The organism is Pedobacter jeongneungensis (assembly GCF_039538295.1).
GTDB classification, from domain to species: Bacteria; Bacteroidota; Bacteroidia; order Sphingobacteriales; family Sphingobacteriaceae; genus Pedobacter; species Pedobacter jeongneungensis.
The window spans coordinates 1-57,671 of record NZ_BAABBY010000015.1 but is presented as its reverse complement, the minus strand read 5'-3'; the positions used below and the strand labels follow the sequence as shown (position 1 = coordinate 57,671).

The following is a 57,671-nucleotide window of genomic DNA, read 5'->3' as shown; positions in this document are numbered from 1 at the left end:
AGTTCTTTCATCCATTGTTTGAATAGCCGGACTGAGGGTTCCCGTTCTGATGTAATTGTCTCCTTGCGATCCTCAATTTCTTTCTCCTTGTAAAGATAGAACAGATCCGTAATTCTTGGTCGCTTCCAGTTGAACAGACAGATTACTAACCAGATTGACAATGGAATCAATATCGGAGCTAACAAAACCGGATACTTATACCAATGTTCGCCGAACTCCTTGGCCAATGATGCCGTAACAGGCGTAAAAAAAGCTAAAAGTATCGTAACGACAATCCCAGTGCTAAGTTTGGGAACACTTTTGGTAACTGTTTCATGTTTCCTGGAAAGAAGATCGTCAAGCTTTTTCTTCCATACATCTTTAGCCAGAACTTCTTTCAGATAAAGATCCTCAGTAAGTTCTTCGAGGAATGCTCTTCGCTGAAGATCCTCCTGATGGCCCCAGGCATCATGTACATATATATGGTGGGTAGCTGAAAGTCTGTTCTCTATCAGTTTAATAACATTTGACTTGCCTGCCCCCCAACTTCCCTCCAGACCAATAAGCTTAGAATGTAATGGTTGATCCCTGATTTGGACAGCTATACTGGCGGCAATTCTATCTTGTGCCTTCTCACCGAAGAGATCTTCTCCCCTTGGATCATTACTTATAAATTGAGGGTTCATATTGTTAACAATGATATTTGCAATATTGTGAGATAGATCGTCTTCAAGACTTGCAGTTTATTGCAGTGAGTTACCGGGAATTTTCGTCGTCCGTTTTCAGATATCCCTAGACATAACCGATAAGACTGAGTCCAAGCATACAAATCCAGTATCGGCCGTTGAATGGAAACTGGGCAGTGGTTTGAGATAAAACAAGCACTACTTTTTGGCATATTGTGAGATTACGTTAAAAGATAAAAATAAGATTTATTTTCAGTAATCAAATACCGTTAATAATAAGCTGATCAGCGAAATTCCCATCTAAAGCCACAGGCAGTACTTTAACTATAGCAGCTATCTGAAAATTGCTGGCAAAGGGCAGATAAAGTATAAAGCATGCTTAGTGTAATTGTAGCACTGTTAAAGGGTAATTGATGGAGCGGTAAAAATCCCTCCACCCGCGGCTTTCAGTAGTCCGCTTTGAAAAATTAAGCTTAGGAATGTTAATGTATATCTCATTAAATCAATCAACCGTAGACATTCTGCCATTATTATCCCCCTGTCAGGGACAGCAGCGGCATCCTTTTGGAACAAAAGATACAGCGCATGGCCCGGCCCGCAGGGGACAGCGAAAAAACAAGAAAAAAGCACAACCTTCCAATAATACACAGCTTCAAAAATCTTCTTCCCCGCAACGACAAAGAACTAAACCCGGTTCATCACTCCCACTTAACCCTCATAACTTCGCCTTCCATCCTTCCAACCTTACCCTACCTCCGCACCCCCTTCTACCCCTCCAGCACCTCCACAGCCGAAAACCCCATCCTAAACACAAAATTCCGCATCGCGTCCGAACAGTCAATACGCTCAAAATCCAGCCTGCCTAAATTATCCTTGATAAACTTAACCGACAATACCGGCATAGGCTTTATCCTCCCGGTAGCAGAATCCAGCAAGTCTGCAATGGCATTGACATAAACACATTGAATGGGCAATAGCGCAAAAACTTCACTTGCCAACCTGATGGCAGCGCTGCACACATAATCCTGGTAGAATTCGTTAAACCTCGAGGGAGTCATTTTTTTTTTGAAAGTTACCCGTAGCGGCAGTGGTCAGCACATAACCCAGAACGATCTGCGATAAATTTAGATACATTAAGCATTAAACGGGCCCGGTTAGTCACGCAGTTAATTTGTGCGCCAAGCTGGCTGATATTGGAAGAAAAATGATTACCCCCCTTGGCGTCTTCCACTATTCAACGGAAAAAAGTTTTCAGGCGTTATCCCTTTTGCTTAACTTAGTAAAAGATAAACGCCTAACCATCAAATTAATGAACACTCACAAAAATGCACTTGTGGCATTGGGAATATCCCTTGCCGCTTTCTCAACATCTTATGCACAGAACCACAAAACGAGTAGCTTGGATTCTGCATTATTGGTTGCCGGACAAATCCCCGGGGAAAAATTCAGGGAAGTGGTATTCGCCGATTTCTCTAAACTGCTGCTCACCGATATGAGTGCGGGAAAGCCACTCAATTTTACAACTATCACCATCGATAAGCCAAGTGCAGAGATCAACTATGCCATCCGTCCAAAAAAAGTACCGGGTTTTTTGAGCCTGAATGTAAAAGGCGGATCCGAAAGTGGGATCATACAGCTGCTCAAAGACCAGAAACCGGCAAAAGGATTCAGTGCCAGCGCTACATGGTCGCAAATGTTTCGGCCGATCTATTATTATGAGCCAGCCGATAAATACCGGATGCTCTCTGATATACAACATGATTATGATGAACTTTATGTCAGCAAAGAATTAGTGGAACGGATACAGAAACTGAACAAACTTATCGACTCCAGCCAGACAACATTGGACCTCTATTACCAAAAAAAACAGGACAATGTAGAAAACATCCGCCGCGAACTTCCGGATTACCGGGAACTGGTTGAAAAGCGCGATGCACTTCTCGCGGATGCAAAGAAACGGAAGGCCAAATTGGACAGCTACTATGATAAGGCCAAATGGTCCTTTCGTACCTTATTCTGGGTATCGGTTTCCCAGCAGGCGGGGGGGCTGAAATTTTACCGTTACGATGTGACCGATGTTGCAAACATGTACCACCCCGAGGTCACCAGCAATACCTTTCAGAGTACCGGAACGCTCAATGTGTTTTTCACCGGAACACATAAGGGATGGGAAAGCAGTATTGCCAGGAACCTGCTACTGAGCGTAGGCGGGTCGCTGGGTTACTACAACAATTTTGATGAGCTAAATTCTTCTGATCTCAAGGAAAACGTTAAGGTAGGGCCTACCGATGCGGCCACGACATACGCAAAATCCAATAGTTATACCGTTTATTCAGGCGCATACAGGGAATACCATGCCGGCCGGGTCTGGGCAGAAGGCTACAAAATGTTCGGAACCAGCGGTAGCATTGGTCTTAGGCTGAAGTTCCTCCGTGACATCCCCTATGAAAACATCCCGAAGGCCCAGAGTAACCTGGAAACTGGATTGGTATTTAACTCTATCAAAAAATCAGACCAGACAGCCAAAATAAGCTTTGAAGTGTTTTATTCTTTTTTTGATCTTGGCGGCAAAAACTTAAAGCCGGAAGAGTCAGGGGAAAAATTCTATAAACGGAGTCAGGTCGGCATCAAGACTGCGATCCCTTTTAATTTTTAGGATGAGGTTTTATTAACACCTGTATCGGACGGAGAGTAAATAGATGAGTATGTTCGCATTACCTATTTTAAAAAAAACGACCAGGAGCTGTCCAGTCCCCCAGTTAAACGGGTTCTTCGTCACTTTTAGCGAAATCCATAATTAAATCAAATAAGAAATCTTGGCTATTGATAAATGATTTGTGTAAGCAATTGATCGCTTGCACAAGTCATTTATTCATTATGTCAAACCCTCTTCCTTAAGAAATTTTTGAAGTAAGTAGAAATATTCTAAACTCTGTTTATTATGTTCGTCGAGTTCAGTTGCTATATTCAAAAGGCATATAGGGTTCGGAGAAAGCTTTCCTTCAATTATTACCCGGCACAAAAAACATAATCATATTCTATAAAAATAACACACCATAATCCTTTTATCCCTTCCTGTCAGGAACAGCAGCAGCATCGTTCCAGAACAAAAGATACAGCATATGGCCCAGCCCAAAGGGGACAGCCAAAAAACAATAAAAGAAAATAGAACTTACTGAGCGTACCGGAATTAACTCTGCATACGATTTTCGCTTTAACATCCTCACCTAATCGACCCGATGGTTTCCTGGTTGCAATCTCTGTCTTGTCTTTACTTTTTGTTGCCATTTTTCTATTTTAATGACAAGCTATAGCAGTACGAGACATACACTTTCACCGAAATACCCACATAGTATTAATTTAATTCTAAATATAAACACTTATAAAATCATCCGCATCGATTGGTAATACAAGCTAAATAAGGCAGTTAGGATGCGGCTACTAGAATGAACATTTCTCATGATCAAAGTTATTTTTGGTTATTATTGATTTTGTTTTGTATTAATCATACCTTGGCTTAAATTAAATTTAAAAAGACACTACTTACTATGAAAATCTACAAAACATTATTCTTTGCCGGGCTTTTATTAGCCTCAAAGCTAACTTCGGCACAAATTGTGACTGGTCAGTGGCAACCTGTTGCCCCGAATGACGTCCAGCCCCTTAGCCCTCTTCCCCAGGAAGGCCTATTTGGTTTCTACCAGGAATGGAATGGTACGGGTAACCTTGTACTGACCTATGGGAATCATTCTACAAAGGCTTTGAATCTCAAAAAAACTACTCCAAGCGGTGCAAATGACAGGATTAAATCGATGGTACTTCAAGGCCCACTGAGTAATACTCAAATTGTGGTATTTGATAACCCCGATGGACAAACGGATGACGATTATGCTGTTATTAAAGTAGAAGGGACTTTACCTCCGGGAATCAGGGTTGTAATTCCAAGCTTCGATATTGGTGCAGCACCTGGCGTTTTCTGGGACGGTGGTAACGGTAACCGGGTTGTTGAATATTTTCACTACCACAATGGCTTAGATGGTAAAATTTCCCACATAAGCAGAGCAGTGGGACAATAAAACTTTATAAATTATTAAAAAATCACTATTACATTCAGCTAATAGTGATTTTTTAGCTTAGATTTATATGACTAGGGTAAAAGTGTTCTATCACAGAACATGAGACCATTACTACATTGAGTTTTGACGTCAATATCTTTTGAAATTTTGGCCTACTGCGTATTTCAGTGAAACTGGTCAGTGCGTTTTGGGCCAAACAGTACGCGGATTTGACTGCCGGGCAATTGCCTAAATTGTTCCTTTCCCTCTGAACGCATAGGATCGCCAACCTCAAATTTCTCTCCTCGTGTAAGTTCCTGCTTTAGCGGAGTTCAATAGGACATCAGATCCTTTCCACCAGGTCAGCAAACATAGTACAACTCCAGCTTCTAATTTGAGGATGTTCCAGTTCAGTTCCGGCCAGTGCAGGGGCGCCGTTCACGTTCCATTCTTACCGATCTCTAATCTCCACTCCTGATCAACAGTTTCCAGTGCCCAACCCCGACTGTTCTTAGTGAACATTTCAAAATCCCCATCATGAAAGGAATCCATAAACAACAGGCACTTTCCCATCCCCCGGCACAAGAAAAATAAAATCTGTACCTAAACAAAAAATCCCTTCCATAACTTATTATCCTTGTATCCTTCCCCATCAGGGACAGCAGCGACATCGTTCCAGAACAAAAGATACAGCGCATGGCTCGGCCCGCAGGGGACAGCCAGAAAACAATAAAGGAAAATAAAGTTTATCGCATAAATGAAACAAGCTAAAGCGTAAATCCCCCAACCTCATAAACCTAATGATTTCGTACGATTTCCAACACTAAAAAACCAACCGCTCCAGCAAGAAGAAAAACCTAATATAAAGCCATCACTCCCATCTAATCCTTCCTCAATACCTTCTACACCTCCACAGTGGCAAACCCTGTATTTTTCGAAAAGTTCATATTACACACCAAATTCCCAATAGTCATTATAGATTGAAATATTGCAAATTCACCACCTTGTAAAGAAAAAAACTTTTTTCCAGAGCCGGTCCCATCCGGCAAATTTTAAGTATTCCCTTTGCGATTAATTGCCCAATCAATTGGCCCTTGCTTGATATCGACCAACAGTATTCTCTTATTAAGCTTTGTAAAAAGGACAGGTAAACCGTCCAGAAATCCGCGGCCTGCCACATCAATCCCGACAGTGAGGACAACAAAGCAGTCAAAATTGGCGAGACTGCAGGTAATGATGTGGAGTATATTTACTGCGAGGTTAGCATTCAGTCTTTTCTTAAGGTCGGCAATCTCACTGGGGCTGACATTAGCTGCCATAGGAAAGTTATTCGGGAAACCTATAAAAAGGGTTCTTTTTACCGCTTCGGTTACATCGGGATTATATTTTAGATCAAAAACCTCCGCGGGGGAAATTTCGAACCCGGCACTTAGTGCCGAGTTCAGATCTAGTTGTAACTCGTTTATTTGAATAATGTCCATGTTGTTGGAAATGTAGAACTGGTAATATTATAGCTGGCAGGATTTGCAAATGTTAAACGGGAATTATTGATAATATACTCAAAAATAGTATAATCACCTGTCTGCATGCCTTTTATGGCGGCTGCGACAAGCCGATGATGCCCTTCGGTCATTGTAACAACATCATTATACACAAAACCTCCTCCTCCGAGCTTAGGAGTGAGCTTGAAATCCGCGCTGTTAAACTCTGCAAGGTATTCATCAACCTTTGCTTTATAGATAGGATTGGCCTTTGATGCTGCTACGTTGAATCCATCTATTGTCTCAGATATCGTCTTAGGATCAATTGCTCTCTGGAGCCCCTCACTACCAACCGCATAGCTGGTGTTGGTAGAGTTCCATATTGGGGAGTTATTGAAACTGAACGCATTTCTTCCCGCCGAGACAGCCAAAAACGAAAAAACATAATATACGTAAATTATAGAAGTGCCAGACATCACAACCATAATTAAGTTTTCTGCCTCTTGCACGCCACATTCATTACATCCATTACCGGCACCATTATTCCCATTTGGAATATTATTGCTAAATTGCTTTTATCTAACCAAAACATATCCTCATGAAAAACCCTATTTCGTGCATCTTTATAGATGATGAACTTACCGCGATCAACATTCTGGAAGACTTCGCCTCGGAAATGCCCAGGCTCAAGGTCCATAGGACATTTACAAACCCGGTAGAGGCACTGAGCGAGATCAGCGGGGAGCCCGACAGGCAGCTGATCTTTATGGATATCGATATGCCGTCCATGACCGGCCTCAGGCTGGCTGACAACCTGAAGTACAGCCCCCACAAGATCATCTTCACTACCTCACATGCCGAACATGCGATCGCCGCATTCAAGGTCCGCGCGAAACACTACCTGTTAAAACCATTCAACATCGGAGATTTTGCGGAAGTGGTGAACGAGGTCATCAGTGAATACTATGACAGCCAGATACTGGTACGGGGCAACCGCAAGGCATTCTTTCTGCGCACTAACGGGGAACGCGGCAAACTGATCAAAGTATTGAAAAAAGATATCATCTATTTACAGGGTTCCAATAACCATGTGCACATCTATACGCCCGAAAATGACTATTCGGTCTACATGACCATAAAGGAAATGGAGGAGCTTTTGGACACTGACCGCTATTTTTATAGGGTACATAAATCCTATATCATCAACACCCGGTTTGTACGGGAGATCAACGGGCATACGATCGATCTCGGGAAATATGAAGTGCTCATGACCCCGCAGTACAAACAGGCCTTTATGGATGAGGTATCAAAGGATACCCTGACCTCAAAGCGGCTTTAGGCTACCCGCTACCCTGTCTGACTGAGTGGTGACAGTTGTGATAATGGTTATCGTAGTTGTAGTCGGATCACTGGTCTCGGGAACATTACCGCTGCTGGTCTGCCTGCGGAAAATGAACACGGTTTTCCTGCTGGATTTTATGTCGTTAATTCTTTTCATGGAGGAAAACTAGCCCGATGAAAAAGGCAAAAAGAGCAACTTACGCCAAGCGCCTCCCGCCCGTGGTAAAATGGATCTTTAACTCAAGTAACAAAATGAAAAAATGGCTTAAAACCAGCCGCTGGCATATTCTGGGCTGGCTGATATTTATAGTTTACGAAAACCTTGTGGTAGCCCTGACGGTAAAATCACCACTACCTTTATCTGTTTATATAACCCATTATGCGATCAACATCGGACTTTTCTATTTCCATTGGTCAATGCTACGCAGACTGCTACCGCTAGCCGGACATTATCGCTTTCTGCTTTTTCCGTTGGTATTAGCTGAGCTGATTATTTATCTATTGCTGAATAACCTGGCCAGCCACCTGACTCCTACACCGGCAAAGGCCATATCCCTCGCAGGCCTTGCGAGTAATTGGAAATTCGTTTTTGCAACTTTCTGGAGGGCAATATATTTTATGCTCTTCTCTACCGCCTACTATTTCTTCAGCGAATACATCAGGCAGGCAGGGCGGACAGCAGAACTCGAAAAGGATGCAGCAGCGAAAACAATCAGGGAAAAACAAACAATGCTCGAACTTGCCGAGGCCAGGAATGCAAACCTGAAATCTCAGATCAACCCTCACTTTCTTTTCAATACCCTCACCTACATCTATAACAGTACCCACAGAACAGAACCTCGTTCGGCCGAGGCGGTAAGGTACCTGACCAAACTGATGCGTTATGCACTGGAATGTGAACATGGTCCGGAACTGATGCCGCTAGAGGCCGAGATCAGACAGGTAGAACACCTTCTGCAACTCAGCAGGATCAAGCAGCCTAATCTTTTTATCGACTTCAGCTATGATGAAGGGGTGGAAAAAACTGCCATTATCCCCCTGGTACTCCTCAGCTTGACGGAGAACATGGTCAAGCACGGCAACCTGAGCATACCCAATGATCCGGGCAGGATAAACCTCGCGATAAATGAAGGCTTGCTTAGGGTCGAAACGGTAAACCTGATCAATACCGGGCTTAACGACAGCGGCTTCCACACCGGCCTCAAGAATATTGAAAAACGGCTGTCCCACACCTACGGTGAGCGTTCGGAGATCAGCTATGGCATAAAGGATGATTACTTTAACGTGCAGATCAGTATCAGATTGTCAGAAAGGTAGTTCAATGCCCTCCAATATAGGTAAGCCAACAAGCACAATATAAAGGACAAGTCAAATCAACGGTGATTATTAAAAGTGATTTTGGGCATTATCAATAGCGCGTGAGCGGGTGCAGCGGCATCCTTTTGGAACAAAAGATACAGCGAAAGACGCGGTCCCTCATGGACACGCCGAAAAAATTAGAATAAATCAGAAGACTCATGAACAAACATCGCATCTAGCACCGGTATTAGACCAATTAAAAACAAACAGATGTGAAAGCACTGCCACCAACTACCAATACAACTGCAACAAGTGCAGTAAACAATACAGATTTGATTTTTGAAAATTTCATAATATGGACCGCTTGTTTGCTATTGAAAAAGCGGACGAAAAAGTTTGGTTTTTAAGGTTATGTTTATATTCTGTTGGCCATTTGGCCGTTTAAGGTTGCCATCGGCCAGCTGCTGCCCTTTGGTTTATTTTATGGTTTATGCTGTGCCTGATGCCTCCTTTCTTTTCAGATGAAGCGTCAGTGCCGAGAACGCAATAATAGACAGACAGGTATTGACAATAAGGTGCTGCCCCAGCTCATTTTTTCAAAAAGGCCGGCACAGGCACAGGGGCGCTTGGGAAAATATCCGAAATAAATAAGTGCGACGTATATGGTAAAACTGACCAAAAGCAGCAGCGAGCTGACGTAGGCATACTCGCGCCATTTCGGGCGAAAAAATAACAGTCCTGCGCCAAGTTCAACGATCGGAACGGCTGGCACCATTATTTTCAGGACCGATCTGGGAAAAATCTGCAGGTACATGCTGTGCCAGTAGGATTTATAGTCTACCAGTTTATCAAGGCCGGTATAAAGCCACAAGAGTACCAATAGACAGGTCATGGCTTCAAGTGTGATCATCCGGCGTTTTTCAGCTTTGGAAATTGGTTGTGGGATGAGTCCGGTATTTTCTCCCAACAGCAGGATTGTGTTTTTCATGGTTTATAGATTTGGTTAGGGGTACCTATGATGGATTCCTGATACAAATCTGTAGGGAATAAAGCAGGGATTTTCCGACAAATGTCAGGAAATGAAAAAAGTTTGCGGCAAAAAGTTGGTACTTACCTTATCCACAACCTTATCGTTCAACTAGCACGTCTTTCTTTCAAAATAAGGAATATGGCATAAAACCTACTTTTGAAATTGTTGAAATTATGTATAGCTTAGAAAACTAATATCTAAATTATGTATATTCCTATTCTCTCAATCGTTGGCGATTTATCACGAGGCGAAAAACTCCGAAACCAAAAGCCTGATTGCAATAATGCAATCTTATAAGTTAATTTAGTTGGCAGAAGAAGAGAGCAGATCTCTAACAATATCACAAACCAAACTGAAAACCAACCATACATGCTAGAATCCAGTATTGAGCTTTTGAAAAGCCTTGACCTAAAAGGGGTTGTAACTGACTACATAGTCGAAAAAATCTTAGATAAAGGTGTTCAAAAAACAAAGCATTTATTTAATACCCATTTGTCAAATGTGGAGAAACTTAGCGGCCCACCCCCTGACGAATACGAAACTTTTTTAAAAACATATGACCTATCAGTATCTGAAGATATTGTAATGCAACATGTGGTTGCAAATCTGAACGCTGCATCCATATGGAGTAAAGAAATCAACTTCAACTTATCCAAAAGATCAAGGGATCTTGAAAAGATTTTTGTAGACATTGATCTGTTTCTTTCTCCTTTGAGACATAGATATAGTGCTGACGAAGAATTGGAAACAATAAAAAGTTCACGAATAAAAAAGTATTTAAACAAAAATATTTTGATTTATGGTGGACCTGGTGCTGGAAAAACAACACTCATCAAAAACATTTGTAACTCGCTGTTGTTCGAGCCAAGCGAGGGAAAATTTTCCTGTCCAATACTAATTAGATTTAGGGAACTTGATTATACAAGTTATGAAGATCCAGAGCGGCGAAACCTTTTCGCGATATTGATTGACGCTTTCGGCATTGTTATAAAATATCCAGAAAGTAAGATCACAAAAGTTTTCAATCAAAATATTCAGTTGATGAAACTCGCTGTAATCGAGTTTCTAGAGCAAGGGCGGATTCTTGCAATATTTGATGGTTTTGATGAAATTCCCGACATGGAACTTAAATCATTGATTGAAAGAGATTTCGAGGCGCTGGCATTAGGCCTTAAAAATTCAAAATTTATACTTACATCGAGAAATGGGGATTTCAATCTCAGTCTAACAAATACCCATACCTTTGAAATATGCCCTTTGAACGATGCACAGATTTTGAAGTTGACACACAATTGGCTAAACAATAAAACAGAGGCCAGGAATCTCTATGAGAAAATCAAGAGCTCTCCATACTATGATACCACTTTACGCCCATTGACACTCTCCCACCTCTGTGCAATTTATGAGCGAAGAAAAATGATCCCGGCAAAACCACGGTATATTTACGATCTTGTTATCCAGTTATTATTGGAGCTATGGGATGAACAACGTGGAATTGTCCGTCCTTCTGCCTATGCAGATTTTTACATTGAGAAGAAAAAAGAATTTCTGTCACACTTATCTTTTCTTTTCAGCTATGAGATGAAATTAACTGTATTTTCGAGTGGAGATTTAAAGGAGTGTTACGGTAAAATTTATAGACGACACAATCTACCAGCGAATCAGGCAAAAAAAGTAGTCAACGAAATCGAGAGCCATAGTGGAATCATAATCCAAAACGGATTTGATAGCTTTCAATTTTCACATAAGTCTCTCCAGGAATTTCTAACTGGAAAGTACCTCTTTTCAATGGCTGGCTTACCGGATATCGAAATTATGAAAGCATTGCCCAATGAAACGGCGATAGCTATCGCTTTGTCTGGTTCACCTAATGTTTTCTTTCAGACTTTTTTAATCAAAAAAGCAGAATTCAAAGATCCTTTTTGGTCAGTTTTCTTAAATAGGTTAATTGATGAGAAACCTGATTTTTCGGATGACCCCATAGTACTGGCCTTCTTTCTAAATAAAATTCATGATCAGCCATATTCTATATTTTTAGATTCTTTAAAGGCGCTAATCCACGGTACAAATATCAAAATATGTTTTCCAGCGTTCTTTAGAAAATACAAAAAGCAGGTTGACTATATTGGCAATATTTCCTACGAGTATAAAGAACTTAACGTAGCAGTAGATCGAAGAGGTTATCTGCCTGGTCAGCTTCAGGTAAGCAGCGAGCTCGATGAACTCCTTAATACTCACAACAGATAGGTTTTAAATGTTTGTGTCATCCCAGATAATCGGGAAGATAGAAACGGGAACTACTCTATTAAAAGGTCACCTCAGAAATTCTAAAATGACAGATAAAAATGCGTTCATGTTTTTATTCTTTTTACCCAAAGAGCTGCTGAACCTATAACCTGTCGGTATATTACTTGGATAAAACAAATCTTAGTCAGAGCATGTCCGATATCAAAAAACATCAGGCAACCTACCACTAAACCATATCAAGGACAAAATATAGGTCATTTATGAGTAGAACTAAAATACAGTATATAATTGTCCAAAAAACGGAAGCGGACAACATCATCACCGCAAATTACAATTTCGAGCAACGCATCCTCGACAAGCTCCGTTACTATCCACAAGATCTTTTGCAGTTTAGATTAAATTTCGATTATTTCAACTATGTCAAAACCCATGATCCTAGTGGGATGCAGGTACTTCTATTTAGTGTATCGGATCTGATGGACAAAAAATGGGAAGACCATTTCTTTACTGCAATGAAAATGCTTGATCGGGTATGTGTATTTTTTTTTAGCAAAGAATGTCAGGCGGAGCTCCCAATTATAATATCAAGGCTGAAAAAATCTAAAATTGAACATTTTTACTACTCTTTATATGCCAATAACGAACTAGTTAATATTGAAAGAGAACAAAAATATTTCATGGATTACCCCGATTTCTTCGCACTGCTGCGACGTGATGCAACTAAATTGGCTAAACAGGTAGGCAAAAGCAATAGATTGCTAAAAAACATACGATTAACCATTCCTGAATCTATATCAAATGTAGATGGTTATTATGAATTTCGCCCTTTAGTGTCTAATGTTCTCAACATTAATATTTCAGAAGGCTTAAGTTTCCTTTCTCACCATTTTGATTGGGGTAAAGCCCCATTAGAGAACCGACAGGAAATGATTCTCGAATCTGTAACTGAACTCGACGGTATACATCTGGAATGGGGAAAAGACAATCAGATCAATGAGCGTTGGGCACTACCAACACTAATCCTAGTTTTTCCTTACCATAACCCCCTTTTCAAGAAAATGCTTGATCATGGAAATGATGAATCAATCCGGCAGATCCTTCTGGCCGAACAGCAGGATGACTATGTGTTCACGGTAAAGAAAGTAAAAAATGTTATAGTTGACGAAGAATTCCGGGATGAAACCGCAAATTTTATGATTAAAACACAATTGGAAAACATTGATGGAATCTGCCATCTCCATTCGACATTTATGTTTTCACCGTCGATACGTTTTCCGATAAGAAGCTCCATAGTCAACCTCGAACTCTCCCATTTCGGTTTGGGGCAGAAAAATGGTATCCGTACGAGTAAAACAAGACATAAACCAATATTAAAACTAGGGAGAAAACTACAGGAGGTTTATCTTAAGCCCGAGCTTGAAAAATACCTGAGTAAAAGAAACGGCCAAATTTTGGCTATTTCGGATCTCCCAATCGAATGGATGCTCGTGCATGGCGTTCCCCTTGGATTCCTTTGTGATGTATGTAGAATTCAGACCTCCAATATGCAAGGGTTGCTCAACAATTATTCTGCCTACAGCAAGATCGTTCTCACGCTTGGTTCAAAGACAGTGAGCAATACGCTTGTTATTTTCAGTTCTTTTGATGAGGATATGACAGATTTCAAGGATTCCTATAATATGGCCATGTTATATCAGAAAAACCATGGGTTTAAGATAGCCTTTGCTGGAGATGCAACCGAAATTAAAAAACATATTCAGACGCACCGTCCGCAAATATTAATTTTTGACTGCCACTGCAATTATGATGCAGCGACAGCAAACTGTTACCTTCAAATTGGAGGAAAGCAAATTTATCCCCGACAGATTGTTGAGCACCAGATCGCCGCTCCAATCGTTTATTTGGCATCCTGCAATACAAACCCGAACTATGACAACATCGAAAAACTACACGATGCCTTCTTCCAATCCGGTGCACTTAGCGTTACTGGAACCTTTTTACCCCTTGACATGCTAAAGGGTACATTTATCTATTTGCGGATGCTTGCACTTTTGAATTCTGCCAATGAACGGCGGGTATCTGGTAATTGGCTTCATTTTTTAAGTTTTTCAATACGAACGTCGCTAATCTGGGAAGCACGGTTAAAATGTTATCAAAAATTAAACCGGGAACTCACGGAAGAGGAGGAGAGAAAATTTATCAGCATTTTAGAGCGCCTTCACAGGTTTGAAGATAGAGCAGGAGTATTCAACGATCTCATAAATCAAGGAATTAGGCTCTCGGACAAAATCAAGTTAACATTAGAAGACACAAATATGGAATTTATGTATTATAGCCACTATGGTAGGCCGGACCTGATCAGGTTCAAGGACTAGCGGGATACACTCCTTATCGCCAGCGCGTGAGCGGTTGCAGCGGCATCCTTTTGGAACAAAAGATACAGCGGAAGACGCGACCCTTAGGGGCACGCCCAAAACAATCATGATAAAAATCCAGCATTTCCAGTCTTTAGTAAATGATTATCTTCGCATATGAAAACCAAACGCCCTCTGCTTTATTTTTTCTGTGTTCTGACCGGTTCAGCCCTAAGCTTACCAGCCTGCGCCCAGCAGCACAAAAAAAACACTCAGGAACAGGAAAGACCAACATCCATGGATAGTACCCAGACCTCTCCAAAAGCTTCTGCAAAGCCCGCACAAGAGGACCTTGATAAGATGCTCAGCGAGTTAAAGAACTCAATGATATCATATATGAAAAGCGCGGAGCCTCCATACACGATGGATGACATCGATAGCTGTGAAAAGATACTCAAAGTGTACCTAGTGGATATAAATGCTTCCCAAAACAAAGAACAGGGCATGGAAATGGTTAAGACGACTGTAGTCAACCTCAATGCGTTAAACGGCAAAACGGAGGGAACACTTATCGAAACGAGCGAACGCGAAAAGATAGCGGAAATCATCATCCTGGCCTCAAGCCGCAAAGGCTACAATACGATTGATGAGGACATCACCGAAGAGTGGCGGGAGTGGTAAAATCCGTATTCTTGCAACATATCTTTAGTCAAATGAAAAACAGATCCATTTATACTTTAGCTTTAATCTGCCTGCTGGCTATTCTTTCTTCCTGCTTTCAGACTGGTCGTAATGAAAACAAAATACTCACAGATAGTCTGATCAGGGCAACTGAAAAGATAGCAATCGGCAAGGCCAATTTCGGGATTTCAGAAAAGGAATTCAATCTCCTGTTCCCGGATTCCCTGGTTGACCTGGATGGAAATAAATATATCGTTAGCTCTTATTTTGATAGCGAGGGAGGGCTCGAAAAAGTATACATGATCGATAAGGCGACTTTCGATAACCAAAAATTCGATAACAGGCTATTTGAAAGGATGGATCTGATCAAGCAGTATTTCATGAGTACCTATGGGGAGCCAAAGAAAGATCGGGGTTACCCTGTCCAGCAAAAAATGTTGAACGGCAATGTATTTGAATCCTGCACATGGGAGGTTGGCATAAAAAGGATTTCGGTCGGCATTGCCCTTGAAAAAACCTATCGGGGCAATATTTATTATGTACTTTCCCATGTTGATCGGAAAGATAGTGCCACTCGAAATTAGTTTTATCGTGCCTAAATTATACTTTTAACGAAAGGGGATAAACTTGCGCTATTGATAATCGACCTATCTCTTCGTGATACAAATCTGCGGGGAAGAAATCGTCTGTTGCCCCTGTGCAGCATAAAATCACGGACAGTAAAAGCGTAATAATGTATTTCATTGGTGTTGGCATTAATCAGAGGTGAATATAGAAAATAACCTGCAGTTCGGGCAAGGATGCTGATTTAGGTGTTGCCATCGACCACGCAGATCGTGGCCAACACATGTTAAAATTAGTTTTATCCCAATTTTAACAAAAACGCTAATATTTCAAGTTTAATGTGAACCAAGATTAAAGAAAACCCTTACATTTGCGTGCTACCACATAAAAAGCAGATATGCCAAACAGTTTCAATGTAAAGCTCACGAAAGTTCACTTAAAGGGTTTCAAATCCATTGATGACCTCACGGTCGATTTTTCAGGTGACTTGAATATCCTAATCGGAAAAAATGGCGCCGGAAAGTCTAACTTTTTGGAATTTGTTTCTGACGCAGTCAGCTGGCGTGCACTCCAAAAAGTCTACAGGTACGTCAAATGTTATTACACCGCAGAGAATGGGGATATAATAACCGTAGAATATGAACGGGAAATCCTCAGGGCAGACTCTTTGAAAGAACTTGTGAATAAAGACCGATATGTGATGAACCACCGTATAACCCTGAATGATGAACTGGTATTCGACTCCAGATCGGAGGATGAGACGGGAAATGTGTTCAGGGGAAAAAAGTTTACAGGTAGAATGTCCATACCGAGTAAATTCCGAGTGTTAGGTTATGATTATCCACTTTCCCACTATATCACGTTTAACCTTCCTGAAGACTTAGAATGTATTGAGCATCCAGGCACGCTCGAGATTTATTTAGAGGATGAAAGTTTAATCTGGGGTACACTAACAACACTGACCTTCCTTGAGGATATGGTGTTTGATGCCGAATTTACTATAGAATATGATCTGGAGTCGGAGTTTTTCGGGATCACAAAAGACAAGATCATTGATGCATTGACCATTAGAGGTTATATACTCGATTGTCTTCAACGATATTCCCCTATCCAGGATGTACGAGTCAATAGTAACCTAAATATCTATAAACTTGAAGATAGGATTGTTATAGAAAATATAAAAATAGATTTTCTTATCAATGATATGTGGGTGCCTTGGTCACAATTATCCGATGGTTCCAAGCGGCTATTTTATGTGATTACCGAGGTGATGTCAATTCCCGGTGGAATTGCTTTATTAGAGGAGCCGGAGCTTGGTATCCATCCCCACCAATTTAACCTGTTATTGGATTTCATCAAGGAACAATCGTCACAGACTCAAATTATACTTTCAACACATTCTCCAAAATCACTAGACCATCTGGACATTGATGAACTGGACAAAATCCTTATTGCAAGTTACGATAAGGAATTGGGAACCCAAATCCGGCACCTCAATGCCAGAGAGACGAGAAAGGCGCAGGAGTATATCGAGCAGGTAGGATTCCTGAGTGATTATTGGCTAATGTCAGATCTTGAGGAATGATCAATGTAGGACTTGTGGGGGAAGACCCTAATGATACGGTTGCGATAAGCAAGCTACTTTCTAAGAAGTATGCAGAAAAAATCAGGTTCCACTCTCTGGCAAAACGGCTGCGCGGCTGCCAATTAGATAGCCCGAAAATACTGAAGACACTTCCTATTGACTTTAAGGATAAGGAATGTGAATTTATCATTTATGTTAGGGATCTTGATGGTTTTTCTTCTGAAAAGGCCAAGTTTGAGGCAAAAAATAAGTGGTTCACTACCTTGGATGCTAGAATCAACGGACAAGGGATTCTATTACTCAATATATGGGAACTAGAGTGTCTGATATTGGGAGATATTGAAACTTTTAACAGGCTTTATAATGTTAACTGTAATTTCAAGGGTGATCCTGTTATGATTAAAGACCCGAAAGGTTTTCTGATGAAAGAAACTGCGAAATCAAAGAAAAAATATCAAGAGTCTCATTGCAGGGATATTTTCGGAGATCTTGACTTTGAAAAAGTTAGCAAAAACTGTTCGCCCTTCCGCACCTTCATTAAAAATCTTGATGAAAAACTTTCAAAGGAAAGGTCATAGCACACTACTTATTTCTCTGATAAAAACAAGAAATAGATGAATAGACTTCATATGTTTAAAGGGCGAGTTCTTTCATTTATATTTCATAACTTCTGCAAAACAGATTGAGCAATTGTCGTCAATAGAGGAAGGAATTTCTTCTGCAATAGCTTCAAGGCAATCAACATCCAATCATTTTGCTCAATGAATAAGTGAAAGAGAGTTGTTGGTACGCCAGAATAGTCAAAGACTATAATAAAAAACATTATATATTCTTAGCTTAGTAAATCCGAACTCACCTTTCGAAAATTTCCCTGATTAATTCCCAGACAGATATGGCAATCCTCAGAAATTACAGCCCTTTTCAACAAACGCGTGAGCGGTTGCAGCGGCATCCTTTTGAAACAAAAGATACAGCGGAAAACGCGACCCGTTAGGGGCAAGCCCCCAAAAAAAAACGCTTAAAAATTATACTCCAATCGCTTATCGTCAGACAAAAATCCTCACAGCTATTGAATACCGCCCTGCTTTGCATCCTATAGCAAACCTCAGTCCATGAAAAACCTGCAACTCATCCTAAACAGACCCTGCACGCATCAAACTAACAGTCGTTTTTCCACTTCTTGCACAACCTGTAACCAGCAGTTTTTCAGGCCCATCATAGTCAATAGCATAGATCATCTGGGCACCGGCAAGGCTATTCTCAATATCGGTTCTTGAGATCGTGTTAAATTTAAATTGAGGCATAATTAAGATTATAATTTGGTACTAAATATAATCTACAAATTGGCAATAATAAAGATATTAACTATCAAAAAGCAAAATACACATAAATAGGAACTTGCGTTATTGAACCGTCTTCAGTTTGCCCCTGCTCAATCTTCTTCAGGCATCTGACAAAGATTTCCATGCTCGTCAATGAGTTGTATATCTCTGGCAATGTCCTGTATAAACTTTGTCAGGGGACGCCTAAAAATATCATCCTCTTTTTCATAAGTACCAATTACCAGTCTTGTAAACATTCCCTGGTCCGGAAACAGGCTTGCAAAATCATCGAGCAGCGCTTTATTATAATGTTTTGTGTATACCTGCTGCTTATGAATAAGCTCCTCAACAACATCAACTTGAGCACCATATATTCCGGATATACTGAACATCTTGTCATAATCGCTGGCTAGCTTTTCATTTTCCGGTACTCCAGGATCTACGTGGCTAAAAGTAATTTTGATTTTTTCGGGATCTTTGTCATTAAGGTACTGCACCACCGCATTGTCAGCTAGCACAAAGCGAAAAACATTTAATAATGGCCCAGTATGGTATAGTGTAAACCCTGAAGGGTTATCGCTTTTCGCCTTATTGCAAGAACCGCAGATCGGATAAAGATTAAAAAATGATGTACAAAGAAACGGGAATTCCGATTTCGGATAGCGGTGATCAAGTTCCAAAAGCCCTTTCCATTGAAGTACATCTCCCACATTGACCTGCCTGGCCTCATTCCTTATTTTTGCAATTTTCTTTTTTACCACCAAGGTAAGCTGAGAATGGCAGTATACGCATGTTTTTATTCCCAAGGGACGCAGGATCTTTAAGAACTCCTGATCGCGCAGCGCATTGTAACGCATTGCGCGCACGACATCTTTCCAAAACTTCTCGTTGATCCGGTCACTTGGTATGATGCTGTTAAACTCGGAAATCAGTTTGGTAATTTCGTCATCATCAGCATTAAGAATCCTTAAATAATGCTTTCTGATTTTTTTGATGTATCTGAAAAGCCTACCTATCTGTATTCCGCCATAATCTGCCGTATTAAAACGAACATGTTTATTGAGCGTTCGCAAGCGCTGGTAAGGCATTTCGAAATCATCCTCCCTTCCGGTTCGGAAAAGATTTTCATTAAAATCTTTGACCCTATCCTTTAGCTGCTGATTATTGAGTATTTGTCTCACGTCTTAACCTGAATAGTTCTTCTTCTAATTTTGCTATCTGTTCTTGCCTGTTTATGTTTTGTTTGAATCTTGCAAAATGCATTTCTTTAAGCCTCCTTTGGATCAGGGGTTCTCCAATCTGATCAATGGTAATCAGGGATTTTGCTTCTGACCATCCATCAGGATCTTTAACCTTTGGATTCAAATAATCGGCAAGTTCACCAATGATCTTCTTAACATAATTACCCATAAAAGCCTCCATAAAGAAGCTATTCGCCAACAGGTCGTGGATGTTTGATCCAAAAGTGCGAATATGCTGGTCTGTTTTGCCCAAGAAAAGAATATTGGTACTAGGGATGTCTGAAAGGATAAATGGGGAATGTGTCACTATAAGAATGTTAATGGCAGCAATCCTATCCAAATTTATCCTTTCCAGATATAATAGCAGGTAATTTATAAAATCCTGCTGCATTTCCGGATGGAAATAAAGTTCAATTTCATCAAAGATAATATTAACATACCGATAGGTTACCAAATCCTCCTCTACACTGACCGAATTTAAGTTATAAAGGTGGTAGATTAATGAATTTATTGCATAAATACGCTGCTTTTCACCTGAACTTAGGTCATCCAGGTCACTGCCGTTATCGAGTATAATTTTTGGAACCAAAAAAGCTGGAGGAACCATTTGGATGGTATCGAGCTGTGAGTCCTCAGCATTTCCAATTGTTTTTTCAATTTGACTGGAAAGTTCACTTATAGAGATCGGCACGTTATCAGGTAGCCTATTTTCCGGTAAAAATGACCTCACATGATCATACTTAATAAAATTTATGGCCTGTCGTAGCTTATTGGTAATGTGGCTATAATTACCAGACAGCTGGTCAATAAACGTTGTATAATCTGAAAACTCGCCGGACTCAGTGTCGAAATAGCCATAGCCGTAGCTTCTGGATATGTTGATTAGCTTTTGAAGGATATATCCGAACGCATAATCAACCAGGGTATTCAAACGAGTAATATCCCGCGGTATGAGCCCATTATCCAAGTCAAACTTCTTACATACATAATCTAAGATCTCTAGATAATATCCCGAAGCCCGGTCAAATCCAACTGTTATGGTTTCTGACAGGTTTGGTCTTTTTTTATAGCTATAAAGGTTCTTGAATTTTGTCTGGTTGAGTTTATAGCTCACTGAGACTGCAGACGCCTTATCAGTAAGCTTTCTTAAGTCAAATTGCCCTTCTCCTTCTGTAAAGGGCAAAAGTAGATTGACCATCAGCCTTTGCCGGGTCAAAATCTGTTCTACATTCACGTCTATATTCCCTCTATCCCGATATGGGTTCATCACAATGGGAACTTGATAACCATCATTTTTTACAAAAAGAGACTTAATCCAACGGCCAATGTTGGCACTGTTAAGCCCATAGAGGGAATAGTTTATTGCAATAGTATAAAAGAGCTGACCAAGGTCAAATTGCTCAATCGGCACAATTGAGGGATTGATAAAAGTATTATCTACCTGCTCGTACCTAAATATCCGGACATTACTGTTTATAAACCGGATACAGTAAAGAAAATCACTTAAATAGTAGAGTTCAAGATTGAGTTCGGGAATCTTTTCAAGTTCCGTATATATATTCCCATGTGCTTCGGCAAGGACATTAATTGCCCTATAGATCAATTCGGTTAGGGTACTCTTACCCCTCCCGTTCTTACCGACAATTGATGAAATATTTATCTTCATCTCCCTGGTCGAATAAAGTTGAACATCTAACTCAGGGCGATAGGTGATAGTATTGAAATCAGTTAGATCGAATGCATTGTAAAACGTGTATGGTTTATCCACTTCGAGTACCTTGATAACGTCTTCCCTCAATCCAGCCATCGGTCTCACCCCGAGTAAACGGAAATTTCCGACTGGCCGGCCCATGTCCTTTTCAGAGTCCTCAATTGGCGAATGGAACTCAGGGTCAGTTTGCCCAGTAGAAATTTTGTAAGCAACCTCGGCGACCTCGATGAATGACATCTCCAGATTGTTTAGAATTGCCCAATAGTCTTTATAGCCTGCAGGTATCTTATCCATTTTGCCTAACTGGATCAAATACCCAACTGTGTGCTTATCCAGCGGTAAAAAGTGCTCAGCATCAATCCAAAATAAAAATATTGTAAACGAAACAGTGTCCATCCCCCGGACATACTTCAGTTTGTCAAAGATATCTTGGTCTAAAAACGACTGCCCAAATTTCATGATGTTTTCAAAAATCGACCATAGTGTCTCCTGAGTAGATTTATTCCTAACCGACATCAAATCTATGGTAATCGGTGTGGGACATCCAATGAAATCCACTTCGCTGTAAGCTTTTTCTAGAAAAATACGGCAAAGATGGTTAATTCTGATCAATCTGTTTTCTAACTTGGCTTTAGATGAATTTAGACTGGAAAATAGAATGACCGGGTCTATGTACTGTTCGTCATAATTACTGTATTTATAAAACCATTGGTTACTCATCTGGAAACGCTCATCACGGTTTAATCTCCTGTAAATTTCAGCGCCTGCCTCCTTTCCGTGCTTATTTCTAAATGCCGCAAATGCTTCGGCCAATTCGCGATAAACAATATTCCATTTTACTGCCATAGAGAGTCGTTTTATTTATGTTTTTTGGACATGGCCCAATGGCGCTAAGATAGTAAACTTGTCAAACATGAGATGAGTTTTAATCCTAACACGATTAATGTATTTAGGGATAAATCGACATGCTGCATCCTATCATCTGCCAGAAATATCAAGAAACAAGATAAAACACTAAACATATAATCAAAAGCAGTGTGAGCGGTTGCATCTGCATCCTCCGCAGGGAGATATCGCGGAGGCGCGCCCCCTATGGGTCACGCCAATCGGGGTGATCTGGGTCTTTAATGATCTGGGGCACCGTAAGCAGAATCAACATACAACTACAAAATTTTTCATGTCAGCTGTCCTTAATTTTTAGTACAGCCTATGTCTCACTATCAATTAAATCCTTGACAACATTAGTAAAACTCTTTTCATTTTATCCCGCATTATTCATCTACCTTCAACAATTCAGATTTGGCTCAAAAAAATACTAATTTTTTTAGCATATATCGAGTTTTTCATGTACCTTTACAGACAAGGGTTTATCAGTATGATGTTTGTAATATCCAACCACTTGATGCACTAAATGTTGCTAAAAATCCATCGCCTGTTGATGCTACTTACAATAATAGCGCTGAACTTATTTTTCAAAAAAAGCTAAAACAGTCCATTCAGCGGTAAAAAAAAACTAAATTCGCAACCTTTAAAAAACTGAAGATGGCCAGAAACGTAGAGCATTCCTTATTGAAAAACGCTAAAAAGAATAAAAAGGATGAATTCTACACCCTTCGTGCTGACATCGAGCAGGAACTACAACATTACACCAGTCATTTCAAAGACAAAGTTGTCTATTGTAACTGCGATGATCCCAAGTCGAGTAACTTTTTTAATTACTTCGCAGACAATTTCAGCTCGCTAGGTTTAAAAAAGCTGATTACTGCTTGCTATAAGCATGACGATCAGGAGCCGGGTCAATCACAGGAGATCGCGTATGGGCTCGAATATACTGTCAGGGAGGCAGGAGAACCTGCAGAATCCGTGATTACCCATTTTCGCGGCAATGGAGACTTTCGTAGTCAGGAGAGTATTGATTTGCTAAATCAGGCTGATATCGTTGTCACCAATCCGCCTTTTTCTCTTTTTCGCGCCTACATAGACCAGCTAATTAGTTTCAATAAAAAGTTTTTAGTCATTGCAAATATTAATGCGATAACCTATAAGGAAATCTTTAAGCTCATCCAACAAAACAAAACCTGGTTAGGCATCCATCTAGGCCGTGGTATATCTGGCTTTATTGTACCTGCACACTATGAACTATACGGTACAGAGGCTAGAATCGACGGACTTGGCAACCGGATAATTTCACCCAATAATTGTTTATGGCTGACTAATTTGGATAATGCGAAAAGACATGAGGATATCGTGCTAAGTAAAAAGTATTATGGGAATGAAACCGCCTACCCTAGTTATGATAATTATGATGGGATTAATGTAAATAAAACCCAAGATATCCCTATGGATTTTGGTGGAGCGATGGGTGTTCCGATAACTTTTCTACACAAATTTAACCCTGACCAGTTCGAGCTGATTAAGTTCAGAAAAGGAGATGATGACCGGGATTTACGCATAAATGGCAAAAGCCCATATTTCAGGATACTTATCCGGAATAAGCGCCTAGGCACAAAATAAAAAATAATAAGACATTCGTGACTAAAACATGGAAGACTTAGTCCCTTTTTGCCAAACTATTATATTGCAGATTCATTTCTTTCAATACATCCTCTAGTGGGTGATTGACAAAAATTTCATAAGGCAATATCGGTTCGGAGTCGGGGATCTGTTTCAGATGGGCATCGAAATACGCAACTAACTTTTCTTCTGAATCAACCAAAATGGAATGCCTTCCCTCTTCCAGGCATGCCCTGCCTGTAGTGCCGGAACCGGCAAAAAAATCTAGAACGATAGCGCCTGGTGCACTGAGCGAACGTATAAAACGACGAACAATTTCAAGAGGCTTTTGGGTGGGATGCCCTACCCGCTCAGTGGAATTACCATTCAAGCGGCCAATTTCCCATACATTGGTTGGATTTTTACCTTTCTCGATATTTTCTGGTACAAGACGCTTGTCGCGAAGTGCCAGTTTTTTTGAGGCTTCGTCATAAGGTACTCTTACGGAATCCAAATCGAAATAATAGTCTTTGCTTTTGGTAAGCCAGACCGCCTCCTCGTGCCGGTTGGCAAAAAACCGGTGGGCGCTCATACCATTTTTATAGTACCAGATAATCAGGTTAGTAAATCTGAGTTTAGTCTGATGGCGGGTATAATGCAGGATCTCCAACAGATCCCCTTTCTTTAAATCCTGATACTGGAAACCACCAAAAATAACGCAGTTAGCATTTGCTGCCATTACCCTATAAAGCTCATCAAGCCATTGTTTAGCCCACTGGAGATAATTATCAAAAGTGTCCCAATAATCCAAATCCAGATTATAGGGAGGATCGATCAAAACCAGTTGTACGCTCTGATCGGGCAACGTCTTTAAAAATTCAACCGCATCTTGGATAAAAAGCGCGTGTATGGTTTTCTCGACCCCTATAGGCTGGATATCTGCACGATGCTTCTTTCCACTTTTCTTCAGCGCATTCATCGCCCTGTGGGCGTGATTAAAGTGTGATTTGTTAGCCAAAAGTATTAAAGGTTTTCTATTTTTAAAAAATATTCTGGACGTAGAAAATCTCTTCCAAAGTTTTCACGCAACTGAGATAATTCTTCCTCCTCTAGGATTATTTCCCCTGTTTGGGCAAAGTGGAGCAGCTTTTCTCTTCTTGACTGGAGCATCTGAGGGCTTTCTTGCTGAGCAAGCCTAATCACACCATTCGAGGGAATAAATCCTTGAATTTGAATTGCTGAGCTACTTTGGCTAATGATACCCAGTGCGCTAAGGATATTCAGCAAAAAGGGAATCCGCCTAATGATAACATCTCTGGTTGGTACCTCAAGTCCGTGCCGGTCCAGATAGTCTTTAACAAACGGTGCCTGAAAAAAATCGTCATAAATTGAGGACTTCAGCACCTCAGCTTTTCGCTGAATAGTATAAAGGTATCTTAAAAGGAGCCCAACGGCATCCATCTCGAGTAAGATACTCCGTAGATGCGCCCGTCCGTCCTGGTTAGCCTGGATAAGGGTCCATATTTTGGAATTAACGGTGGACTCAATCGGCATCGCCCAAGAAAACACATCTCCGGGATCAAAGCCTAGATTCTCAGCCTTTAGTAGGGGTTTAAGAATTTCATAGGCTCTCTGGCCTTTGGTTGTTAAACTGAGCTGGAAGTCAGTGTTAAGCGCCTGTTCGCGAAAGTCAGTGAGTAGGCCCATCTCCATACCAGCCTGAAGCATGTACTTTACTTTACGTTGAAAATTTCCTGCTACTCCGCTGTCATATCCGCCGGAAAACCGGACGTTTTCGGCCTTGAATCTGGTCTGTTCAATATTTCCATCGCCCACTGACTTTAAAACATACAATATATGCCCAAGGTGAGTGCCTTGCGGGAAATGATAACTAAACTCCGTATGTTCACCAATTTCTTTTAAGAAACGGCTCCAGGAGCCAAACACGCTTTGGTATTTTCCTATCCGGTACATCCCTTGGCCGTTAATATCCCCTTGACTCGGTTTACGTCCCAGCTGTTCACTAAGCTGATAGTAAGCTTCGATTAGATCTTCCTTTGTGATTTCCCGTGCGGCAGCATCCTGTGCGTCGAGTATTTGCTCCACTTCAGCCTCAAAAATCACAGTACATTTCGGATTGTATTCATATAGGTTCTTTGCATCCTTGGTGTTATTTCCCTGCGTGTCTCCTTCCCCATTAGTGCTGCCGGACAAGAATTTGCGGACTTGATTCGCCTTTTTATAATTTCCAATGAAATCAATAATAACCACCTCACTTTTTCCTCCGCAAAGACGAAGTCCCCGGCCGAGTTGTTGAAAAAAAACTGTTTTAGATTCAGTAGGCCTTAAAAAAAGGAGTACTCTTAAGTCCGGGAAATCGATGCCTTCGTTGAAAAGGTCAACAGTGAAAGCCACATGGTACTCTCCAGACCTGAACCCTTTAATAAGTTCTTCACGGTCTGGGCTTGTAGAGGTAATTGAGCAGCTAGGAATACCCTTTTTGTTGAAAAATGCTGCCATAGCCTCTGCGTGTTTGATGGAGATACAGAAGCCAAGTGCTTTGTTACCAAGGCCTTTTAACAAATATTCTTCAAAAATACGTTCATTACGTTCCTGAATAATGAGATTTCGGTCCAGATCCGCAACACTGTATTTGTTACCATTGTAGCGAATATTAGTATAATCGATATTATCTTTTAATCCGTAATAGGTATAGGGTACAAGAAACCCGTTCTCGATAGCATCATTCAAGCTGTATTCAAAAACTTTCTGGTAGTCGAAGAGCTCAAAAATATCTTTCCGGTCTAGCCTATCTGGTGTAGCGGTAAGTCCAAGCATAAACACGCCGGGTTGAAAATGATCTAAAACCAGCTGATAGGACGGTGCCTGTCCGTGGTGAACTTCATCAACGATGATGTAATCAAAAGCATCAGAGGCCAACTGCGCCAAAACATTAGGTGAACGCAGGCTATCCTTGGAAGCAAAAAGGATTTTACTGTCTTCAACATTTTCCCTCTCCTCACCCGTCAATAGCCCAATAGTGCTCTGAGGATAAATCTTTTCAAATGCTTCCTTGGCTTGCATGAGTATGGCCAAACGATGCACAATAAACAAAATCCGGCCTGGGGCATTTAAACTATCAAAAGCAGACAAAAAAGTCTTTCCTGTTCCGGTTGGCAATATCACTATACCTTTTTTCCAACCTTTTGAGCGGTAGTAAGCCAGTGATTCAAGTACCGTTTTCTGCAGGTAGTTGGGCTCAATGAGTTGCTGGTTTAAAAGCCCAGCAGCTTGCTTTCTAAAAAGTGAAAATAGCGAAGCGGATACCCTGCTGCGCCACTCTGGGGATTGAAGCTGTGTATAGGAATAGCGCAAGAGTGACCAACCTGCACCTAAAATCTCGTTTTGACGGTTCAGTCCGTCATCAAAAGCCTCCCTTGATACCACTCCTTCACTGTGGTAGCTTTCCCCATCAATCTCGAGGGCAATTTTTCGGCCCTGATAACGGATGGCGAAATCTATGCGTCTGCTTCTGCCCTCAGAATCCAGAAAAGGATATTGCGGAATAACATACTTAATATTTTCAGTCCCCAATAACGGAAAAATAAACTCAGTAATAAATAGTCGTTCACTCTCTTGATTAATCCTGGTTTTGAACACTTCTAGGTATTCTTCAAGGCTAACACTGTCTCTATCTGCAAATGGATTGGAAAAGTTCAGCTCTTCCGGGTTTTCAGCTATTTCTATCATTTGGGCGTAATTTGAGTCACAAATATAGAAATTTAGCTCACTATCAGTATTGGTCCAATCTTCATCAGTACCAAATAAAATCTAGTCCCCTATTTCTTATCACACTATCTTACTCGGTGCTGTTACCATACGCTTATCAAGTATATATCCTAAGCGGCCACATCTTTCAGCCACCAGGTATGCGACATCTGCCGGCACCTCATCCATCATCCGGTAACAGATTTTATATTTCTGGTTATAACTTAAGTAGATAGTGAGCGAATGTACTGGCGATCTTATTCCACTAAGACTGAACAGATGAAGGTCCTGTAGTTCTTTTGCGACTGTTAGCAATCTATTGTTCATGATCTTTGCAAGTGCTGGCTCTTGCCTAAACGCTGTCTCTAAAATAGCAACTACCGTAACCCTCATCACACAAAACTACCACCTTCTTATCCATTCACAAAGTCCAGCAAGTTAACTCACTGGAAACGAGAAACAATTTATTTATGCACACCCGAAGCAGTATATCGAGAGGAAGCGAAGCTGAAACCTGGTCAAGAATCAACTAGGATACCCTACCCAAACCTCCTCAAACTATCATCCTTGATCCCCAGAAAACTCGCAATATCCCTCCTCTTTGCCACCCCGAACAGTTTCTTATTTCCCAAAATAAACTTCCTGAACCGATCTGCAGCCTTCAAAATCAGTAAATCCGAGGCATGCTCCAATCTCTGCCCATCATAATAATCCCTGATCTTTTCCACCAACAGCGGCACCTCCTCAAACCCGTTCCGCAGTTCCATAAACTTTTCATAACTGATCTCGATCAGCACCGCATCATCAATGACCTCAATATCATTTATGGCAGTCCCCTGGGAGAAAAACCCAGGATACGCATATACAAAATCCCCTTCCACCCAAAACCAGCTCGTCCTTCCTATCCCAGAATCATAACTGGTTTCCTTTACAAAACCTTTCAGGATATACCATACCCTGGTCGGCTTCTGCCCCTTGGACAATAATAATTTTCCTTTTTCTGCATGGATCAATCCCAAGAGTGGCTTCATCAAAGCAATGAAACCCGGCGATATTGCATGAAATTGCAACATCCTGTCAAGCATGTGCTGATAATGTAAATTGGAGAGCATAGATCGGTAGATGTCGGTTCTCCAGAACCCTTTAAAATCCTGTCCAACTACGTCTCAAAAAAAGGGAACCGCTAAAGTCCCCTTCTCATGTATCCCGGTTTCCCCGGCGGAAAGAACGAAAGTTGGAAAGAATCGGTTTATAACTAAACAATAATTTCTCTGGGGTCCAAACTAGCATTCCCCAAACTTTTAGTTTTCCAATATCCTGCAAAATCCGTTCACAGAAATGCCAACCACTTACAAATAGATTAAACGATCAAAGAAAAGAAAGAGACATAATAACCGATACAAAAACATAGTTTCATTGTTCAGTTAATTTGGGTAATATTGAATCAGGCAACAATCAATCCGCGAGAACAACCATAACCATGACTGAAAATTTAAAACAGGTCAAAGCCAAAGACCTTAAGGCTGGAAATTATCTGATCAATTTAGGGCAAGTTCACCAAATTGATAAAGATTCTGATTATTACCATGTACTAATCACAAAACATAATGAAAAACAGGTATACAAATTTTTACCGGGTGAAGAGCTACTGATATTTGAACATGTAATAGCCGACGGTCCTATGGAATTCCTCTTGTCTTCTGGAATAAAAGATACCATGAAGAGCATGTTTACGACTATACGTGTTGAAACTGAAGTTAAAAACCAGCAGCAGAACAGGCCGGAACCAGATTAACATCCAGTGAGACAGTTGGTGTTATAAATACATAATAAGATTACACCATGCCGCAACCTGTTTTTGTACACTATATAGGAACCAAGTACAATGCCTGGTAGAAAAAACAAGCTAAAACATCATAAGGGATCGACACCGTAGCGTTATCCATATTCCCAGTCACAAAGCAGGGCACCTCCATCCGAAGCCTGCCCTGCTGATCATTAACTATTCCTCTTTCTATGAAAAGTCCTTTTCCTATCCCCACCACACTATCCAGTCCAAAGAACGGTACAGGGACTTCACCAAATCCCTGTACCTCAAACCAAAACGGCCTCGCGCCGCCTAAACTAAAATTGCTACCTATGAAGAAAATATAGCCTCTTATATGAACCGGGTACCTACACCTGGCATCAAAAATTAAACATCAATAATTAACAACTGATGAGCCAGTAAAAAAAACATCGCAATGCACCAGCAATAAAAAAAAGGTACAGGCCCCAGTCAAGGGATACCTGTACCCGTTAAAACCACTACCGGGACATTCAGCTCCCACGGTTCCGGTATTGCGAATAAAACAAATACGATGAAACATATTTACCGGAACCAGTGCAGCGCTTGGCAGGCACTCTCTACCGCCAGGCCTTCTGCAATATTCGCAAATACTTTACGCGCCTGCCAGTAGCTACACCACTTCAGTAAATCGGGCGGATATTGGGATCAGTTGCTTATCGTTTATTCTGCCATGGACAGCCAGATCCCATAAAAGCCATAGAATATTTCATCGCTGAAGATCTGGAACTGCAGAAAAAGGTGGCATGAATCACTTCTATAGCGAATACAAAGGCAATAATGTATTAACGATCAAAAAGATGCCGATCAGGATAAGTCCGAAATAGACATACTTAAAAAAAGAGTTACCGCTAATGTTATGGTTAAGGTAGCGGCCTAGAAATATCGCAGGAAATACCGCAGGCAGGGAGACCAGGAAATATTTCAGGACTTCCAGGGTAATCAATCCCTTTGCAAAATACCCGAGCGAACCGATAAAACTTACCGGCAGGAAATACACCTGGAGCGTTGCCCTGAAATGTTTGGCACTCCAGTTCCGCATATTACCGTAAACTACAAGCGGCGGTCCGTTTACGCCATATGCCCCGCCTAATACACCCGACAAAAAACCGCAGATAAAAAGCCATAACTTATTATCTGTTTTAAGGGTAAGCACGTTTTTGCCGAAAATGGCATATAGTGCATAGGCAATGATCAGTAGCCCCAAACCAATTTTTACCCAGAATTCGTTGCCATAGATCAAAATCAACAGGCCAAACGGTATACCCAGGACAGCAAAAATAATCAGCCACTTCGCGCTGTCAAAGTGTATCTGTTTGTGGTCCTGCACGACCACCACCAATGCAACTAAAATTGATATCAGAACAGATAAGGGCACGGCAATATCCATTGGCAGATAAAGGATAAAAAACGGAACGGCAATTAAAGATTCCCCAAAACCAAAGGTCGAACGAACGAGCGTCGCTATAAAACTGACTACAAAAACGTAGATGTAAATAAACTCCATATTTCACCTAAAAATACGCTTTTTCCTGCTCAAAACCTCATTTTTAAGGCCGACAGTCACGATTAATACCATTGCTTAACAGTGTTTTTACATAAGCTGAAAATACAATTCCCGGATGCAGAATAGTTTGCCCATGCCCCCCTGAAATCGTGTTTTTACCTGGTCTATAACTGTCCGGACCTAGCTAAAAAAAGTCCAACACATGAAATGACGACCATCACAACCGGCGCCCAACAAATGAAACGCTTTCGTTCCGTCAGCATCCGGGTTCAACCAGGCAAAAAAAAAGAAATCAAACACCAAAAAATGGTTTGTGATTTTGAAAGATCAAAACGGCACCGCAGTGGAATGTTTCGACTGCGCCAGCACCATCGAAGAGCTCACCTGCCCGATATTGGGCAAGCTGTCCAGCTTTTGCCTCAAAAAAGCATTATAACTCTGCAGGCTACTGGTCACTACCTTTAGTATAAAATCATCTTCACCCGTAGTATGACAGCACTCCAATACCTCGGGATATGAAGATACAGCAGATTGAAACTCTTTTAAAGCCGTTCCTGAATGATCCAACAAGCGGATGTGGACATAAGCCATCATGCAGTCCCTTAGCAGTTCATAATCCAGCAAGGCAACATAACCCCGGATGTAACCGAGTTTTTCGAGCCTTCTGATGCGTTCGATAATTGGTGATTTACTTTTGTGCAGGCGCCTGCCGATTTCGTTATAGGTCAGTCTTGCTTCCTTCTGCAGGAGCTTTAATATGGCAAGGTCCGTCTGGTCGGGATAATAGGATTCCATTATAGCTGATTTGGCTAGTTAAATTAATAAACATGTTCATCCGTTATAATGAGCAGCAAATATATTGCATTCCATCCCTCATTTGCAAATCCTATCTAGCTATTCTGCCAGGTAAAACCAGGTTATGCAAAATTTAATTCCAATCACCTTAAAACACATAGTCAGCTACAAAATTTTATTCTGAAACATGATTCAAAATCCGCCCGTTTTACCAAAGCTCAACGACTATATTTTTTGCTAGCGAAAACGCTGCAGATTTGCATCAGACAACAATCCGAAAGGCTGTAGCCATAAAGCCCGGATAAAGATTTTGGCTGGGTAGAAGCAGCCAGGTTTTAGTTTAATAAGAGTAGTTATAATTAGTTGGAGCCGGTCTTTGCCCGGCTCCTTTTTTTTAGCGTACTATCTCCTGTCCGCCCACTCTTTTAATTACAGAGCCAGCACTACCATTAAAAATAATGAGCGCAGACAGATCCGATTTTATTTCTATTATTTAAGGTTAGATCTTTTTGACATTGATAGCCACCAATCCTTTTTTCCCCTGCTCGGTATCGTATTCCACAATATCACCCGCCCTGAGGTCACGGACCAACAGTCCGCTCACATGCACGAATAAATCTTCTGAATTTGCATCCGGAGTGATAAAGCCAAAACCTTTTTCACTGTTATACATTTTAACTTTTCCCTGTTCCATAAATTTTCACCTTACTGTAAAGGTTATTCTCCAAGCCTAAGATAGTTTAAAATATCCAAAGCAATCAGTGTCATAACTGGATGTTAAATAATTGCAAACAACATATCGGCTTTCATGGCCGTTATATCCTTGGGCGCCTTAATTTAAAAAAAAAGTTTTTTTCACTAATTTGAAATCATGGAGAACCAAAAGGACAATGAAATCCGGTCGGAAGAGACCAGGGAAATGGATGAGCTTTTAGAACGCTCTGCCCAGATAAAAGCACGACATCAGCGCACTATGGAAAAAGTGGAAGAACTTAAACAGCGTGCCGATGAATTTCTGGATAGTCCGGAGGCACCACCCCGAAAAAAACTGTCATAAAAACAAACTAAAATTCCTTCAGCCTGCCTTCTAATTCGAGCCGCGCTGAACCATTTTTGCACAGTACCTGTTTCGCAATATATTCTGTGGCATTCATATTTCTGAAAAAGAGATAAACCTAACCCTTGCAAAACCAACGAAGGGCAACCATCCCGGTAAAAATTTATTTATAGCCTTAGAGAATAAGCATAAAAATGGACTGTAAACCTTAAATATTTGCCCCTAATCATCCATTTTGCTTATCATTGCAGTTTAATTATCAGCTCCCACAACAACAGTATCCCATTAATGAACAAACAGCGCGGCCCCAGCATTCTGCTCAAGGTTATCCTTGTTATCCTGAGCCTGGGCATCTGGTACCTATATGAGCGTTGGAAGAAAGTGCAAAAAAATAAACAGGAACTTATAGTACTCCTGCCCCAGATCGAAAAAGCCACAGTTGAATTCAATCCTTATTTTTCCGGCAGCAGGTATTTCGCCAATTACGACTACCTTCAGTTAAAATCCCGGCATACGGGCCTTTTATCCAGGATTCCAAAGGATTACCCCAGCTATAACTTAACTGAGCAGGAATTTAAAATAGTAGACTGTTTTGCCAGTCTCCACCGCAATATCGAAAAAACCAGGTCAGACTATAACCAGGCATTTACCAAATCAGAAACAGATCGTTACAGATCATTTTTTTCAAAACTTGAAAAGTATCCCCTGTCGGATGAGCAGATGCGCGCAGTGGTCAGCGAGGAAGACAATAACCTCGTCATCGCAGGCGCAGGCACCGGAAAGACAACGACGATCAGCGCCAAGATCGCCTACCTGTTGGATAAAAAACTAGCGACGCCCGAGGAACTGCTCGTAATATCTTTTACCAATGCAGCGGTGGAAGAAATGTTTGACCGCACACTTCGTTTCTGCGGAAAGGATTCCGGTGTAGATCGTGTTACCTTCCGTACTTTCAATTCTTTTGGCAACCAGGTGGTCAGGCACTGCAACCCGCATCCCAAACAGATTGCCTTTGAAGGAAAGGATTATAAAGCTAAAGCGTTCCTTCAACAGAGCTTTGATCTGCTTTTTAAAACCGATGAGGATTTCCAGTCCAGGGCTATCAATTTCCTGGCCTTCTTTAACCGTCCGGTAAAGGATGAATTTGAGTTCAATTCTGCCGCAGAATTCAAAATGCACCAGCAGTCCCAGCGTTGCATCAGCCTGAACGGCATCGAGGTCAAAAGCATGGAAGAACTCCAGATCGCGAATTTCCTTTACCTGCACCAGGTCGATTTTGAATACGAATCCCTCTTTCCTATGGAACGCGAAGACCGCAATGCGGAATTCAGGGACTATGCCCCTGACTTTTATCTTCCCGGATATGACATTTACCACGAACATTACGGCATCGACAGAAACGGCGATGTACCAGACTGGTTTTCTACAAAACCGCCGTTTCAAACAGCAAGGGAATATTACCATCATGGCATGAACTGGAAACAGCATATCCATGAAAAATATGGCACCAGGCTCATCAAAACCTATTCTTACCAAAGCTATGATGGCTCAATGCTTCGATCCCTAAAAACTCGACTCAGCTCCTTTGGTGTATTGCTTAGGAAAAGAAAACCGGAAGAGATTATCGCCACGCTGAAAAAAACCGAAAATTTTGAAGGCTTTATCGGACTGATCTACACCTTCCTGAACCTGATGAAGTCCGGCGGGATTACGCCCGGTCAATTGAGAACCGAAGATATGGAACAGCGTTTCTCGGTCTTCCTTGACGTATTTACCCCGCTCTTCCGCGCTTATGAACAAAAGTTAAGGGATACCGGTAGCATCGATTTCAATGACATGGTCAACTACGCGACCAGTTATATCGAAAACGGCAAATACCAAAAAACCTATAAATATATCCTGGTTGATGAGTTTCAGGACATGTCGCAAGGGAGATATGCATTGCTTAATACACTGAAAAAAACCAATCCTGCCGCCAAACTCTATGCGGTGGGCGATGACTGGCAATCGGTTTACCGCTTCAATGGCAGTGATGTGTCAATCATTGGCCGTTTTAGCGACCATTTCGGTGCCACTGCCCATAACCAGATTTTGCAGACTTACCGCTTCAACACCGAAATCCTTCAGGTGAGCAGCACCTTCATCCAGAAAAACCCCATCCAGCTCAGAAAGAAACTATCCTCTCCCTTTGATGCGAGTTTTCCTGCCTTCGCACTGGTTCCCGTCGATTTACGCAGAATGAAAAAAGCAGAAATCGATCTTTATTTATTTGACAGGATCAACCAGCTTCTTAGCGGCATAAGCCAAAAAGCGAACATATTCCTGATCGGAAGATACAACCACAACATACCGACCGACCTTGCCGAACTCAAAAAAATGCACCCAAATTTGCGCATTTCCTTTCATACCGCGCACGGCAGTAAAGGGCTGACCTGCGATTACGCGATCCTCTTGGGACTTGATTCCGGAATCTTTGGATTCCCTTCAGAAATTGCCGATGATCCCGTACTGGACTACCTGCTGGAGGACAGCGGCAGTTATGATAATGCAGAAGAACGGAGACTTTTTTATGTGGCCATGACAAGGGCACGTCACAAGGTTTACCTGATGTACAATAAGCGGAACCCGAGCAAGTTTGTCCGGGAACTAAAATCAGATCATGAAATCGAAATCCTCCAGGAGATGTAAAGCATCGAAGAGATAAGGGTTTTATGGAAACCATTAGCCGTCTGCATCCTATCCTAAAAACCGAATGATCAGATTAATACGCTCCATCTTTCTTACCATATCCTTATTTGTCTGCTGCAAAAGCCCTCGTACCCAGCAATGGGATGTTGCCACCATAAATCACAACTTGCCAAAAGACAGCATTTTTGCGCTAATGGATACAAAAAAGGAATTAATGACCTTTCCCGGCCAGGACTCCACGCTAAAACGAAGCAGCATGGTCTCATTTCTGATGGGGGAAAAACATAACAGGCAGGATTCCCTAAATTCAAGCTACAATACCTGCACTGCTTATTTCTCCAAATCGGATACGCTGCACATCGACATCGGGCTGCGTGGGCTTCTAGGTGGATGGGGGTTTGATATCAGCTATCAGAACAAACGCTTCAATACTGAAGGGTATAAGTATTCAGATGTAGTATATCAGGGCAAGTTGGATAAACCACAGCACTGGGTCATCCACCAGCAACTTACCCTCGACATGCCCGGCTACAAAGTCGGCGACAGTTTATACGGATACATCGATTTTAAGGCTATGGAGCGCAATGAGCTTGGCGATACCATTGTCTATACCGGCAAGGGGAAATTCCGGGCAAAGGTGAAAAATGACAGGTTCAATAATTAACATTACGGGTACTGAAATCTGTCGATTCCTTGTGTGCCAGGGTAAAAGCGAGTGCCTTTTTTACAAAGTCATTCAGCGTAAGATTGTGCACGTCAGCAAAAAGCGCTGCCTGTTTATGAAGATCGGCTGAAACCCTGACATTGAGCTTCCTCTATAGGTCTTATCGGGAACCTTGCCGACCTCAGCACAGGTTTCCAGATAATCCCCTACTGCCTCTTCGAAAGCAATTTTTAGTACTTTCACCGAATCCCCCTCGAAAGTTACCAGGTCGTTGATTGCCAGCATCTTTCCAAAGAAAACTTCATCGACACTGCTATAATGCACCGACGCGTAATAATTTTTATAACTCAAGATGTCATTCATTTTTCAAGTGGCCAATGGCCTTTAACTGTTCAATCACTCGCCGGATCAAATGGCCTTCATAATATTCTTTTTGACCAGGTTAAACAGGCGTAAAAACAAAAGATAGATTCGGCATAGATAAAATAACTAATCCGATAGCAACATACCGCCACATCATAAACACAGTCCTGATCTTCCAGGCCAAAACCGGGTCAAAAAAAATAAAATACTAAGCCTTAGATAGTAAATCTTTACTGCCAACGTTGCTCAGCATATCTCCCACCATTTCTCTCAATCCAAATTCAGCCTGCCATGCCCAGTCCACACGCGCATCATAATCATCGATCGAATCCGGCCAGCTGTCTGCAATCTGTTGGCGGAAATCCGGAAGATAATCCAGCTTGAAATCTTTGATATGTTTTCCTATTTCCTGCCCCAGCTCTTCAGGGGTAAAACTCATCGCCGAGAGATTGTACGAAGTCCTGATTCGCAGTTTTTCGGACGGTGCATTCATTAATTCCAGTGTCGCCCGGATCGCGTCCGGCATATACATCATCGGTAGCATGGTCCCCGGTTTCAAAAAACATAGGTAACGCTGATCAGAAACTGCCTTATGGAAAATATCCACTGCATAATCCGTTGTTCCACCACCGGGAGGCGATTTATAGCTGATCAGTCCGGGATAGCGTAAACTGCGTACATCAAGCCCATGTTTTTCGTGGTAATACCGGCACCAATATTCTCCCGCTGCTTTACTGATCCCATAAACGGTTGAAGGACTACTGGCATTGGCCTGCGGACTATGCTGCTTGGGCGCATCAGGTCCAAACACCGCAATACTGCTCGGCCAGAATACTTTTTCCATTTCACACTTCACCGCCACATCCAACGTGTTCAGCAGGCCGTCCACATTCAGCTGCCATGCCAGCGCCGGTTCCTGCTCCCCTGTGGCAGACAGCACCGCAGCTAAAAGGTAAACCTGCGTGATGTTTTCTTCCCTGCATAACATCAGCAGCTGTGCTTTATTCATCACATCCAGTTTGACATAAGGATAATTATCCACACCCGCCTGGCTCTTGTCCCTGATATCGGCCGCCAGTACCTGATAACGTCCATATTTCTGCCGCAGCGCTTCGGTCAGCTCTGCGCCGATCTGCCCGCAGGCACCGATCACGAGTATCTTTGTTTTGTTCATCTTGTTTTATTATAACCAATGCATGTCCTCATCATCGCTTTTATCTGTCCGTTTATTCATTAACTGGCTTTTTCGCAGGATCAGCCCTGCGCATATTACCAGGATCAGGATTAAGCTTCCGTGAAGGAGCAGGTCATTGTTCATTGTATATGTGGTTAGTATTTGAACTTCTTAAATGGGCAATTAAGCCTTTGGATGAGATATAATGCCTTTAACCTTAAAATATCCAGCCCAAGTCTCCACCGGGCAAATAATGATTTTAACGATATCACTCTGGAAGACCGTCCCTCCCGCCAGAAAAACGGCCCTTTATGGTAAAGCAATATCGCCCAGCCTAGCAGCAGCAGTATGGGCGGGATCAGCATCTGCCAGGATTGTGGTCTCGGGCTAAACATCCGGCATTCCCCTTTCCCTCACCATGGTTTTTAATTTGCCGATGGCCACCTTCTCAATCTGCTTGATCCGTTCGGCAGTCAGGCTGATCCTGCCGGCCATTACTTCATAACTGCAGTCCATGGCCTGGCCGATCCCATAAAGCCCTTCGATGACGGTACGTTCCTTTTTTGTTAATCTGGAAAGCAGCAGTTCAGTGATTTCTTTAATATCGGAAAGTGCCAAAAGATGGTCTGAAGCCGGGATATTTTCATCGGCAATGATATCCCCGACCGATCGTTCGCCCAGCTCTTGCCCGTGGGGCTGATAGATCGAAAGTGGCATACGGTCAGCGAGTAACTGCTCTGCCATCTGGTGCTGTGGAATCCCGACGCGATCAGCAAGTTCCTGGGTAGTGGCCGGCCTTTCGAGCTTTTGCTCCAGTTCACCCATCAGCTGGTGTGCCACTGTAATGTTGCGTACCTGGTTCATTGGTAAACGGACCATACGCGCGCATTCACCCAAAGCCAGCAGCATGGCCTGACGGATCCAGAACACCGCGTAAGAGATAAACTTAAAACCAAGGGTTTCATCAAATTTTTTCGCTGCCGTAATCAGCCCCAGGTTTCCCTCATTGATCAGGTCACAGATAGGGAGTCCCATATGTTCATATTTCTTTGCGCAGGAAACCACAAAACGCAGATTCCCTTTTACCAGCCGCTCAATAGCAGAGCTGTCTCCTTCCCTGATGCGTTTACAGAGCAGCACTTCTTCCTCTTCACCCAATAGTCCGATCTTGGCCAGGTCGTTAAAGTACAGGTTAAGGGAACGGTAATCACGGGTGGTATAGGAAACTTCGATGCGAAGCGACTTCATGCCGGGGTTCTTGCTCATAAATTATCTTGCTCGCCCGATGGGGCTCAGTTTGGTCGGCATAAAGTTGAAAAGTTCTCCCGAGCTGTTACAGTAAAGCTTATAGAAAAGTAAATCGGGCTGTTTAACTGCTTCTAGATAGAATCAAATTCTGCCAGGAACATCCCATGATTCTTCCCGGCAAATAAAAATACCTCCAAGATTTTTAAGTCGACAGGCTCTGGGACACAGTTTGGGTACCATTAGCCTTTTTCTTTCGCTTATCCTTCTTATTTTTCCCTCCAGACTTTTCTCCAGCTTCCTCCACCTGTCCCTCAGCCACTACGATCATCGCCACTTCTGACTTTATGCGCTCATAATTCGCCCTTATCTCCTCTTCACTGGCTCCTTTACCTGTTGGAATATCTTCAAAAGTTTCCTCTTCCTTAGCTATTGCAGCATGATCGTTCATAATTTCACAGTGGAACATCTTGAGGGATATTTTTTCCTCAGGGTTATCGGCTACAATGCCCACAAATTCCCCAGAAGAAAGTGAAGAAATTCTCGATGCTGGAATAGCCATTTCAAGCTGGGAGGACTTACTGATCGATACATCCGAACTGTTGATACTTTTGCTCTGGCGGTCCTGCATGGTCTTGCCAAAGGTCTCGCTGAGTTTTTTGGCGGTATCGCCTGTTACCTGCCCGGAGATGATATTGCCCACGATCCCGGTAATCACATCGGCCTGTTCTGCCCCATAATCTTTCTTGAGCTGGCTGAAATCCTGTATAGCCAGTGTGGTGGCAACCTTATTGCTCCTGGCTGTGGCAATCAGGCTATCCATACCTGAAAAATAGATGGTAGGGAACTCATCAAAAATCAGGCTGCTCTTTAGCTTACCTTTCTGGTTCACCAGTTTGATCATGCGCGAAACATACAGCGATAATACCGCCCCGTATATCTGCACCTTTTGGGGGTTATTGCCCACACAGATGATCTTAGGCTCCTTGGGATTGTTCAGGTCCAGCGTGAAATCATTACCGCTCAGCACATAATATAACTGCGGGCTGGACAACCTGGCCAGGGCAATCTTCGCCCCTGCGATCTGTCCTTCCAGCTGTGCGACTGCCTGGTTTCTCCAGGCCGAAATAAAAGGATTGATCAGCACCTTGATCTCTTCCTGTTTGCTAAGAAGGGTAAAAAGCTGATCGTATTCGGCCTGCATCAGTTCAATCACATGTGGGAGCGTACAATAAATGCCATCTTTATATCTTCTCAGATACCAGATAATCGAGGTCAGGAAGTTGATCGGGCTCTCCACAAAAAAATCCCCCTGTTTCTTCACCCACTCCCTGTTTAGCCCCAGCATAATGGTACGGCTGGCCTCGGTAGCATCGGTAACATCCTCCATGGCTTTCGGGTCAAGTGGATTACAGCGGTGCAACGGCCTGTCAAAATTGATCACCCAAAATGTTGGCCTTACCCTATAATTTACGGCATAATCCTTAAGCATATTCCAGGCAATGCGGCTGAGGTCGTCGTACTTGAAATCGTAAATAAACATAGAAAAGCCTTTCCGGATGTGCTGCGAAATAACGTGCCGGATCACAAAATAACTCTTTCCGGCCCCGGGCGTTCCAACCACCAAAAGTCCCCGGAACATGTTGATCAGGTTGATCCAGCTCTTTTTTATCTTTCCTTTATGGCTATATTGGGCGGGCAGATTGACCGAATACTCGTTTTCCAGCAAACGTTCTTCCTGCGGAAAGCTTTCACTGTCCCGGTTGAAAACATCGGTCTGCAGGCTGTCTTTTACGATCCTGCTGATCTTTACGCCATTTCCCAGCATCAACAGATATCCGCTAATGCTTATCCCAATATATAGCAGTGTTTTTATAACAGGGCCTTTCACCACGAATAAAAAAGCAATTGCCATGAAATAAAGCACCAGTCCTGCAGTAAAATTCCGGATAAGCGGTTTAAGCTTAACTTTCTCATCTTTACTACCTTTTACGCCCAACAGTGAAATAATGAGAAAAACCAGGGCAGCTATCTTTGCGATAAAAAAACCATGAAAAAGCCTGGCCATAAAAACACGCGATAGAATCCTGTCTGTCAGGGCTGCATAAAACCCCACCATCCGGAAGAATTCATAACAGAAATTGTAAAAATGCAGTCCAAGTATGACCAGGCTGATCAGCCGCGTAAGGTCAATGATCTTTCTTAGCGCTCCGGTATCTTCGCCTGTATTCATCGCTGTTGTCCCCTTTCCTGGCTGCGTTTTTTCTTTTTCTTCCGCTTGCTTACTGTTGGAATAGCCTGTCCCTCGCCGGGTTCCAATAAGAAGTTAAGGTCTGGCATTAATCCCTGTCCTTTCCCGGCTGCAAATTGTTCAGCATGGTGCAAAGAGATTGCGCTTTGGCCATTGTTGTCCCTAACAAGTATTTTTTGAGCCCGGCCAAATCTTGCCACTAAACCGATAGCGACATAGGACTTACCCAGCTCAGATCCCTTGATCATTATTTTGCTTTCGTGATCGATATAACTCAAACCAAAAACCCTTCCCTCTTTTGATCTGGCAATTACCAGGTCGATATTATGTCGGGACAGTACCTTTTTAAATCCCTCAAGTGAGCTGACCCTGCTGTTTAACGCAAGTTCAATTTTGGCCTTAAGACCAGGTTTTAACCCGGGTTTTAATTCCTGCTTCTGGACAAAGTCCTTCTCCAGATTACGCAGGATGGGTTGCCCGCTTAAAGCGCTGGCTTTTATCGGTACGCCGATTGGCTTGCCATTTTCATCCAGCACCGAATACAAAAGCCCCTTGTTCTGCTCCATTCTAGACCCTGCTGTTCCAGGCACAGCAATGGCATTAAAGGTTTTCAGTATTGCGTTCAACTCCGGTAAACTCCCATAAACATAATGCTCTCTCACTGCCCGGATAAGTTTGGAAAGCGACTTTTTTGTAGCTTTCTGTCCATAATCCAGCTGCTTTGGCACCATGATCTTTTCAATCTGCTGTTTTTCCGACCTTCCTTCAGCAACGGTTAAAGCGTGTTCCCGCTCGATCTGCTTCCTTACCGGTTCCGACAGCCTGTACCCGATCCCATGGACATCGATCCTGGAGCCGTCCCGCTGGATATTGGTGGAAACGATATGCAGATGCGGATGATGAACATCCAGGTGCTGATAAACCAGATAGGGCTGGTTACCAAAACCGATACCTTCCATGTACTGCCTGGCAATGGCAGAGAGTCTGGTGGAATCCAGTCTGTCCTTATGATGGAAATTCAGGCTGATGTGTATGGCATTGGTCTTTGTGGCCGCATTAAGTCTGGTCAACTGCCTGAAACGGTTGATTTTCATGTTCAGTGTAAGTGATTTGATTTCTGCAGCAAAACCGCTAGCCATAAGTAGCTGGGCATGGCGCTGATCAACCTTATCCTCATTATAATGGACAATACCAGCTACTTTTTTACCGCTTACGATTTTTGCAACCATTGTATGGCAAGTTGGTTCACGATTTCAAGCAGTCTCTCAGTCTTTTCGTTTATCGGTTTGTACAGCTCCAGGGTTCGGTTAACATAGAACCACTTTTGGCTTAGCTTGTCGCTGGCATTGAAGAAATGGGTCTGCTGGTTGATGTTGATCCCGATAGAGCGGATTTCCTTTCTGATCATGGCCAGTTCTTCCATCACTTCCCCCATTTCATCATTCCTATAGAAGACATTGATACGCTCCCCGGTAATGATTTTCCTTGCGGCAGCGCAAGGGTTCCGGCAATCACTTGTTGCCACCAGTTTCTCCAGCCGTTTGAAGGTCTTCTCATCAATCCTGATCCGCAGCACATGTTTCAAAAGTTTTTCAGTGTCCCTCTGTTTAGCTCTGGCCATAATAAAAAAATGGATCAATTTTGGAACCGCAAGTCCCGCCGCGGTTCCCCAGCCGTAAGGATGGCAAGATATTTTTGTCTACAAAAATCCATCTTGCTGCGCACACGCGTGGGCAGAATCCTTCCATTTAGGCTAGTGTTAAACTCCTTCTTTATTGTTCTCTTTAACAGATGGAAATGATTGTAGCAGTTTTCTTATCCTTAGGCGCATGCCTATTTTAGATCCCTGCCGTTTTCGTTTAGGGCAGTAAAACTGATGGGCATCGGTAATCTCCTTTGTCTTTTCCATGCTGCTTATTTTCAACTAGTCCACTCCTGGTCTAACAAGGTCACCACCCAACATTATATTTGGGCAGTTTGTACACTTCCAGTCCTATGCCAAAAGGTTGTTCTTTGCTTATGCTCGTCTTTCCATCATAGCCTCAATATCTTCGTATTTGTAATACATCAATCCACCAATCCTACTGAACTTAATTTGACCATTTTTTCTAAGTTGCAGAAGGGTTCCTGGCGAAATCCCTAATAGTTGTCTGACCTCATAACTTTTAATAAAGGGTTTTTGCTTATCCTTACCGGTTGGTGGTTTAAATGTGGGCCTACGCAACTCTGCAAAAAGTTCTTGTTTGAATTGTTCAAGATCCTCCTTTGTAATAAATTCTAATGTTCCCATAAATATCCCCTGTTGTTCGAAGGATAAAGTTCAAAAAATAGCAATATTCAACAAGGGATATTAAGGTCACTTACCTAGTATTTTATCGTATTGTTTAATTGATAACCGATTCAGTTCTTCAAACTACCTTTCTGATAACAGGATGTAATTTAAGTTTCACCAGATTCATTTCACTTGCGACCTTCTTTTTTTTCACCTTTGAATAAATCTGGGTTGTCCTGGTACTACTGTGCCCTAACATATGTGCGACACTTTCTATTGACACACCATTTTCTAGGGTTATGGTCGTGGCAAAGCTATGCCGCGCAACGTGAAAGGTTAAACATTTACTTATGCCAGCCAACCTGGATATGATTTTCAGGCAGCGATTCATATACTGATTGGTGGGGCTGGGAAAAATTGTTCCCTTAAATAAAGATTCTGCCGAATGCTCATACTTCTCAATAAGCCCGAGCGCTTCAGGGAGGATTGGCACATGGAACTTCAATTCACTAGTATTGAGCGTTTTCTGCCTGATCATTTCAATCCACAGGCTTCCATCACTTTCCCTTTTGATAAAATCATTGGTTAGCCTACTGATTTCATTATAAGAAAGCCCAGTGTAGCAACTGAACAGAAACATTTCCTTCACAAGCATTATCGAATTATCTTCAATTTCCAGTGACCATAAAGCCGAAATTTCATCCATGTCGAGACACTCCCTATCTTTCTTGATGATATGCCGCTGATAGTTAAGAAATGGATCTGTAATTATCCAGCCAAATTTTAAAGCGAGACCGGTAAGCTTCTGAAGCCTTTCCATATGTTTCATTACGGTATTGTTCGTACACGGACGCTGTGCCCTGTCCGGTTCCTTTTTTCTTAAGTATACAGCAAATTCGGTAATAAAACGAAAGTCCAGCGCTGTAAGCTGGATATCGGTCAGCTTTTTCCGTTTAAGAAATTCTTTCAAAAAGCGTTCAGTTGAATAATAATTCTTAATTGTTCCCTGAGCAAGTAAAGAGCCCTGATGTTCATAATGATATTTGATCAGGTACATGAGGGTTTTCCCTTCTTCTTGCCCTTCGACCTTCGATTTGATCGCCTGAGCAGTGATTGCTTTCTTCTGATACCGCAATTCATCATAAGCACCATTAATTTCATTTGTCACCTGCCTGAGCTTCTCCCTTAATAAAATAATTTCGGGCGTGTTACCCAGAAGCCTTTGTGTCCGCTGGTTCCAAAATTTCGGTTCGACAGACCTCTTTAGCGCCAGCCGGAGGTACTTACCATCGACTGTAATTTTCGCATAAATTGGAGCTTTGCCATTTAGCTCATTTTCCCGCTTTAAATAGAATGAGAGGGCAAAAGTGTGCTGAGATTTCATAAAATTTCCTCCTAAGCTTAGCACCTATTCTAGCACCTGAAAAACAGTAAAAATCAAGTGATAGCAAAATGGTGCAAAATAATTTTTAGTGATTGAAAAAAATATGCGACTCAAAAATTTACAATGATAGAAATAAGATTTTGGTGCTGAAATAGGTGCTAAATAGGTTGATATTTCTAGCACCAAACTGATATGGAATAAAAACAAAAAACCCTCTAATCAATTGATTTAGAGGGTTTTTGACGGATTATGCATCCTGTTTTTGTCGGGATGGCAGGATTCGAACCTACGACCTCCTGCTCCCAAAGCAGGCGCGATACCGGGCTACGCTACATCCCGAACTTGGTATCGATCTTTTTTTTATCCTGTTTTAAAAGGGGATAAACTTTTTGTCGGGATGGCAGGATTCGAACCTACGACCTCCTGCTCCCAAAGCAGGCGCGATACCGGGCTACGCTACATCCCGAACTTGGTATCGATCTTTTTTTAATCCTATTTTAAAAGGGGATAAACTTTTTGTCGGGATGGCAGGATTCGAACCTACGACCTCCTGCTCCCAAAGCAGGCGCGATACCGGGCTACGCTACATCCCGAACTTGGTATCTTCTTTTTCCTCTTTCGGAGGGATTGCAAATTGACGGTTTTAAATTGATAATTCCGTTTTTATTTACATTTATTTTTATTTCTGCGGAGAGGGCGGGATTCGAACCCGCGGTACCGTTACCAGTACGACAGTTTAGCAAACTGTTCCTTTCGGCCACTCAGGCACCTCTCCTTTCAACCTCTTCTTTTTCGCCCTACCGGCGTTGTTTTGAGGTCTGCAAATATAGTAAAACAAGTTATTCTGCAAAAAAAAATTATGATAATTGTTGATAATCTATGCGCACATGATAGATACTCATCAGCATCGTCTTGAATATCAATTTGATAGTTTCAATATCTTTTAACGTTAAATCGCAATCATCAAGCTGATTTTGTTCCAATTTGTAGTTAATTATGCGTTCAACCAGGTCATTTATGTTCTGCGCATCGGGATTTTTCAGACTTCTTGAGGCAGCTTCGACCGAATCTGCCAGCATTAACACCCCGGTTTCTTTACTAAAAGGGATCGGTCCCGGGTAGCGGAAAATGTTTTCATCAACAAATTTTTCGGGAGAATTTTTCAAAAACGACTGATAAAAATAATCCACCCGGGTATTTCCATGATGCGTTCTGATGAAATCGATAATGGCTTCCGGAATCTGGTTTTTCCTTAAAATCTCGATTCCTTTATGTACGTGCTGAATAATAATCTGTGCACTTTGCTCGTAAGGCAATTTATCGTGCGGACTTACAGCGGTATTCTGGTTTTCGATAAAATATTGCGGATTATCAACTTTACCGATATCATGATATAATGCTCCTGCCCTTACCAGTACAGAATTACCGCCTATTTTAAATATGGCTGCCTCCGCAAGGTTAGCCACCTGTAACGAATGCTGAAACGTTCCTGGTGCTTTAAAGGCAAGCTCACGTAACAATTTATTATTGGTATTGGTTAATTCAATCAATGCTACATCTGAGGTAATACCAAAAATCCGCTCGAAAAGGTAAATTAACGGATAAGCCAAAAGCGACAAGAGTACGCTGAAAACAAAAGGAATAAAATTAATCCACTCAATTTCCCGGAAAGATCCTTCGCGCAGCAAGGCAATCCCCACGAAAGAGACAAAGTAAGCCAGCAATATAAATAAAGCCGAAACCAAAAACCTTTCGCGTTTAACAAAGTTTTTGATACTGAATATGGCTACCATACCGGCGGTAACCTGATAAAAAACAAATTCGAAACTGTTGGCTACAAAAAACCCGGCGATCAAAATCACCAGCATGTGCAGGTAAAGTGCCAAACGCGTATCAAATAAAATCCTGATGATAATCGGCACTACACAAAACGGAATGTAATATAAACTCGGGATTTCCATTTTAATGGCCCAGGTTAAGGCCAGCAACATCCCGGTGGTTACAATTAATATAAGAGAAAGCTGACGGTTATCGGCAAAAATATCTTTTCTGAAAAGAAAAAGGAACGACATTAATATGGTCAGGATGAACCCCACCAACACCACCTGACCGAGGTAAACAAGCGCCCTGCTGCCAATGGTTTTGGTTTGTGCATCGTAAGTAGCCTTGTACGATTCGAGTTTCTGGTAAATTTCTTCATCAATTACATCGTTCTTGGCTACAATCAACTCCCCTTTTTGTACCATCCCCTTAGTGGTCGAAATATTATTGATGGTATTATCCTGTATGGTTTGCGTTAAACGCTCATCAAATACAATATTCGGCGTAATATGATCAATGGCCAGGTTGGCCACCAAATCGCCCATTACCGGGTTGGGCGCTTTAAAATTTTCTTTAAAAAAGTTAAGTGCCGTTTCGGCTGTAAAAACATCCTGTGTATTTTTTTCCTGTGCCACATTATTTTCCAGCAGAGAGAAATCGTAATTTTTCCCGCCTGCCTGGTGTTTTACATTTAATCCGATAATTCCTTTCTGGTAAATATTCTGCAGCAAACGGTAGGCAGCAGCTTTATAAGCTTCCTTTTCTTTTTCATCAAGCTGCTTCGATTTCCACTTAATATCAAATTCGTTTCCAAATTCATCCAATGCTGTTGCGGTAATCCCCCTGTCGAGTTGGTAAACCGGCAAAATATCTTTTAACGCATTCTTTTTGTCGGCACTTACCTGCGGGTTCGTTTTTAAAATCGCAAAACTGAAAGGAGAAATCAGATCCTTATTTTTCCAGACTGCATTTTTTTCAAATTCATACCTGAATCTCGGTTGTTTCGGAAGGAACAGCGTAATAATGAAAACGGTAAATATCATCATTACATACTTCAGGTTTGATGAATATTTCCGGTAAAGGATTTTATGGGAATTTCTCTTGATTTTGGCCAAAACGATATAATTATTGTATTGTCAAAAATAACATTTTTATCTAATATACATTTCAGGGATTTTGTTTGCAATTACCAGATTTTATATTTTACTTTATGATATCAAATTAATATCAATTATGTATCAGGAAAAAATCATCAGCCCACCGTCTGGGTATTTAACTTTCGCCATAAGCATTGCTTTATTGGTGGCTTCAATTTTATGTTTTGTTTCAGAAATCTTTTTATGGGGAGGGATTTTACTGGCTGTGGATATATTTTTAATTTTCCCGGGCTTTTTAATCATCAATCCCAACCAATCAATGGTATTAACCTTATTCGGGAAATACCTGGGCACGGTAAAAGCTGATGGATTTTTCTGGGTAAACCCCTTAACCGCCAAAAGAAGGTTATCGTTAAAAGCAAATAACCTTAACGGGCAGCAGTTAAAAGTAAACGATAAATTGGGTAACCCGATCGAAATTGCCGCGGTAGTGGTATGGAAAGTAAACGAAACGGCCAAAGCAGTTTTCTCGGTAGAAAATTACATGCAGTATGTAAATATCCAGAGCGAAGCCGCGGTAAGGCATTTAGCCAACATTTTCCCCTACGATCATGCCGAAGGCGAGGAAACCAGTATTACGCTAAAAGATGGCGCCGAAAAAGTAAGCGAATTACTGGAAAACGAACTGAACGAACGTTTATCAAGAGCAGGGATTGAAGTTTTAGAAGCAAGGATTTCGCATTTGGCTTATGCGCCCGAAATTGCCAGCGCCATGTTACAGCGTCAGCAGGCCACAGCTGTAATTGCAGCCCGTAAATTAATTGTAGAAGGCGCCGTAGGCATGGTAGAAATGGCTTTAGAGAAACTATCACAAAAAGGCATTGTAGAACTGGATGAAGAACGCAAAGCAGCCATGGTAAGTAATTTACTGGTGGTACTTTGTGGCGACCGCCATGTACAACCTGTGGTAAATACCGGTACCTTATATAATTAAGCGATGGAGTTTGAGGAGAAACAAGGCTTAAAAATCTGGTGGTTATACCTCGTAACGGGGGTAACAATATTCCCAACACTGGCTATACTGATTTTCCAGAAAGACGGACCAGGTTTGGCAGAATTAAAAAGAATGTACTTTGCACCTGTATTAGCTGTGTTTCTTCCTTTTTTAATTATTTTTTTGATTCAGCAAAGCAAGCTCACACTGAAAATAAATGCGGATGGCTTATCCTACCGGTATTTCCCTTTTCATTTTAAACCCAGTTATTTCAGCTGGATGAGCATTGAAAAAGCATACATCCGCAAATATGATGCATTTTCTGAATACGGCGGTTACGGTGTTAAAACGCGTTTATGGTTTAAACTTAAAGATAAGGCTTTCATTTTAAACGATAAAAACAGGGGCTTGCAACTGGAATTTAAAAATGGAAAAAAACTTTTGTTCAGTTCCAATAAAATAGAAGAGCTGGAAATGTTCCTCCTAAATTTAAAAACGAGGTATAATATACAAGCAATACAATAAGAATGGCGGAGAAAGATAAAAAAGCTTTTGTATTAAGAATTAGTCCTGCTTTATTAAAAGAAGTAGAAACCTGGGCAGCAGACGAGTTTCGCAGTACCAACGGGCAGATTGAGTTTCTGCTTACCCAGGCTTTAAAATCCAGGAAAAAAGGTAAGGCGAAAGAGCAATAGACTAAAAGATAGTAGATGCAGATATGCAACATTCAACTGGATTTTTTGAACTTTCAAAGGTCAAAGCACTGGTCAACTGCAAATTGTAAATTGCAAATAATATGGGCGTTCCCCAGGGGGCGGGCTTTGCAGGGCTGCGCTGCGCTCCGGTACCGATGAAGAACCGGTACTGAACCCTTACAATCTCTAACGCAAAACCCACAGGCCTGCCATAAACACCGAACCAAGCATTTCCAAAAAAAATTGACCACCGCGCTGACGCTCGTTCCTAACGAGCGTTGAATAATTTTACATTTACCACGATAGAATCGTATAGCTATTTATGCACTCGTTTGGAAACGAGCGCAAGCGTTCTCCCAAAAAATATTTCCTATTTAACAAACCTCATAGGTTTACATAGAACCTTAAAATTTATTATGATCAGAAGGTGCTAAAATCATTTGCAGTACGTTATTTTAAAGCCTGCAGGTTTTGGAAACATGAGCGGTTTAATTAACTTAGCGGCCTAACCAAAAATTCATAAAAAATTTTGTACATGAAAGAAGTTGTAATTGTATCAGCTGTAAGAACCCCTATTGGAAGTTTTGGAGGCTCATTGGCCCAATTTTCTGCTACTCAGCTTGGTGGCTTCGCTATCAGGGCCGCCATCGAAAAAGCCGGCTTAAAACCAGAACAGATTCAGGAAGTATATATGGGCAATGTGTTATCGGCCAATTTAGGTCAGGCACCAGCCACACAAGCTGCAAAAGCCGCCGGTTTACCTGATTTACCTGCAACTACCATTAATAAAGTATGCGCATCAGGCACTAAAGCCATTATGCTTGCCGCGCAGAGTATTGCCAATGGCGACAATGATATTATTGTGGCTGGTGGTATGGAAAGCATGAGCAATATCCCCTATTACCTTGATAAAGCCAGAAATGGTTACCGTTTAGGCCACGGACAGTTAACTGATGGACTGGTAAAAGATGGACTTTGGGATGTTTATAATGATTACCACATGGGCTCTGCAGCCGAACTTTGTGCTACAGAATGTAACATCAGTCGCGAGGCACAGGATCATTTCGCCATAGAATCTTACAAACGAGCACAAGCTGCACAAACTTCGGGCAAATTTGCCGGCGAAATTGTAGCGGTAGAGGTAAAAGACCGTAAAGGTGAAATCACCTTGGTTGATACCGACGATGAACCTACAGCAGTTAAATTTGATAAAATCCCTTCGTTAAAACCTGTTTTCAAAAAAGATGGAACGGTAACCGCGGCAAATGCTTCTACCTTAAATGATGGTGCAGCAGCCCTGGTTTTAATGAGTGCTGATAAAGCAAAAGAACTGGGTTTAACACCATTGGCGAAAATTTTGGGTTATGCCGACGCACAACAGGCACCAGAATGGTTTACCACAGCACCTTCAAAAGCCATTCCGCTAGCTTTACACAAAGCAAATGTAAACATTAAGGATGTCGATTTTTTCGAAATTAACGAAGCTTTTTCTGTAGTATCGTTAGCAAACAACCAATTATTAAATTTAAACGAAAACCAGGTAAATGTTAATGGTGGCGCAGTTTCTTTAGGTCACCCGCTGGGTGCATCGGGCGCAAGAATAGTAGTTACCCTGCTTTCAGTACTGGCACAGAACGATGGAAAAATTGGTGTTGCCGGTATTTGTAACGGTGGTGGTGGTGCCAGTGCATTAGTGATCGAAAAGTTATAATCTGGAAGTTTTAGCTATCTTAGATACGCATGAAGTTTTTCAAGTTCAATATTTTTTTAATTCTGGCCCTGCTGAGCTTTAACCTGAAAGCGCAGCAGGTTGCCAGCAAACTGGCTGTTTTTCAGGATACGCTGATCAAAATATCGGCAAATACTGTTGCCGCGCAAAGCGATGCTCAAAAAACGGAACTCAATAGCAGGTTTGTAAAAACCCTGGTAGAGGCACTAAAAATGCCAAATTCTTTTTCATTCCCATTCGATTCGCTAAAAAATGTATCGGTAATTAAATCTCCTGATCAGGCTTTCAGGATTTTGAGCTGGTATGTTCAATTAGAAAATGGCTCTTACCGCTATTATGGCGCCATCCAGATGAATACCAAAAGCGGTCCGTTAAAATTGTTTCCGCTCATCGATCAGACGGAAAACCTGAACGATCCTAATATCATCACCAATAACCAGAAATGGTTTGGAGCGAGGTATTATGAAATAATTCCGGTAACGAGTGGAAACCGGTTGCCTTATTATGTGCTTTTAGGCTGGAAAGGCAATACACAGGCAACCACTAAAAAAGTGATCGAAATCCTTTCGTTTGATAAGGAAACCCTCACTTTGGGTGCGCCAGTTTTTGACGGAAAAGAACTAAAGGGAAAGAACAGGGTAATATTCGAATATGCAAAATCGAATGCCATGACCTTGAAAACGGATATGAAGGCAGGCATGATTATATTCGACCACCTGGCATCTTTTGATCCTGAAATAAAAGGAAGGTTCGAATATTATGGATCGGACGGAACTTTTGACGGTTTCAAAATTATTGGCGGTAAATTAAAACTCCAGGAAGAACTGATACTTAACAACGATCCGAACGCAAACGACGAGCTTTATGCAGACCCCAAAAAAAATGTAAAACCCATCAGAAAGTTCTGATTTTTAACCAGGCTTAACAAATCATTTACCTGCCATATGGTTTAAAAATTTGCCAGAATGGCCTCCACTCGCTATATTGCGCCCTAAAAACTTTTCCTAAATGCCCGCAACAAACCAAACTAAACATCCTAAAGGCTTAAAATTCCTTTTTTTATCAGAAATGTGGGAACGTTTTGGTTACTATTTAATGATCGGCATTTTTACGCTTTATTTAAAGGATGTAAAAGCAGGTTTTGCCATGACTGAGGCAGAATCGGCTGATTTGTACGGAACATTTATCGCCCTGGTATTTTTAACACCATTTTTAGGTGGCTTATTAGCTGACAGATACCTCGGTTATGCCAAATCGATCATTATTGGCGGCCTCATGATGGGTGTAGGTTATTGTTTAATGGGGGTGCACAGTTTGCCTATACTTTACCTGGCCATGACCCTTGTTATTTTGGGAAATGGCTTTTTTAAACCCAATATTTCTACTTTATTGGGCAATATTTATTCAACCCCTGAGTATCAGGCTAAAAAAGATGACGGTTATAATATTTTCTACATGGGTATTAACGTCGGTGCGTTTATATGCAACTTTTTTGGCGCGGCCCTCTATATTATGTTGGGCTGGGAATATGCATTTTTCGCCGCCGGCGTGGGCATGTTTATTGGGGTAGCAGTTTTTATTACGGGACTAAAGCATTACCGGGCTTTCGATATTAAAAAAGGAATGGTTGATGGTGATATGCCTTTCCTTAAAATTTGCTTACTCATTCTCCTACCCTCTGTAATTGCAGGTGTTATCGGCTGGGTGTTGCCAACAAAATTAATTGGTCACCCATTAGTAGGCTCTACCAGTACCGATGCTTTTATATTTGCCTGTTTTCCGGTAATTTATTTCTACAGCACGTTATTTTTTAAAGCCAGTAAAGAAGAAAAACGGCCAATTGCAGCTTTGTTAACCATTTTTGTAGTCGTAATATTATTCTGGGCAGTATTTAAACAAAACGGTACCGCCTTAACCACCTGGGCCGACCGCTATACCGACCGGAGCCTCACCAATCCTACCGCAAAAAACACTTTTTCAAACTTAAGCCTGTCACAAAATTTAGTTTACAAAAAAGACAGCGTGGCACTTTACGATCATGCTTTCCGTTTGCAAAAAGTAGATGGTGTAGTGCAAAAAGAATACAATTATCCTGTTTATTTTAAAAATGTACCCGCGGCAGAATTGCCAAAGGAAGGCGAAGGGGTAGAATTATGGGCTACAAATTTAAGCCAATCCATTAATCCGGCATGGGTAATCCTGTTAACGCCATTGGTTGTTGCCTTTTTTACCTGGCTACGCAGCAGAGGCAAAGAACCGAGCACGGCAAGTAAAATCATATTCGGCATATTCATATCCGCAATTTCTGTCCTGGTGATGATTACAGCTGTTTATATCGGTAAAAACGGATCCGAAAAAGTTTCTGTACTCTGGCTGATGGGGACTTACGGTATCATTACCATTGGCGAACTCTTTTTAAGTCCGATGGGTTTATCATTGGTATCAAAACTAAGCCCGGTTAGGATCACCTCTTTAATGATGGGCGGCTGGTTTGTATCTACCTCAATCGGCAATAAACTTTCTGGCGTACTGGCTACACTATGGGATACTTACGAAGACAAATCCAATTTCTTTTGGGTAAACTTCTCGCTGCTAATGGCTTCGGCAGTAATTGGCCTGGTGTTGTTAAAATGGTTAAATAACATCATGAAAGCATACGGCATTAAATAAAATTTTATCACATTCAACAACAAACAAACTAAAATACTGAATATGACATCAATACCAAATCAATCTAAAGGCCATCCCAAGGGTTTATACGTGTTATTTGCCACAGAAATGTGGGAGCGTTTCAACTATTACGGCATGCGGGCAATCCTTGTGCTGTTTATGACCAAAGCCCTGTTATTTGATAAAGCTTTTGCTTCTAACCTTTATGGTAGTTATACCGGCTTAGTTTACTTAACACCGCTAATTGGTGGCTACATTGCCGACCGCTACTGGGGGAATAAAAAATCGATTATCACCGGTGGATTGATGATGGCTCTTGGTGAGTTTGTACTTTTCTTCTGCGCAACACTGTTCCACAGTAATCCATCTCTGTCGGCCTTTCTGTTTTTTACAGGTCTTGGCTTTATGATTGCCGGAAATGGTTTTTTTAAACCAAATATTTCTTCGCTGGTTGGTCAGTTATACCCAAAAGGCGATAAAAGAAGCGATGCGGCTTATACCATTTTTTATATGGGTATAAATGTTGGTGGTGCATTAGGCCCTATCGTTTGTGGTTTTCTAGGCGATACCGGAAATCCGTTAGATTTTAAATGGGCATTTTTTGCAGGAGGTGTAGCCATGCTTTTAGGCGTTCTGGTACAAATCTTATTTCAGAAAAAATATGTGGTAGCACCTGATGGTAAAGAGTTAGGCGTTGTTCCGGCAGGGACACCTAAAGCGGCATTAAACCCACTGGTTATTGGTTTTGGTCTGGCAGCTTTTTCTGCATTAATGATTGGTTTATTTTATATTGATGCAAAAGTATTCAGTTTTTTAACCTATTTATTGGTAGCTTCGGTACTGTTTATTGCTTTTATTATCTTCTCCAATAAATCGTTGAGTATTATCGAAAAACAACGTATTGGTGTAATTTTTATCGTTGCCTTTTTCGTTATCTTTTTCTGGAGTGCCTTTGAACAGGCTGGTGCTTCTCTAACTTTCTTCGCAGCAGAACAAACACAACGAGATTTAGGCTTTATTACCGTGCCTGCAAGTATTTTTGCTTCGTTAAATTCTATTTTTGTAGTAACATTTGCACCTATTTTTGCCTGGCTATGGATTAAATTAGGTAAGAATGAACCATCATCGCCAACTAAAATGGCATTAGGTTTATTCTTACTTGCTTTAGGTTATTTATGGATTGCTTTTGGCGTTAAAGATGTATCATCGTCAGTCAAAGTAAGCATGATGTGGTTAATCGGGATGTACGCCTTGCATACGTGTGGCGAGCTTTGCCTGTCTCCTATCGGTTTATCTTTGGTAAATAAACTGGCACCGTTAAAATTCGGTTCGCTGTTAATGGCGGTTTGGTTTTTAGCCAATGCTGCTGCCAACAAATTTGCCGGAATTTTAAGTAGTTTATATCCTCCGGGAACAGCAGAAATTAAACAGGCTGCTGATGCAGGTATTAACCTTCAACCAATTTTATCTAAAACGGTTACACCAAGTGCTGCAGAACTGGCAAAACTGAAAGATTTAAAAATTCCTTTCGAATATCAATCTATTTTAGGCATCCAGATTAATTCGTTGTACGAGTTTTTTATGATGTTTGTGGTAATGGCCGGCATTGCGTCGCTTATCTTATTTGCAATTACCAAAAAACTGCAAAAAATGATGCACCAGGATATTCTGGACTAATTTAAAACACAACCATATAGAAAGCCCGGCTCCGATCGGGCTTTTAATTTTTAAACCTATTTTAATGGAAAAAACAGTTTCAATAGAAGAGATCCAGAATTTTGAAGGAAAATACCCGAAGCAACTCTGGCACTTATCGCTGGTAGAAATGTGGGAACGTTTCTGTTTTTATGGTATGCGGGGTGTACTGGCCTTTTTTATGGTAGATCAGCTGGGTTTGAGCGATCAAAAATCGAACCTGCAATATGGTGCTATACAAGCTTTTGTGTATGCTTTCACATTTATTGGCGGCATTTTCGCCGATAAAATCTTAGGTTTCAGGAAATCGCTTTTTTGGGGCGGTTCGCTCATGATTATCGGTAATCTTGTTTTGGCATTCTCGCCTCACGATCTCTTTTATGCAGGCATTACCCTATCAATTATCGGTACAGGTTTCTTCAAACCCAATGTATCTTCAATGGTTGGCGAACTTTACCATGAAAAAGATAACAGAAGAGATGCTGGCTACGGACTTTTTTACGCTGGCATTAACGTTGGAGGCCTTTTGGGCGGCGCCATGTGTATTTATCTGGGTAAATATTATAACTGGCATTTATGTTTCTTATCTGCTGCCCTGGTAATGATGTTTGGTTTAGGTACCTTTATTTTTACTAAAAAATACCTGGGTCCGATAGGAAATTCTCCACTGCTGCACCTCAAAAAATCAAAACAGCAATTATCAGAAATCGCGGTGTATGCAGGTTCTATTGTATGTATCCCATTGATTTACATCATGGTAAAAAATACGGCCTTTACCGATTATTTCATGTACACCATCGGTATTATTGCTATGATTTATTTCCTGTACGAAACGTTTAGCATAAAAGATAAAACAGCACAATATAAATTGCTCGCAGCCTTTGTATTCATTTTCTGTTATTTCATTTTTATGGCCATATCCGAACAAAGCGGTGGTTCATTGTCCCTGTTTGCTAAAGATAACCTCGACCATAAAATTCTATTCCTCAATATTGATCCCAATGTGGTTAACAATAGCGCAAATTCATTTTTTGTGATCGTTTTTAGTCCCATTGTAGGTATTTTATGGTTAGGCCTCTACAAACGTAAAATAGAACCGAACACAGTTGTAAAATTTGGAATCGGTTTCCTATTACTGGCCTTAAGTTTTTACGTTTTTTATGCCACCAGGTTCTTTGCCAATGCACAGGGAATTAGTTCGCTAAATGTATTTACGTTTGCCTATTTGTTGTTAACGCTTGGCGAGCTTTGCTTAGGTCCGATCGGGATGTCGATTATTACCAAACTATCACCTAAGAAAATGTTCGGGATGATGATGGGGCTCTGGTTTTTATCGAGCGCTTTCGGACAATTGGCTGCAGGTAAACTCGGTGCAGAAATGTCGAGTATTGATCACGCCTCGTTAACCACCAAATTGATGGCCTATACCGAAGGTTATAAAGCCCTGGCCTTGTACTCCTTAATTGCAGGCTTGGCACTCATTATTTTTTCGCAACTGGTAAGGCGCTTAATGCAGGAAGTGAGGTAAGAACAGATCCGTCATTTGGACCGCAGTGGAGAAATCTATTAAAAAGATCCAGAAACATGAGTTTAGGATGACTATTAGAAAATGTGCGGACAGTAATTCTTGGAGGCCTGCTGTCCCGCTCTTCGTTACAAGTCCTTGCCCTCATGCTTCGGTCTGCGGGCTTTACACTACGATCGGGTTTAGGTACAATGGTTCAGTGCCTTAAATTCTAATTCTGCGCAGATCTTAATAGAATCGTCCTTTAGATTTGTTTTGATATTTAATTTTAGGATAACAAATATCTAATTTGCTTAATTATTAATCAGATTACCTAAAGCGGTAGCGGCACATTAAAAAGTCGTCAAGGTTTTTATGCCTAA

46 protein-coding genes, 4 tRNA genes and 1 pseudogene (1 of these 51 running past the window's edge) are annotated in these 57,671 nt (G+C 41.5%); 23 read left to right on the top strand and 28 right to left on the bottom strand.

Annotated features, from left to right (window positions below; genetic code table 11):
* Positions 1-665, bottom strand: partial view of a P-loop NTPase fold protein gene (locus ABD769_RS22840; RefSeq protein ID WP_344853671.1) — the 5' end (the start) only. Its footprint begins 2,491 nt before the window's first position; the window shows 665 of its 3,156 coding nt (coding positions 1-665); the start codon lies at positions 663-665; the stop codon falls past the left edge of the window.
* A gap of 767 nt (positions 666-1,432) precedes the next feature.
* A complete protein-coding gene (locus tag ABD769_RS22835; protein WP_344853670.1) occupies positions 1,433-1,723 on the bottom strand; it encodes a hypothetical protein in 291 nt (96 codons plus the stop codon).
* A gap of 251 nt (positions 1,724-1,974) precedes the next feature.
* On the opposite strand from ABD769_RS22835, the gene ABD769_RS22830 reads away from it, so the two are divergent.
* Positions 1,975-3,321, top strand: coding sequence for a hypothetical protein (locus tag ABD769_RS22830; RefSeq protein ID WP_344853669.1), 1,347 nt, complete (start codon positions 1,975-1,977; stop codon positions 3,319-3,321).
* 892 nt (positions 3,322-4,213) lie between these two features.
* The gene (locus ABD769_RS22825; RefSeq protein WP_344853668.1) at positions 4,214-4,741 is read left to right on the top strand and encodes a hypothetical protein; all 528 of its coding nucleotides are present in this window, start codon (positions 4,214-4,216) and stop codon (positions 4,739-4,741) included.
* Positions 4,742-5,772: 1,031 nt separating this feature from the next.
* Here the strand turns inward: ABD769_RS22825 and ABD769_RS22820 are convergent.
* Together ABD769_RS22820 and ABD769_RS22815 are read right to left on the bottom strand one after the other, a co-directional pair.
* Positions 5,773-6,201 carry a hypothetical protein gene (locus ABD769_RS22820; RefSeq protein ID WP_344853667.1) on the bottom strand — a complete coding sequence of 143 codons (429 nt, stop codon included), beginning with the start codon at positions 6,199-6,201 and terminating at the stop codon, positions 5,773-5,775.
* On the bottom strand, positions 6,183-6,677 hold the full coding sequence (locus ABD769_RS22815) for a ParB N-terminal domain-containing protein (RefSeq protein WP_344853666.1): 495 nt from the start codon (positions 6,675-6,677) through the stop codon (positions 6,183-6,185). Before ABD769_RS22815 ends, ABD769_RS22820 begins: the two co-directional genes overlap by 19 nt.
* A gap of 122 nt (positions 6,678-6,799) precedes the next feature.
* Between ABD769_RS22815 and ABD769_RS22810 the strand changes: the two genes are divergently transcribed.
* Complete coding sequence (locus tag ABD769_RS22810; protein ID WP_344853665.1) at positions 6,800-7,540, top strand: LytR/AlgR family response regulator transcription factor; 741 nt, start codon at positions 6,800-6,802, stop codon at positions 7,538-7,540.
* Positions 7,541-7,716: 176 nt separating this feature from the next.
* A complete protein-coding gene (locus ABD769_RS22805; protein WP_344853664.1) occupies positions 7,717-8,859 on the top strand; it encodes a sensor histidine kinase in 1,143 nt (380 codons plus the stop codon).
* A 511-nt stretch (positions 8,860-9,370) separates the two neighbouring features.
* Here the strand turns inward: ABD769_RS22805 and ABD769_RS22800 are convergent.
* On the bottom strand, positions 9,371-9,829 hold the full coding sequence (locus tag ABD769_RS22800; protein ID WP_344853663.1) for a MauE/DoxX family redox-associated membrane protein: 459 nt from the start codon (positions 9,827-9,829) through the stop codon (positions 9,371-9,373).
* A gap of 411 nt (positions 9,830-10,240) precedes the next feature.
* Here ABD769_RS22800 and ABD769_RS22795 point away from each other — a divergent pair, with 411 nt between their 5' ends.
* The 6 genes from ABD769_RS22795 to ABD769_RS22770 all read left to right on the top strand — a co-directional run bounded on the left by ABD769_RS22795 (position 10,241) and on the right by ABD769_RS22770 (position 17,880).
* On the top strand, positions 10,241-12,118 hold the full coding sequence (locus ABD769_RS22795; protein ID WP_344853662.1) for an NACHT domain-containing protein: 1,878 nt from the start codon (positions 10,241-10,243) through the stop codon (positions 12,116-12,118).
* Between the two features lie 260 nt (positions 12,119-12,378).
* Positions 12,379-14,493: a hypothetical protein gene (locus tag ABD769_RS22790; RefSeq protein WP_344853661.1), complete on the top strand. Its 2,115-nt coding sequence runs from the start codon at positions 12,379-12,381 to the stop codon at positions 14,491-14,493.
* Positions 14,494-14,649: 156 nt separating this feature from the next.
* A complete protein-coding gene (locus ABD769_RS22785; RefSeq protein WP_344853660.1) occupies positions 14,650-15,153 on the top strand; it encodes a hypothetical protein in 504 nt (167 codons plus the stop codon).
* A gap of 32 nt (positions 15,154-15,185) precedes the next feature.
* The gene (locus ABD769_RS22780; RefSeq protein WP_344853659.1) at positions 15,186-15,737 is read left to right on the top strand and encodes a hypothetical protein; all 552 of its coding nucleotides are present in this window, start codon (positions 15,186-15,188) and stop codon (positions 15,735-15,737) included.
* Between the two features lie 377 nt (positions 15,738-16,114).
* Positions 16,115-17,302 carry an AAA family ATPase gene (locus tag ABD769_RS22775; protein WP_344853658.1) on the top strand — a complete coding sequence of 396 codons (1,188 nt, stop codon included), beginning with the start codon at positions 16,115-16,117 and terminating at the stop codon, positions 17,300-17,302.
* Positions 17,299-17,880, top strand: a complete 582-nt coding sequence (locus tag ABD769_RS22770) for a hypothetical protein (RefSeq protein ID WP_344853657.1) — start codon at positions 17,299-17,301, stop codon at positions 17,878-17,880. Before ABD769_RS22775 ends, ABD769_RS22770 begins: the two co-directional genes overlap by 4 nt.
* A gap of 555 nt (positions 17,881-18,435) precedes the next feature.
* On the opposite strand, the gene ABD769_RS22765 is transcribed toward ABD769_RS22770, so the two are convergent.
* From ABD769_RS22765 to ABD769_RS22755, 3 genes are all read right to left on the bottom strand, one after another.
* Complete coding sequence (locus ABD769_RS22765) at positions 18,436-18,606, bottom strand: hypothetical protein (RefSeq protein WP_344853656.1); 171 nt, start codon at positions 18,604-18,606, stop codon at positions 18,436-18,438.
* Positions 18,607-18,734: 128 nt separating this feature from the next.
* On the bottom strand, positions 18,735-19,805 hold the full coding sequence (locus tag ABD769_RS22760) for a hypothetical protein (protein WP_344853655.1): 1,071 nt from the start codon (positions 19,803-19,805) through the stop codon (positions 18,735-18,737).
* Entirely contained in the window at positions 19,786-22,422 is a 2,637-nt protein-coding gene (locus ABD769_RS22755; RefSeq protein ID WP_344853653.1) for an AAA family ATPase, read from the bottom strand. The genes ABD769_RS22760 and ABD769_RS22755 overlap by 20 nt, the downstream gene beginning before the upstream one ends.
* A 696-nt stretch (positions 22,423-23,118) precedes the next feature.
* On the opposite strand from ABD769_RS22755, the gene ABD769_RS22750 reads away from it, so the two are divergent.
* Positions 23,119-24,090 (top strand): adenine-specific methyltransferase EcoRI family protein, encoded by a 972-nt coding sequence (locus ABD769_RS22750; RefSeq protein ID WP_344853652.1) that lies wholly within the window; start codon positions 23,119-23,121, stop codon positions 24,088-24,090.
* Between the two features lie 37 nt (positions 24,091-24,127).
* Here the strand turns inward: ABD769_RS22750 and ABD769_RS22745 are convergent, their stop codons facing one another.
* From ABD769_RS22745 to ABD769_RS22735, 3 genes are all read right to left on the bottom strand, one after another.
* Positions 24,128-25,087, bottom strand: a complete 960-nt coding sequence (locus ABD769_RS22745) for a DNA-methyltransferase (protein ID WP_344853651.1) — start codon at positions 25,085-25,087, stop codon at positions 24,128-24,130.
* Positions 25,088-25,092: 5 nt separating this feature from the next.
* The gene (locus ABD769_RS22740) at positions 25,093-27,819 is read right to left on the bottom strand and encodes a DEAD/DEAH box helicase family protein (protein WP_344853650.1); all 2,727 of its coding nucleotides are present in this window, start codon (positions 27,817-27,819) and stop codon (positions 25,093-25,095) included.
* Positions 27,820-28,376: 557 nt separating this feature from the next.
* Positions 28,377-28,922, bottom strand: a complete 546-nt coding sequence (locus ABD769_RS22735) for a Crp/Fnr family transcriptional regulator (protein ID WP_344853649.1) — start codon at positions 28,920-28,922, stop codon at positions 28,377-28,379.
* 395 nt (positions 28,923-29,317) lie between these two features.
* Between ABD769_RS22735 and ABD769_RS22730 the strand changes: the two genes are divergently transcribed.
* Positions 29,318-29,632 carry a hypothetical protein gene (locus ABD769_RS22730; protein ID WP_344853648.1) on the top strand — a complete coding sequence of 105 codons (315 nt, stop codon included), beginning with the start codon at positions 29,318-29,320 and terminating at the stop codon, positions 29,630-29,632.
* 808 nt (positions 29,633-30,440) lie between these two features.
* On the opposite strand, the gene ABD769_RS22725 is transcribed toward ABD769_RS22730, so the two are convergent.
* From ABD769_RS22725 to ABD769_RS22715, 3 genes are all read right to left on the bottom strand, one after another.
* Positions 30,441-31,190 carry a sulfite exporter TauE/SafE family protein gene (locus ABD769_RS22725; protein WP_344853647.1) on the bottom strand — a complete coding sequence of 250 codons (750 nt, stop codon included), beginning with the start codon at positions 31,188-31,190 and terminating at the stop codon, positions 30,441-30,443.
* A gap of 327 nt (positions 31,191-31,517) precedes the next feature.
* A complete protein-coding gene (locus tag ABD769_RS22720) occupies positions 31,518-31,985 on the bottom strand; it encodes an Lrp/AsnC family transcriptional regulator (RefSeq protein WP_344853646.1) in 468 nt (155 codons plus the stop codon).
* A 499-nt stretch (positions 31,986-32,484) separates the two neighbouring features.
* The gene (locus ABD769_RS22715; RefSeq protein ID WP_147229789.1) at positions 32,485-32,679 is read right to left on the bottom strand and encodes a cold shock domain-containing protein; all 195 of its coding nucleotides are present in this window, start codon (positions 32,677-32,679) and stop codon (positions 32,485-32,487) included.
* Positions 32,680-32,856: 177 nt separating this feature from the next.
* Between ABD769_RS22715 and ABD769_RS22710 the strand changes: the two genes are divergently transcribed.
* The 3 genes from ABD769_RS22710 to ABD769_RS22700 all read left to right on the top strand — a co-directional run bounded on the left by ABD769_RS22710 (position 32,857) and on the right by ABD769_RS22700 (position 36,394).
* Complete coding sequence (locus ABD769_RS22710) at positions 32,857-33,042, top strand: hypothetical protein (RefSeq protein WP_344853645.1); 186 nt, start codon at positions 32,857-32,859, stop codon at positions 33,040-33,042.
* 288 nt (positions 33,043-33,330) lie between these two features.
* Positions 33,331-35,730, top strand: a complete 2,400-nt coding sequence (locus tag ABD769_RS22705) for a UvrD-helicase domain-containing protein (RefSeq protein ID WP_344853644.1) — start codon at positions 33,331-33,333, stop codon at positions 35,728-35,730.
* A gap of 64 nt (positions 35,731-35,794) precedes the next feature.
* The gene (locus ABD769_RS22700; protein WP_344853643.1) at positions 35,795-36,394 is read left to right on the top strand and encodes a hypothetical protein; all 600 of its coding nucleotides are present in this window, start codon (positions 35,795-35,797) and stop codon (positions 36,392-36,394) included.
* On the opposite strand, the pseudogene ABD769_RS25035 reads toward ABD769_RS22700, so the two are convergent.
* The 14 genes and pseudogenes from ABD769_RS25035 to ABD769_RS22635 form a co-directional block, all read right to left on the bottom strand.
* Positions 36,384-36,530: pseudogene (locus ABD769_RS25035) on the bottom strand (toxin-antitoxin system HicB family antitoxin); the annotation flags it as partial. The gene ABD769_RS22700 and the pseudogene ABD769_RS25035 sit on opposite strands and share 11 nt — an antisense overlap.
* A 435-nt stretch (positions 36,531-36,965) precedes the next feature.
* Positions 36,966-37,931 carry an NAD-dependent epimerase/dehydratase family protein gene (locus ABD769_RS22695; protein WP_344853642.1) on the bottom strand — a complete coding sequence of 322 codons (966 nt, stop codon included), beginning with the start codon at positions 37,929-37,931 and terminating at the stop codon, positions 36,966-36,968.
* A 387-nt stretch (positions 37,932-38,318) separates the two neighbouring features.
* Positions 38,319-39,197, bottom strand: a complete 879-nt coding sequence (locus tag ABD769_RS22690; protein WP_344853641.1) for a sigma-70 family RNA polymerase sigma factor — start codon at positions 39,195-39,197, stop codon at positions 38,319-38,321.
* A 184-nt stretch (positions 39,198-39,381) separates the two neighbouring features.
* A complete protein-coding gene (gene mobC, locus ABD769_RS22685; protein WP_344853640.1) occupies positions 39,382-41,409 on the bottom strand; it encodes a conjugal transfer protein MobC in 2,028 nt (675 codons plus the stop codon).
* A complete protein-coding gene (locus ABD769_RS22680; RefSeq protein ID WP_344853639.1) occupies positions 41,406-42,656 on the bottom strand; it encodes a relaxase/mobilization nuclease domain-containing protein in 1,251 nt (416 codons plus the stop codon). Before ABD769_RS22680 ends, mobC begins: the two co-directional genes overlap by 4 nt.
* Complete coding sequence (locus tag ABD769_RS22675; RefSeq protein ID WP_344853638.1) at positions 42,638-43,048, bottom strand: mobilization protein; 411 nt, start codon at positions 43,046-43,048, stop codon at positions 42,638-42,640. Before ABD769_RS22675 ends, ABD769_RS22680 begins: the two co-directional genes overlap by 19 nt.
* Positions 43,049-43,186: 138 nt before the next feature.
* Positions 43,187-43,336: a hypothetical protein gene (locus ABD769_RS22670; RefSeq protein WP_230150491.1), complete on the bottom strand. Its 150-nt coding sequence runs from the start codon at positions 43,334-43,336 to the stop codon at positions 43,187-43,189.
* Positions 43,337-43,444: 108 nt separating this feature from the next.
* A complete protein-coding gene (locus tag ABD769_RS22665) occupies positions 43,445-43,717 on the bottom strand; it encodes a helix-turn-helix domain-containing protein (protein ID WP_230150493.1) in 273 nt (90 codons plus the stop codon).
* 118 nt (positions 43,718-43,835) lie between these two features.
* Complete coding sequence (locus ABD769_RS22660; protein WP_344853634.1) at positions 43,836-45,083, bottom strand: site-specific integrase; 1,248 nt, start codon at positions 45,081-45,083, stop codon at positions 43,836-43,838.
* 265 nt (positions 45,084-45,348) lie between these two features.
* Positions 45,349-45,422 (bottom strand) — tRNA-Pro (locus ABD769_RS22655).
* 53 nt (positions 45,423-45,475) lie between these two features.
* Positions 45,476-45,549: transfer RNA gene (locus ABD769_RS22650), tRNA-Pro, on the bottom strand.
* A 53-nt stretch (positions 45,550-45,602) separates the two neighbouring features.
* Positions 45,603-45,676 (bottom strand) — tRNA-Pro (locus ABD769_RS22645).
* Positions 45,677-45,771: 95 nt separating this feature from the next.
* Positions 45,772-45,858 (bottom strand) — tRNA-Ser (locus ABD769_RS22640).
* A gap of 82 nt (positions 45,859-45,940) precedes the next feature.
* Positions 45,941-47,947 carry an HD family phosphohydrolase gene (locus ABD769_RS22635; RefSeq protein ID WP_344853745.1) on the bottom strand — a complete coding sequence of 669 codons (2,007 nt, stop codon included), beginning with the start codon at positions 47,945-47,947 and terminating at the stop codon, positions 45,941-45,943.
* 190 nt (positions 47,948-48,137) lie between these two features.
* On the opposite strand from ABD769_RS22635, the gene ABD769_RS22630 reads away from it, so the two are divergent.
* The 8 genes from ABD769_RS22630 to ABD769_RS22595 all read left to right on the top strand — a co-directional run bounded on the left by ABD769_RS22630 (position 48,138) and on the right by ABD769_RS22595 (position 57,312).
* A complete protein-coding gene (locus ABD769_RS22630) occupies positions 48,138-48,995 on the top strand; it encodes an SPFH domain-containing protein (protein ID WP_344853633.1) in 858 nt (285 codons plus the stop codon).
* Between the two features lie 3 nt (positions 48,996-48,998).
* On the top strand, positions 48,999-49,520 hold the full coding sequence (locus ABD769_RS22625; RefSeq protein ID WP_344853632.1) for a hypothetical protein: 522 nt from the start codon (positions 48,999-49,001) through the stop codon (positions 49,518-49,520).
* A gap of 2 nt (positions 49,521-49,522) precedes the next feature.
* On the top strand, positions 49,523-49,690 hold the full coding sequence (locus ABD769_RS22620; protein WP_344853631.1) for a type II toxin-antitoxin system antitoxin: 168 nt from the start codon (positions 49,523-49,525) through the stop codon (positions 49,688-49,690).
* Positions 49,691-50,225: 535 nt separating this feature from the next.
* Positions 50,226-51,401, top strand: a complete 1,176-nt coding sequence (locus ABD769_RS22615) for an acetyl-CoA C-acyltransferase (RefSeq protein ID WP_344853630.1) — start codon at positions 50,226-50,228, stop codon at positions 51,399-51,401.
* Positions 51,402-51,430: 29 nt separating this feature from the next.
* Complete coding sequence (locus tag ABD769_RS22610; RefSeq protein ID WP_344853629.1) at positions 51,431-52,327, top strand: hypothetical protein; 897 nt, start codon at positions 51,431-51,433, stop codon at positions 52,325-52,327.
* A 100-nt stretch (positions 52,328-52,427) separates the two neighbouring features.
* Positions 52,428-54,089 carry a peptide MFS transporter gene (locus ABD769_RS22605; RefSeq protein ID WP_344853628.1) on the top strand — a complete coding sequence of 554 codons (1,662 nt, stop codon included), beginning with the start codon at positions 52,428-52,430 and terminating at the stop codon, positions 54,087-54,089.
* Positions 54,090-54,131: 42 nt separating this feature from the next.
* Entirely contained in the window at positions 54,132-55,766 is a 1,635-nt protein-coding gene (locus ABD769_RS22600; protein ID WP_344853627.1) for a peptide MFS transporter, read from the top strand.
* A gap of 64 nt (positions 55,767-55,830) precedes the next feature.
* Complete coding sequence (locus ABD769_RS22595) at positions 55,831-57,312, top strand: peptide MFS transporter (protein ID WP_344853626.1); 1,482 nt, start codon at positions 55,831-55,833, stop codon at positions 57,310-57,312.
* Positions 57,313-57,671 lie beyond the last annotated feature (359 nt).

Excerpts from the sequence above, each read along its gene's own strand:
- ABD769_RS22835 (WP_344853670.1), bottom strand. The coding sequence starts at position 1,723 with ATGACTCCCTCGAGGTTTAACGAATTCTACCAGGATTATGTGTGCAGC.
- ABD769_RS22830 (WP_344853669.1), top strand. The coding sequence starts at position 1,975 with ATGAACACTCACAAAAATGCACTTGTGGCATTGGGAATATCCCTTGCC.
- ABD769_RS22825 (WP_344853668.1), top strand. The coding sequence starts at position 4,214 with ATGAAAATCTACAAAACATTATTCTTTGCCGGGCTTTTATTAGCCTCA.
- ABD769_RS22820 (WP_344853667.1), bottom strand. The coding sequence starts at position 6,201 with ATGGACATTATTCAAATAAACGAGTTACAACTAGATCTGAACTCGGCA.
- ABD769_RS22815 (WP_344853666.1), bottom strand. The coding sequence starts at position 6,677 with ATGTCTGGCACTTCTATAATTTACGTATATTATGTTTTTTCGTTTTTG.
- ABD769_RS22810 (WP_344853665.1), top strand. The coding sequence starts at position 6,800 with ATGAAAAACCCTATTTCGTGCATCTTTATAGATGATGAACTTACCGCG.
- ABD769_RS22805 (WP_344853664.1), top strand. The coding sequence starts at position 7,717 with ATGAAAAAGGCAAAAAGAGCAACTTACGCCAAGCGCCTCCCGCCCGTG.
- ABD769_RS22800 (WP_344853663.1), bottom strand. The coding sequence starts at position 9,829 with ATGAAAAACACAATCCTGCTGTTGGGAGAAAATACCGGACTCATCCCA.
- ABD769_RS22795 (WP_344853662.1), top strand. The coding sequence starts at position 10,241 with ATGCTAGAATCCAGTATTGAGCTTTTGAAAAGCCTTGACCTAAAAGGG.
- ABD769_RS22790 (WP_344853661.1), top strand. The coding sequence starts at position 12,379 with ATGAGTAGAACTAAAATACAGTATATAATTGTCCAAAAAACGGAAGCG.
- ABD769_RS22785 (WP_344853660.1), top strand. The coding sequence starts at position 14,650 with ATGAAAACCAAACGCCCTCTGCTTTATTTTTTCTGTGTTCTGACCGGT.
- ABD769_RS22780 (WP_344853659.1), top strand. The coding sequence starts at position 15,186 with ATGAAAAACAGATCCATTTATACTTTAGCTTTAATCTGCCTGCTGGCT.
- ABD769_RS22775 (WP_344853658.1), top strand. The coding sequence starts at position 16,115 with ATGCCAAACAGTTTCAATGTAAAGCTCACGAAAGTTCACTTAAAGGGT.
- ABD769_RS22770 (WP_344853657.1), top strand. The coding sequence starts at position 17,299 with ATGATCAATGTAGGACTTGTGGGGGAAGACCCTAATGATACGGTTGCG.
- ABD769_RS22765 (WP_344853656.1), bottom strand. The coding sequence starts at position 18,606 with ATGCCTCAATTTAAATTTAACACGATCTCAAGAACCGATATTGAGAAT.
- ABD769_RS22755 (WP_344853653.1), bottom strand. The coding sequence starts at position 22,422 with ATGGCAGTAAAATGGAATATTGTTTATCGCGAATTGGCCGAAGCATTT.
- ABD769_RS22750 (WP_344853652.1), top strand. The coding sequence starts at position 23,119 with ATGGCCAGAAACGTAGAGCATTCCTTATTGAAAAACGCTAAAAAGAAT.
- ABD769_RS22740 (WP_344853650.1), bottom strand. The coding sequence starts at position 27,819 with ATGATAGAAATAGCTGAAAACCCGGAAGAGCTGAACTTTTCCAATCCA.
- ABD769_RS22735 (WP_344853649.1), bottom strand. The coding sequence starts at position 28,922 with ATGCTTGACAGGATGTTGCAATTTCATGCAATATCGCCGGGTTTCATT.
- ABD769_RS22730 (WP_344853648.1), top strand. The coding sequence starts at position 29,318 with ATGACTGAAAATTTAAAACAGGTCAAAGCCAAAGACCTTAAGGCTGGA.
- ABD769_RS22725 (WP_344853647.1), bottom strand. The coding sequence starts at position 31,190 with ATGGAGTTTATTTACATCTACGTTTTTGTAGTCAGTTTTATAGCGACG.
- ABD769_RS22720 (WP_344853646.1), bottom strand. The coding sequence starts at position 31,985 with ATGGAATCCTATTATCCCGACCAGACGGACCTTGCCATATTAAAGCTC.
- ABD769_RS22715 (WP_147229789.1), bottom strand. The coding sequence starts at position 32,679 with ATGGAACAGGGAAAAGTTAAAATGTATAACAGTGAAAAAGGTTTTGGC.
- ABD769_RS22710 (WP_344853645.1), top strand. The coding sequence starts at position 32,857 with ATGGAGAACCAAAAGGACAATGAAATCCGGTCGGAAGAGACCAGGGAA.
- ABD769_RS22705 (WP_344853644.1), top strand. The coding sequence starts at position 33,331 with ATGAACAAACAGCGCGGCCCCAGCATTCTGCTCAAGGTTATCCTTGTT.
- ABD769_RS22700 (WP_344853643.1), top strand. The coding sequence starts at position 35,795 with ATGATCAGATTAATACGCTCCATCTTTCTTACCATATCCTTATTTGTC.
- ABD769_RS22695 (WP_344853642.1), bottom strand. The coding sequence starts at position 37,931 with ATGAACAAAACAAAGATACTCGTGATCGGTGCCTGCGGGCAGATCGGC.
- ABD769_RS22690 (WP_344853641.1), bottom strand. The coding sequence starts at position 39,197 with ATGAGCAAGAACCCCGGCATGAAGTCGCTTCGCATCGAAGTTTCCTAT.
- mobC (WP_344853640.1), bottom strand. The coding sequence starts at position 41,409 with ATGAATACAGGCGAAGATACCGGAGCGCTAAGAAAGATCATTGACCTT.
- ABD769_RS22680 (WP_344853639.1), bottom strand. The coding sequence starts at position 42,656 with ATGGTTGCAAAAATCGTAAGCGGTAAAAAAGTAGCTGGTATTGTCCAT.
- ABD769_RS22675 (WP_344853638.1), bottom strand. The coding sequence starts at position 43,048 with ATGGCCAGAGCTAAACAGAGGGACACTGAAAAACTTTTGAAACATGTG.
- ABD769_RS22670 (WP_230150491.1), bottom strand. The coding sequence starts at position 43,336 with ATGGAAAAGACAAAGGAGATTACCGATGCCCATCAGTTTTACTGCCCT.
- ABD769_RS22665 (WP_230150493.1), bottom strand. The coding sequence starts at position 43,717 with ATGGGAACATTAGAATTTATTACAAAGGAGGATCTTGAACAATTCAAA.
- ABD769_RS22660 (WP_344853634.1), bottom strand. The coding sequence starts at position 45,083 with ATGAAATCTCAGCACACTTTTGCCCTCTCATTCTATTTAAAGCGGGAA.
- ABD769_RS22635 (WP_344853745.1), bottom strand. The coding sequence starts at position 47,947 with ATGATATTTACCGTTTTCATTATTACGCTGTTCCTTCCGAAACAACCG.
- ABD769_RS22630 (WP_344853633.1), top strand. The coding sequence starts at position 48,138 with ATGTATCAGGAAAAAATCATCAGCCCACCGTCTGGGTATTTAACTTTC.
- ABD769_RS22625 (WP_344853632.1), top strand. The coding sequence starts at position 48,999 with ATGGAGTTTGAGGAGAAACAAGGCTTAAAAATCTGGTGGTTATACCTC.
- ABD769_RS22620 (WP_344853631.1), top strand. The coding sequence starts at position 49,523 with ATGGCGGAGAAAGATAAAAAAGCTTTTGTATTAAGAATTAGTCCTGCT.
- ABD769_RS22615 (WP_344853630.1), top strand. The coding sequence starts at position 50,226 with ATGAAAGAAGTTGTAATTGTATCAGCTGTAAGAACCCCTATTGGAAGT.
- ABD769_RS22610 (WP_344853629.1), top strand. The coding sequence starts at position 51,431 with ATGAAGTTTTTCAAGTTCAATATTTTTTTAATTCTGGCCCTGCTGAGC.
- ABD769_RS22605 (WP_344853628.1), top strand. The coding sequence starts at position 52,428 with ATGCCCGCAACAAACCAAACTAAACATCCTAAAGGCTTAAAATTCCTT.
- ABD769_RS22600 (WP_344853627.1), top strand. The coding sequence starts at position 54,132 with ATGACATCAATACCAAATCAATCTAAAGGCCATCCCAAGGGTTTATAC.
- ABD769_RS22595 (WP_344853626.1), top strand. The coding sequence starts at position 55,831 with ATGGAAAAAACAGTTTCAATAGAAGAGATCCAGAATTTTGAAGGAAAA.